The sequence below is a fragment of the Micromonospora sp. NPDC047557 genome, assembly GCF_043205095.1.
Classification (GTDB): Bacteria; Actinomycetota; Actinomycetes; order Mycobacteriales; family Micromonosporaceae; genus Micromonospora.
This window is the reverse complement of record NZ_JBIDDK010000004.1, coordinates 360843-417919: the sequence shown is the minus strand read 5'-3', so window position 1 is coordinate 417919 and position 57077 is coordinate 360843. Positions and strand designations below refer to the sequence as shown.

At 73.4% G+C, this 57077-nt stretch carries 48 protein-coding genes and 1 riboswitch (2 of these 49 cut by a window edge); of the genes, 35 read left to right on the top strand and 13 right to left on the bottom strand.

The window, feature by feature from the left end; genetic code table 11:
- From ACGGAQ_RS14705 to ACGGAQ_RS14690, 4 genes are all read left to right on the top strand, one after another.
- Positions 1–620, top strand: the 3' portion of a protein-coding gene (locus ACGGAQ_RS14705) for a bifunctional oligoribonuclease/PAP phosphatase NrnA (protein WP_393048746.1). The gene continues 439 nt to the left of window position 1, outside the view; the window shows 620 of its 1059 coding nt (coding positions 440–1059); its start codon lies off the left edge, out of view; it ends in the stop codon at positions 618–620.
- Between the two features lie 127 nt (positions 621–747).
- Positions 748–1155, top strand: coding sequence for a hypothetical protein (locus tag ACGGAQ_RS14700; RefSeq protein WP_393048743.1), 408 nt, complete (start codon positions 748–750; stop codon positions 1153–1155).
- On the top strand, positions 1155–1364 hold the full coding sequence (locus ACGGAQ_RS14695; RefSeq protein ID WP_234588302.1) for a DUF6186 family protein: 210 nt from the start codon (positions 1155–1157) through the stop codon (positions 1362–1364). The genes ACGGAQ_RS14700 and ACGGAQ_RS14695 overlap by 1 nt, the downstream gene beginning before the upstream one ends.
- A gap of 450 nt (positions 1365–1814) precedes the next feature.
- Entirely contained in the window at positions 1815–3137 is a 1323-nt protein-coding gene (locus ACGGAQ_RS14690; RefSeq protein WP_393048740.1) for an MATE family efflux transporter, read from the top strand.
- Positions 3138–3152: 15 nt separating this feature from the next.
- Here ACGGAQ_RS14690 and ACGGAQ_RS14685 read toward each other — a convergent pair whose 3' ends face one another.
- A complete protein-coding gene (locus ACGGAQ_RS14685; RefSeq protein WP_393048738.1) occupies positions 3153–4169 on the bottom strand; it encodes a hypothetical protein in 1017 nt (338 codons plus the stop codon).
- A 189-nt stretch (positions 4170–4358) separates the two neighbouring features.
- On the opposite strand from ACGGAQ_RS14685, the gene truB reads away from it, so the two are divergent.
- The 6 genes from truB to dapB all read left to right on the top strand — a co-directional run bounded on the left by truB (position 4359) and on the right by dapB (position 11628).
- On the top strand, positions 4359–5243 hold the full coding sequence (truB, locus tag ACGGAQ_RS14680; protein ID WP_393048735.1) for a tRNA pseudouridine(55) synthase TruB: 885 nt from the start codon (positions 4359–4361) through the stop codon (positions 5241–5243).
- Between the two features lie 77 nt (positions 5244–5320).
- Positions 5321–6250 carry a bifunctional riboflavin kinase/FAD synthetase gene (locus ACGGAQ_RS14675; RefSeq protein ID WP_354857671.1) on the top strand — a complete coding sequence of 310 codons (930 nt, stop codon included), beginning with the start codon at positions 5321–5323 and terminating at the stop codon, positions 6248–6250.
- Positions 6251–6440: 190 nt separating this feature from the next.
- Positions 6441–6710 carry a 30S ribosomal protein S15 gene (gene rpsO / locus ACGGAQ_RS14670; protein WP_007456699.1) on the top strand — a complete coding sequence of 90 codons (270 nt, stop codon included), beginning with the start codon at positions 6441–6443 and terminating at the stop codon, positions 6708–6710.
- A 226-nt stretch (positions 6711–6936) separates the two neighbouring features.
- Positions 6937–9333 (top strand): polyribonucleotide nucleotidyltransferase, encoded by a 2397-nt coding sequence (locus ACGGAQ_RS14665; protein ID WP_393048731.1) that lies wholly within the window; start codon positions 6937–6939, stop codon positions 9331–9333.
- 47 nt (positions 9334–9380) lie between these two features.
- On the top strand, positions 9381–10778 hold the full coding sequence (locus ACGGAQ_RS14660) for a M16 family metallopeptidase (RefSeq protein ID WP_393048728.1): 1398 nt from the start codon (positions 9381–9383) through the stop codon (positions 10776–10778).
- A gap of 97 nt (positions 10779–10875) precedes the next feature.
- On the top strand, positions 10876–11628 hold the full coding sequence (gene dapB, locus ACGGAQ_RS14655; protein WP_393048725.1) for a 4-hydroxy-tetrahydrodipicolinate reductase: 753 nt from the start codon (positions 10876–10878) through the stop codon (positions 11626–11628).
- Between the two features lie 106 nt (positions 11629–11734).
- Here dapB and ACGGAQ_RS14650 read toward each other — a convergent pair whose 3' ends face one another.
- Positions 11735–13837 carry a glycogen debranching N-terminal domain-containing protein gene (locus ACGGAQ_RS14650; protein ID WP_393048722.1) on the bottom strand — a complete coding sequence of 701 codons (2103 nt, stop codon included), beginning with the start codon at positions 13835–13837 and terminating at the stop codon, positions 11735–11737.
- A 145-nt stretch (positions 13838–13982) separates the two neighbouring features.
- Here ACGGAQ_RS14650 and ACGGAQ_RS14645 point away from each other — a divergent pair, with 145 nt between their 5' ends.
- From ACGGAQ_RS14645 to ACGGAQ_RS14630, 4 genes are all read left to right on the top strand, one after another.
- Complete coding sequence (locus ACGGAQ_RS14645) at positions 13983–14972, top strand: LacI family DNA-binding transcriptional regulator (protein WP_393048719.1); 990 nt, start codon at positions 13983–13985, stop codon at positions 14970–14972.
- A 27-nt stretch (positions 14973–14999) separates the two neighbouring features.
- Positions 15000–16250: an extracellular solute-binding protein gene (locus ACGGAQ_RS14640; RefSeq protein ID WP_393048716.1), complete on the top strand. Its 1251-nt coding sequence runs from the start codon at positions 15000–15002 to the stop codon at positions 16248–16250.
- Between the two features lie 84 nt (positions 16251–16334).
- Complete coding sequence (locus ACGGAQ_RS14635; RefSeq protein WP_393048713.1) at positions 16335–17456, top strand: carbohydrate ABC transporter permease; 1122 nt, start codon at positions 16335–16337, stop codon at positions 17454–17456.
- 1 nt (position 17457) lies between these two features.
- Positions 17458–18345, top strand: a complete 888-nt coding sequence (locus ACGGAQ_RS14630) for a carbohydrate ABC transporter permease (protein WP_393048710.1) — start codon at positions 17458–17460, stop codon at positions 18343–18345.
- Positions 18346–18381: 36 nt separating this feature from the next.
- On the opposite strand, the gene ACGGAQ_RS14625 is transcribed toward ACGGAQ_RS14630, so the two are convergent.
- Positions 18382–18963, bottom strand: coding sequence for a GNAT family N-acetyltransferase (locus ACGGAQ_RS14625; RefSeq protein WP_393048707.1), 582 nt, complete (start codon positions 18961–18963; stop codon positions 18382–18384).
- Between the two features lie 35 nt (positions 18964–18998).
- Here ACGGAQ_RS14625 and ACGGAQ_RS14620 point away from each other — a divergent pair, with 35 nt between their 5' ends.
- A complete protein-coding gene (locus ACGGAQ_RS14620; RefSeq protein ID WP_393048704.1) occupies positions 18999–20273 on the top strand; it encodes a glycosyltransferase family 87 protein in 1275 nt (424 codons plus the stop codon).
- Here ACGGAQ_RS14620 and ACGGAQ_RS14615 read toward each other — a convergent pair.
- Positions 20172–20723: a GNAT family N-acetyltransferase gene (locus tag ACGGAQ_RS14615; protein ID WP_393048701.1), complete on the bottom strand. Its 552-nt coding sequence runs from the start codon at positions 20721–20723 to the stop codon at positions 20172–20174. The genes ACGGAQ_RS14620 and ACGGAQ_RS14615 overlap by 102 nt on opposite strands.
- An 80-nt stretch (positions 20724–20803) precedes the next feature.
- On the opposite strand from ACGGAQ_RS14615, the gene ACGGAQ_RS14610 reads away from it, so the two are divergent.
- From ACGGAQ_RS14610 to ACGGAQ_RS14590, 5 genes are all read left to right on the top strand, one after another.
- Positions 20804–22033 (top strand): winged helix-turn-helix domain-containing protein, encoded by a 1230-nt coding sequence (locus ACGGAQ_RS14610; RefSeq protein WP_393048698.1) that lies wholly within the window; start codon positions 20804–20806, stop codon positions 22031–22033.
- Positions 22023–22685, top strand: coding sequence for a DUF2752 domain-containing protein (locus tag ACGGAQ_RS14605; protein WP_393048695.1), 663 nt, complete (start codon positions 22023–22025; stop codon positions 22683–22685). The genes ACGGAQ_RS14610 and ACGGAQ_RS14605 overlap by 11 nt, the downstream gene beginning before the upstream one ends.
- Before the next feature lie 393 nt (positions 22686–23078).
- Complete coding sequence (thyX, locus tag ACGGAQ_RS14600) at positions 23079–23819, top strand: FAD-dependent thymidylate synthase (RefSeq protein WP_393048901.1); 741 nt, start codon at positions 23079–23081, stop codon at positions 23817–23819.
- 47 nt (positions 23820–23866) lie between these two features.
- Positions 23867–24793 (top strand): 4-hydroxy-tetrahydrodipicolinate synthase, encoded by a 927-nt coding sequence (dapA, locus tag ACGGAQ_RS14595; RefSeq protein WP_393048692.1) that lies wholly within the window; start codon positions 23867–23869, stop codon positions 24791–24793.
- 52 nt (positions 24794–24845) lie between these two features.
- On the top strand, positions 24846–26534 hold the full coding sequence (locus ACGGAQ_RS14590; protein ID WP_124854118.1) for a ribonuclease J: 1689 nt from the start codon (positions 24846–24848) through the stop codon (positions 26532–26534).
- Positions 26535–26602: 68 nt separating this feature from the next.
- Here the strand turns inward: ACGGAQ_RS14590 and ACGGAQ_RS14585 are convergent, their stop codons facing one another.
- Complete coding sequence (locus ACGGAQ_RS14585; RefSeq protein ID WP_393048688.1) at positions 26603–28297, bottom strand: YbjN domain-containing protein; 1695 nt, start codon at positions 28295–28297, stop codon at positions 26603–26605.
- Positions 28294–28764: a YbjN domain-containing protein gene (locus tag ACGGAQ_RS14580; RefSeq protein ID WP_393048685.1), complete on the bottom strand. Its 471-nt coding sequence runs from the start codon at positions 28762–28764 to the stop codon at positions 28294–28296. Before ACGGAQ_RS14580 ends, ACGGAQ_RS14585 begins: the two co-directional genes overlap by 4 nt.
- 113 nt (positions 28765–28877) lie before the next feature.
- On the opposite strand from ACGGAQ_RS14580, the gene ACGGAQ_RS14575 reads away from it, so the two are divergent.
- Complete coding sequence (locus tag ACGGAQ_RS14575) at positions 28878–31337, top strand: DNA translocase FtsK (RefSeq protein WP_393048683.1); 2460 nt, start codon at positions 28878–28880, stop codon at positions 31335–31337.
- A 69-nt stretch (positions 31338–31406) separates the two neighbouring features.
- Here the strand turns inward: ACGGAQ_RS14575 and ACGGAQ_RS14570 are convergent, their stop codons facing one another.
- Complete coding sequence (locus ACGGAQ_RS14570) at positions 31407–31652, bottom strand: hypothetical protein (RefSeq protein ID WP_393048681.1); 246 nt, start codon at positions 31650–31652, stop codon at positions 31407–31409.
- 76 nt (positions 31653–31728) lie between these two features.
- Positions 31729–32043: a DMT family transporter gene (locus tag ACGGAQ_RS14565; RefSeq protein ID WP_393048678.1), complete on the bottom strand. Its 315-nt coding sequence runs from the start codon at positions 32041–32043 to the stop codon at positions 31729–31731.
- Between the two features lie 55 nt (positions 32044–32098).
- A riboswitch (guanidine-III (ykkC-III) riboswitch) is annotated at positions 32099–32169 on the bottom strand.
- Between the two features lie 93 nt (positions 32170–32262).
- Between ACGGAQ_RS14565 and ACGGAQ_RS14560 the strand changes: the two genes are divergently transcribed.
- The 8 genes from ACGGAQ_RS14560 to ACGGAQ_RS14525 all read left to right on the top strand — a co-directional run bounded on the left by ACGGAQ_RS14560 (position 32263) and on the right by ACGGAQ_RS14525 (position 40126).
- A complete protein-coding gene (locus tag ACGGAQ_RS14560; protein ID WP_393048675.1) occupies positions 32263–33186 on the top strand; it encodes an ornithine cyclodeaminase family protein in 924 nt (307 codons plus the stop codon).
- 163 nt (positions 33187–33349) lie between these two features.
- Positions 33350–34633, top strand: coding sequence for a DUF2207 family protein (locus ACGGAQ_RS14555; RefSeq protein WP_393048672.1), 1284 nt, complete (start codon positions 33350–33352; stop codon positions 34631–34633).
- A gap of 89 nt (positions 34634–34722) precedes the next feature.
- The gene (rimO, locus tag ACGGAQ_RS14550) at positions 34723–36231 is read left to right on the top strand and encodes a 30S ribosomal protein S12 methylthiotransferase RimO (RefSeq protein WP_393048669.1); all 1509 of its coding nucleotides are present in this window, start codon (positions 34723–34725) and stop codon (positions 36229–36231) included.
- A gap of 77 nt (positions 36232–36308) precedes the next feature.
- The gene (pgsA, locus tag ACGGAQ_RS14545) at positions 36309–36905 is read left to right on the top strand and encodes a CDP-diacylglycerol--glycerol-3-phosphate 3-phosphatidyltransferase (RefSeq protein WP_354859210.1); all 597 of its coding nucleotides are present in this window, start codon (positions 36309–36311) and stop codon (positions 36903–36905) included.
- Between the two features lie 139 nt (positions 36906–37044).
- The gene (locus ACGGAQ_RS14540; RefSeq protein ID WP_393048666.1) at positions 37045–37632 is read left to right on the top strand and encodes a CinA family protein; all 588 of its coding nucleotides are present in this window, start codon (positions 37045–37047) and stop codon (positions 37630–37632) included.
- A gap of 152 nt (positions 37633–37784) precedes the next feature.
- The gene (locus tag ACGGAQ_RS14535; protein WP_007456752.1) at positions 37785–38246 is read left to right on the top strand and encodes a helix-turn-helix domain-containing protein; all 462 of its coding nucleotides are present in this window, start codon (positions 37785–37787) and stop codon (positions 38244–38246) included.
- Positions 38247–38447: 201 nt separating this feature from the next.
- On the top strand, positions 38448–39320 hold the full coding sequence (locus ACGGAQ_RS14530) for a PspA/IM30 family protein (RefSeq protein WP_355066838.1): 873 nt from the start codon (positions 38448–38450) through the stop codon (positions 39318–39320).
- 20 nt (positions 39321–39340) lie between these two features.
- The gene (locus tag ACGGAQ_RS14525) at positions 39341–40126 is read left to right on the top strand and encodes a hypothetical protein (protein ID WP_393048663.1); all 786 of its coding nucleotides are present in this window, start codon (positions 39341–39343) and stop codon (positions 40124–40126) included.
- A 15-nt stretch (positions 40127–40141) separates the two neighbouring features.
- On the opposite strand, the gene ACGGAQ_RS14520 is transcribed toward ACGGAQ_RS14525, so the two are convergent.
- Together ACGGAQ_RS14520 and ACGGAQ_RS14515 are read right to left on the bottom strand one after the other, a co-directional pair.
- Entirely contained in the window at positions 40142–43795 is a 3654-nt protein-coding gene (locus ACGGAQ_RS14520; protein WP_393048660.1) for a hypothetical protein, read from the bottom strand.
- 164 nt (positions 43796–43959) lie between these two features.
- Positions 43960–44769, bottom strand: a complete 810-nt coding sequence (locus ACGGAQ_RS14515) for a DNA-formamidopyrimidine glycosylase family protein (protein WP_393048657.1) — start codon at positions 44767–44769, stop codon at positions 43960–43962.
- 109 nt (positions 44770–44878) lie between these two features.
- Between ACGGAQ_RS14515 and ACGGAQ_RS14510 the strand changes: the two genes are divergently transcribed.
- A complete protein-coding gene (locus ACGGAQ_RS14510; protein WP_393048654.1) occupies positions 44879–46147 on the top strand; it encodes a hypothetical protein in 1269 nt (422 codons plus the stop codon).
- Positions 46148–46172: 25 nt separating this feature from the next.
- Here ACGGAQ_RS14510 and ACGGAQ_RS14505 read toward each other — a convergent pair whose 3' ends face one another.
- Together ACGGAQ_RS14505 and ACGGAQ_RS14500 are read right to left on the bottom strand one after the other, a co-directional pair.
- On the bottom strand, positions 46173–46415 hold the full coding sequence (locus ACGGAQ_RS14505; RefSeq protein WP_039905669.1) for a CPCC family cysteine-rich protein: 243 nt from the start codon (positions 46413–46415) through the stop codon (positions 46173–46175).
- A gap of 25 nt (positions 46416–46440) precedes the next feature.
- On the bottom strand, positions 46441–47241 hold the full coding sequence (locus ACGGAQ_RS14500) for an S-adenosyl-l-methionine hydroxide adenosyltransferase family protein (RefSeq protein WP_393048651.1): 801 nt from the start codon (positions 47239–47241) through the stop codon (positions 46441–46443).
- 189 nt (positions 47242–47430) lie between these two features.
- Here ACGGAQ_RS14500 and ACGGAQ_RS14495 point away from each other — a divergent pair, with 189 nt between their 5' ends.
- A complete protein-coding gene (locus ACGGAQ_RS14495; RefSeq protein WP_393048648.1) occupies positions 47431–48045 on the top strand; it encodes a hypothetical protein in 615 nt (204 codons plus the stop codon).
- Positions 48046–48286: 241 nt separating this feature from the next.
- Here ACGGAQ_RS14495 and ACGGAQ_RS14490 read toward each other — a convergent pair whose 3' ends face one another.
- Positions 48287–53032, bottom strand: a complete 4746-nt coding sequence (locus tag ACGGAQ_RS14490; protein ID WP_393048645.1) for a DEAD/DEAH box helicase — start codon at positions 53030–53032, stop codon at positions 48287–48289.
- Positions 53033–53210: 178 nt separating this feature from the next.
- Here ACGGAQ_RS14490 and ACGGAQ_RS14485 point away from each other — a divergent pair, with 178 nt between their 5' ends.
- The 4 genes from ACGGAQ_RS14485 to ACGGAQ_RS14470 all read left to right on the top strand — a co-directional run.
- Positions 53211–53597: a hypothetical protein gene (locus tag ACGGAQ_RS14485; protein WP_393048642.1), complete on the top strand. Its 387-nt coding sequence runs from the start codon at positions 53211–53213 to the stop codon at positions 53595–53597.
- A 138-nt stretch (positions 53598–53735) separates the two neighbouring features.
- A complete protein-coding gene (locus ACGGAQ_RS14480; RefSeq protein WP_393048639.1) occupies positions 53736–56570 on the top strand; it encodes a Na+/H+ antiporter subunit A in 2835 nt (944 codons plus the stop codon).
- The gene (locus ACGGAQ_RS14475) at positions 56567–57055 is read left to right on the top strand and encodes a Na(+)/H(+) antiporter subunit C (protein ID WP_393048637.1); all 489 of its coding nucleotides are present in this window, start codon (positions 56567–56569) and stop codon (positions 57053–57055) included. Before ACGGAQ_RS14480 ends, ACGGAQ_RS14475 begins: the two co-directional genes overlap by 4 nt.
- 19 nt (positions 57056–57074) lie before the next feature.
- Positions 57075–57077: the 5' end (the start) of a Na+/H+ antiporter subunit D gene (locus ACGGAQ_RS14470; RefSeq protein WP_393048634.1), read on the top strand. The gene runs 1503 nt beyond the window's last position; only the first 3 of its 1506 coding nucleotides appear in the window; its start codon is at positions 57075–57077; its stop codon lies beyond the right edge, outside the window.

Here is a 57077-nt window from a genome sequence, read left to right as displayed (position 1 = left end):
TCGACCCGCGGGCCGCCGCCACGTCAGTGGTGGCCGAGCAGCTGTTGGCGCGACTGGGCGTACCGCTGGATCGGGCCATCGCCGAGTGCCTGTACGTGGCGCTGACCACGGACACCGGCTCGTTCCGGTTCGAGGCGACCACTCCGGCGGTGCACCAGCTTGCCGCCCGGCTGCTGTCCACCGGCATTTCGCCCGGGGACATCTCCCGGCGGGTGTTCGACACCCGACCCTTCGGCGCGGTCCGCCTCTTCGGGGAGGTCCTCGGCCGTGCTCGGCTGGAGCCGGCCGCCGCCGACGGCCGAGGGCTGGTGTGGACCTTTGCCACCCTCGACGACCTGGCCCGCCACGACCAGCGGCCGTACGTCCTGGAGGCGCTGATCGACTCGGTGCGCTGCACCGCCGAGGCGGACGTGAGCTGCGTGCTGAAGCAGACCGCCCCCGACGAGTGGGCCGTGTCGATGCGGAGCAAGGGCGCGGTGAACGTCAGTCGCGTGGCGGTGGCGCTGGGCGGGGGCGGCCACACGTTCGCGGCCGGGTTCACCGGTCGGGGGACCGCCGAGCACGTCATCGAGGCGATCCGCGGCGAGCTGGCCGGGGCACTGATCACCGGCGACGCCTGACCGCTCCCGGGCCGTCCGGCGCAGCCGACCAGGCCCGTCCACGTTTCCGTCCGGGGCGGGAAGTTCAGGGTCAGCTCCGGGGGGTGTCGGTCTAGCCGCGCTCCGTGAGAACGGGAAGAATTGCGGGATGGAGCAGCCGCACGACCTCACCGTGGAGGCCCCCCGAGCCTGGGACCGGCCCGCCGTCTCCGTCCCGGTTCTCCTCTGCCTGTCCCTCGTTGGCGGCCGGTTCGCGTCGTTCTCCACCGAGGCCAATCTCTACACGCTCGGCACCGGCGGCGTGTTGATCTGGCTCGGTCTGAGCAACCGGGTGCCCCGGCGGCCGGCGCCGCGTCGGCTGGGCCCGAAAGCGGCGTGGTGGGCACTGCCGGTGGTGGTCTTCGGGGTCTTCGAGGGCGCGACCTTCGTGTTGGCCGTGGGCGACGACTTCCCCACCTTCTCCCGGTTGGCCGACCCCTTGCTGGAGGATCATCTGACCCGGTCGGCGGCCTGGTTCGCCTGGCTGGCCGCGTTCTGGGGGCTGGTGCGGCGATGATGCGGGCGCTCGCGATCGGCGGTTTCCTCACCGCCCTGGCCCTGTTCGTCGGGGTCGAGTGGCTGGCCCGGCGGGAGGGCTCCCGCATACCGACCCTGGGCGAGGTCTGCGCGTACGTGATGCGCTACGAGGTCGGTTCGGTGCCGGTGGGCAGGATCGGTCTGTTCGGGTTCTGGTGGTGGCTGGGCTGGCACTTCCTGGCCCGCTGAGCCGGGCTGCCGACCGTCCAAATGGCGGGAACCGGGAGCAGCATGTGGACCTGAACGATAACTTGGGAGGCGGCCGGCATCACGTGGTGATGCAGGTCGTGGGCGGTGGTGCCACACCTCGCGCTGCCTCCCTCCAGGGTCGGACCGACCCGGGCTCACGCTGCCCAGTCGGCTGCTCCGGTAACCCCGGACCGCCGTGGGGCGCTCAGCACGACCGCCCGTGAGGGCTGCCGCGTGCCGGTGGCTCGCACCCTGGAAGGAGCGCCACCATGCCCAACAAGCCCAAGCCCGAGACCACCACCGACGACGCCCGCGAGCAGGCCCGCCGCGCGCTGCAGACGTCGATGGACACCCGCCAGTGAGCCAGTCCGCCGGGCGATGACGCCGCCGCTGGAGTAAGTCCTCGGCGGGATTGCGATCCTTACCGTCGTCGTGCCAGGATCGGCGGCGATGAGCCACCCTGCCACCACCGACCGATCCGCCTCGCCACGCCGCATCGCCGGCCTCGCGTTGCCAGCCCTCGTCGTCCTCGCCGCCGAGCCGCTCTACGTGCTCGTCGACACGGCCGTCGTCGGTCACCTCGGTCGGGTGCCGCTCGCGGCGCTCGCCGTCGGCGGCACGGTGATGACGCTCACCGCCTGGCTCGGCACCGTCGTCGCGTACGGCACCACCGGGCGGTCGGCCCGCCGCTTCGGCGCCGGCGACCGGGCGGCGGCCGTGGCCGAGGGAGTCCAGTCGTCGTGGCTCGCGTTCGGCGTCGGGCTGCTGGTCGCGATCGGCATGCAGATCGGCGGGGGCGCGCTGGCGCGTACCCTCGCCGGAGGTCCCGGCGACGTGGCCGACGCCGCCGCCGGGTGGCTGCGGATCGCGGCGCTCGGCGCCCCCGGCCTGCTGCTCGCCGCCGCCGGCAACGGCTGGCTGCGCGGCGTGCAGGACACCCGGCGGCCGCTGTTCTTCGTGCTCGGCCCCAACCTGCTCTCCGCGCTGCTCTGCCCGCTGCTGGTCTATCCGGGTGGGCTCGGCCTGACCGGTTCGGCGGTCGCCAACGTGGTCGCCCAGACCATCGCCGGTGGGCTCTTCGCCGCGGCGCTGGTCGCCGAACGGGTCTCGCTGCGGCCCCGACCCCGAGTGATCCGCCAGCAACTCGTGCTCAGTCGGGACCTGCTGATCCGGGGCGTGGCGTTCCAGGCCAGCTTCCTCTCCGCGACGGCCGTCGCCGCCCGCTTCGGCGCCGCCGCCGTCGGCGCACACCAGATCGCCCTGCAACTCTGGTTCTTCACGGCGCTGGTGCTCGACGCCCTCGCCATCGCCGCGCAGTCCCTGGTCGGTGCCGCGCTCGGCGCCGGTGACGCGGCGGACGCCCGCGCGCTGGCCCGCCGGATCGGCCTGCTCGGCGGCGTCTGCGGCGTCGCCTTCGCACTGCTCATCGCCGCCGGCGCCGGCGTCGTGCCGTCCTGGTTCAGCTCCGACGAGCAGGTACGCGAGCAGGCCATGGTGGCCTGGCCGTGGTTCGTCGCCATGCAGCCCCTGGCCGGGGTGGTGTTCGCGCTCGACGGCGTGCTGATCGGCGCGGGTGACGTCCGCTACCTGCGCAACCTCACCATCGTGGCGGCGCTGGGCGGTTTCCTGCCGGCCATCTGGCTGGCGTACGGGCTCGACCTGGGGCTGGGCGGCATCTGGGCCGGGCTCACCCTCTTCGTGGCGATCCGGCTGGTCGCCCTGCTGCTGCGCCTGCGCAGCGGCGCCTGGGCCGTGGTCGGCGCGATCCGCTGACGGCCCGCCCCCGGCTCAGCAGTCCTCGCCGTCGCCGGGACGCCAACCCGGGCCGTAGACGTCCCCGGTCGGCGCGGTGTTCGGCAGGCCCACCTCGGGCACCGTCTCCAGGTCGATCCGGCCCTTGCGGATCGCCGCGCACGTCGCGTTGAGCACCGTCACGTCGGCGCTGTCCACCCACAGCCCGGCCGAGCCTGCCCGCACGTCGTCGGAATGCGGCAGGTGCCACACGACCTGGTCCCGGAGGGTGACGAGTTCGGCGCCCGGGGCGTACGCCTGCGGGCGGGGCAGGTCGAAGGAGTAGACCCAGATGAACCGGGTGGTGATCGCCAGCACCCGGATCCCGTCGCTGTCGGTCGTCGATTGGTACTCCACGGTGCCGCTGGCCCGGATGCCGTCGGCGAGGTCGAGGTTCGGGTCGGCGGCGCGGTCGACCCGGGTGGCGTAGTTCAGGTTCGTCCCCTGCGTGAAGTCCGTGCGTAGGTCGGCGCGGGCGTCCGGGGCCAGCAGGGCGAGGAACTGGTCCGGATCGCCGAAGAGCATGGACGGGTCGAGTCGGCTCTGGATCAACGCCCCCTTGACCTTCGCCAACGCGTCACCGACCTGCTTGGCGGTGAACGGCGCGGCAGCCTTGGCGGCCGGGAGCGTGATGGCCGCCGCGCCCACGGCGAACGTCTCCGCCGGCGTGCCGACGAACGGTCCGAGGCTGTTGCCGCTCTCGTCGACCGGCCGGGGCGGCGCCGTGGAGGAGCCCCGACCCAGCAGCGGCTCCCCGTCGTGGATCCGCTGCACGGTGCTGTACCCGCTCCAGGCCAGCACGGCCAGCAGCACCAGGGCGACCAGTCCGCCGACGCCGCCGAGCAGCTTGCCCGCGTGCTGCTCCCAGCGCAGCCGCAGCCGATCAGCGCCGGTCACGGGGGTTTCGGTCGCCGGCCCCCGCATCCAGTCCGGCACCCGGATGTCGTCGGTCTCGCTGGCGACCGCGTACCGGTCGGTGGTCTGCGGTGGGCTGGCGGGGTCTTCGCTGGTCATCGTGTAGTCCTGGTTCGGCGGGAACGGGCGAGTGATCTTCGCATCCGGTCGACGGCGGCGCTGTCCCGTTCGACGCGCCCGGCAGCAGCCGGCACCAGGGCGCCGCCGTGGCGACAGCGGGCCTGGGTCGGTCGGAGGGGCGCCGGGCGACTCCGGTCGCCGAGAGGCTGTCTGGCAGGCTTGGGCGACGTGAGCACCGATGGTCTGATCGTGGTCGACAAGCCCGGCGGCATGACGTCGCACGACGTGGTGGCGCGGATCCGCCGGCTGGCGAAGACCCGCCGCGTCGGGCACGGCGGCACCCTCGACCCGATGGCCACCGGAGTCCTGGTGATCGGTGTGGGGCGGGCCACCCGACTGCTGACCTACGTGATCGGCGCGGGCAAGAGCTACACCGGCACGATCCGGCTCGGCCAGGCCACCGTCACCGACGACGCCGAGGGCGACGTGATCGCCAGCACCCCGGCCGGTCACGTCACCGACGCGGCCATCCACGCCGCGCTGACGGCCCTGACCGGGGAGGTCGACCAGGTGCCGAGCGCGGTCAGCGCCATCAAGATCGACGGTCAGCGGGCGTACAAGCGGGTGCGCGACGGCGAGAGCGTCGAGCTGCCGGCGCGGCGGGTCACCATCTCCCGGCTGGAGGTGCTGGCGATCCGCCGCACCGAGCCCGACGTGGTGGACGTGGACGTGGACGTCACCTGCTCCTCGGGGACGTACATCCGCGCCATCGCCCGGGACGCGGGCCTGGCGCTCGGCGTCGGTGGGCACCTCACCGCGCTGCGCCGGACCGCGGTGGGCGCCTTCACCCTCGCCGAGGCGGCCACGCTCGACGAGCTGGAGCAGCGCGCCCCGGCCGTGGTGAACCTGCCGCTGGACGCGGCGGCCGACCGGTTCTTCCCGCGCCGGGAGGCGACACCCGACGAGGCGAAGGTGCTCGGCCACGGCGGTCCGCTGGACCCGGCCGGCATCGCCGGGCCGTACGCCGTCTTCGGACCGACCGGCGGGCTGATCGCTATCGTCAGCGAGCGGGACGGGCGGGCCCGCGCGGAGATCGTGCTCGCCCCGGCCTGACGGCGGGACGCAGGTCCGCCAGCTTCCGGCCGGCGGTGTCGACCCGCCGACCAGCGGGACAGCAGGAGAGGAACGGCATGCAGCGGTGGCGGGGGTACGACGCGGCGCCCGGCGGCTGGGGGCGCTCGGTCGTCACCATCGGCGTCTTCGACGGCGTGCACAAGGGGCACCAGGCGACCATCGGCCACGCCGTGGCCCGGGCCCGGGAGCTGGGCGTGCAGTCGGTGGTGGTCACGTTCGACCCGCACCCGGCCGAGGTGGTCCGCCCCGGCTCGCACCCGGCCGTGCTCACCGAGCCGGCCCGCAAGGCGGAACTGATCGAGGCGCTCGGCGTGGACGTGCTCTGCGTGGTGCCGTTCACCCCGGAGTTCTCCCGGCTGCCGCCCGAGCAGTTCGTGCACGACATCCTGGTCGAGCACCTGCACGCGGCGCTGGTGGTGGTCGGCGGCAACTTCCGCTTCGGCCACCGCGCGGCGGGCGACGTGGCGCTGCTGGAGCGGCTGGGGAAGACCTTCGGCTTCGGGGTGGAGGGCGGCCCGCTGGTCGCCGAGGACGGCACGGTCTTCTCCTCCACGTACATCCGCTCCTGCGTCGACGCCGGTGACGTGGGCGCCGCGGCGGCCGCGCTGGGCCGCCCGCACCGGGTGGAGGGCGTGGTGGTCCGCGGTGACCAGCGCGGCCGGGTGCTGGGGTTCCCCACCGCGAACCTGCTCTGCCACCGCTACGCGGCGGTGCCCGCCGACGGGGTGTACGCCGCCCGCCTGATCCGTCGTGGTCAGTCCGAGCCGCTGATGTCCGCGGTGTCGGTCGGCACCAACCCGACCTTCTCCGGTCGGGAGCGGCGGGTGGAGGCGTACGCGCTGGATTTCGACGGCGACCTGTACGGCGAGCGGCTGGCCCTGGACTTCGTGGCGCACCTGCGCGGTCAGGTCCGGTACGACTCGATCGAGCCGTTGATCGCCCAGATCGAACAGGACGTCGCACGCACCCGGCGCGCTCTGAGCTGATCATCCACCGGGCCGCGCAGGCCCTTGGCCGGCTGTTACCCGTGGGTGCTGGTAGTCTTGCGGGGACGTCGGGTGACCGGCGTGGGGCCTCGCGTGCCTGCTCGACGCCGCGGGTGCGAGGTACCGGTCCGTTCCCGGTCCATCGGGACGACGGACACCTACTTGATCAACCCATCGAAACAGGGAGAACATGGCGCTCGACCAGGAAGCCAAGGCCAGCATCCGCGCGGAGTACGCGACCGCCGAGGGCGACACCGGTTCGCCGGAGGTCCAGGTCGCGGTCCTCACCAAGCGGATCGCCGAGCTGACCGAGCACCTGAAGGTGCACAAGCACGACCACCACAGCCGCCGTGGGCTGCTGCTGCTGGTCGGCCGTCGCCGTCGGCTGCTCAACTACGTCCAGAAGAAGGACATTGCCCGCTACCGGACGCTCATCGAGCGGCTCGGTCTGCGCCGGTGACGTGACGGGGGAGTGGCCCACCGGCCGCTCCCCCGATCGGCGTCCCACCTGAAGAACACGGGCCGCGCGACCAACCCGAGAGGGAGCCGGTCAGCGTACCGGTCTCCGGTAGTGGCCCCCGGGAACCCGGCAGTACGCCGGCCACCCGGGCGCTTCGATCGAAGACCGGCCGGCTGAGCAGCTCCCCGACGTCGCGGGCCCACGACGCGAAGGAGCACGACAGCACATGACCGAGACCAAACTCGGCACCGAATCCCGCACCGCCGTGATCGACAACGGGTCCTTCGGCACCCGCGAGATCACCTTCTCCACCGGTCGGCTGGCTCGCCAGGCCGCCGGTTCCGTCATCGCCCAGCTGGGCGAGACGGTGGTCCTCTCCGCCACCACCGCCGGTAAGCACCCGAAGGAGCAGTTCGACTTCTTCCCGCTGACCGTCGACGTCGAGGAGCGGATGTACGCGGCGGGCCGCATCCCCGGCTCGTTCTTCCGCCGTGAGGGTCGGCCCAGCGAGGACGCGATCCTCACCTGCCGCCTGATCGACCGGCCGCTGCGCCCGTCCTTCGTGAAGGGCCTGCGCAACGAGGTCCAGGTCGTCGAGACCATCCTCGCGCTCGACCCGCAGCACCCGTACGACGTGGTGGCCATCAACGCGGCCTCGATGTCGACCAAGCTCTCCGGCCTGCCGTTCTCCGGCCCGATCGGCGCGACCCGGGTCGCCCACATCGACGGCCAGTGGGTCGCCTTCCCGACCCTGGAGGAGCTGGCCCGCGCCACCTTCGACATGGTCGTGGCCGGCCGCACCCTCGACGACGGCGACGTCGCGATCATGATGGTCGAGGCCGAGGCCACCCCGAACGCCGTCGCCCTCATCTCGGCCGGTGCCACCGCCCCGACCGAGGAGATCGTCGCCAGCGGCCTGGAGGCCGCCAAGCCGGCGATCCGTGAGCTGTGCCGCGCGCAGAGCGAGCTGGCCGAGGTCGCCGCCAAGCCGGTCACCGAGTTCCCGGTCTTCCTGGACTACCAGGACGACGTGTACGACGCGGTCGCCGACCTGGCCCGCGGCGAGGTGGCCGAGGCGGTCACCATCGCCGGCAAGGCGGACCGCGAGGAAGCCCTGGACCGGGTCAAGGCCCGGGTCGCCGAGGAGTTGGGCGCTCGGTTCGAGGGTCGGGAGAAGGAGCTCAGCGCCGCCTTCCGCTCGCTGACCAAGTCCGAGGTGCGCAACCGCGTGCTGCGCGAGCAGGTCCGCATGGACGGCCGCGGCCCGCGCGACATCCGGCCGCTGACCGCCGAGGTCGGCGTGCTGCCCCGGGTGCACGGTTCGGCGCTGTTCGAGCGCGGCGAGACCCAGATCCTGGGTGTCACCACGCTGAACATGCTCCGCATGGAGCAGATGGTGGACACGCTGTCCCCGGAGAACCGCAAGCGCTACATGCACAACTACAACTTCCCGCCGTACTCGACCGGTGAGACCGGCCGGGTCGGCTCGCCGAAGCGGCGCGAGATCGGCCACGGTGCGCTCGCCGAGCGTGCGCTGATCCCGGTGCTGCCGTCGCGCGAGGAGTTCCCGTACGCCATCCGGCAGGTCTCCGAGGCGCTCGGCTCCAACGGCTCCACCTCGATGGGCTCGGTCTGCGCGTCGACGCTCGGCCTGCTCTCCGCGGGTGTGCCGCTGAAGGCGCCGGTCGCCGGCATCGCCATGGGGCTCATCTCGGACGAGGTGGACGGGAAGACGCAGTACGTGACGCTTACCGACATCCTCGGCGCCGAGGACGCGTTCGGTGACATGGACTTCAAGGTCGCCGGCACGCCGGAGTTCGTCACCGCGCTGCAGCTCGACACCAAGCTCAACGGCATCCCGTCGGACGTGCTGGCCGCCGCGCTGCAGCAGGCGAACGAGGCCCGGCAGATCATCCTCGGTGTCATGCGGGCCGCGATCGAGGCTCCGGCCGAGATGTCGGACTACGCGCCGCGGGTCACCACCGTCAAGATCCCGGTGGACAAGATCGGCATGGTGATCGGCCCGAAGGGTCAGACCATCAACGCGATCCAGGACGAGACCGGCGCCGAGATCTCCATCGAGGACGACGGCACGATCTACGTCGGCGCCACCAACGGCCCGTCGGCCCAGGCGGCCGTCGACCGGATCAACGGGATCGCCAACCCGACCCTGCCGAAGGTGGGGGAGCGGTTCCTCGGCACGGTGGTCAAGACGGCCGCGTTCGGCGCGTTCGTCTCGCTGCTGCCGGGCCGTGACGGTCTGCTGCACATCTCCAAGGTGGGCGACGGCAAGCGGGTCGAGCGCGTTGAGGACTTCCTCAACGTCGGTGACCGGGTCGAGGTCGAGATCGCGGACATCGACGCCCGCGGCAAGATCTACCTGGACAAGGTCCGGCCGGAGGGCACCGAGGCGCCGGCCGCCGGCGAGGCTGCCGGTGGCGACCGGCCGGCCGGTCGGGACCGGGGCGGCGACCGGGGTCCGCGTGACCGTGGCGACCGTGAGCGCGGCGGCGACCGTGGCGGGCGTGGCCCGGAGCGCGGCGACAACCGTGGCGAGGGTGGCGGCGGCGAGGGTGGTGGCGAGGGCGGCGAGCGTCCGCGCCGCCGGACCCGGCACAGCTGATCGTCGTACACCGCATCACCCACCCCTCGTCGAACCGGGAGCAACACGTGAGTCGGGCCTTCAGTGCGCCGTTTCCACCGGATCGACGGGGGGTGGCCGCGTCTCGGGACACCGGGGCGGGCCGCTCCGGCGGCGCCGCTCGCGCGGTGACCCGGACGCTCAGCGACGACCCGTTGGGCGGCACGGTACGTCGTACCGTGCTGCCCAGCGGCCTGCGCGTGCTCACCGAGGCGATCCCGGCGATGCGCAGCGTGTCCTTCGGCATCTGGGTGGCGGTGGGTTCGCGGGACGAGACCCGTCCGCAGGCCGGCGCCGCGCACTTCCTGGAGCACCTGCTCTTCAAGGGCACCCACAAGCGCACCGCCCTGGAGATCTCCTCGCAGATCGAGGCGGTGGGTGGCGAGACGAACGCCTTCACGACGAAGGAATACACCTGCTACTACGCCCGCGTGCTGGACGAGGACCTGCCGCTGGCGATCGACGTGATGTGCGACCTGGTCGCCGACTCGCTGCTGGAGCCGGCCGACGTGGAGACCGAGCGTGGCGTGATCCTGGAGGAGATCGCCATGCACGACGACGAACCCGGTGACGAGGTGCACGACCTCTTCGCCCGGGCCGTCTACGGCGACCACCCGCTGGGCCGACTGATCTCCGGCACCGAGGAGACCGTCACGCCGATGACCCGCAGGCAGATCCAGTCCTTCTACCGGGGTCACTACACCGCGCCGCAGATCGTCATCGCCGCCGCCGGCAACCTCGACCACGCCGCGGTGGTCAAGCTGGTCCGGCAGGCCGTGCGCGGCACGCCCCTGGACAGCGACCCGGCCACACCGGCCGCACACCGCGCGGCCACTCCGGCGGTACGCACCAAGCCGGCCACCACCCTGGTCGAGCCGAAGGAGACCGAGCAGGCGCACGTCCTGCTGGGCTGCCCCGGCATCGACCGCACCGACGACCGGCGCTTCGCCCTCGGGGTGCTCAACAACGTCCTCGGCGGGGGCATGTCCAGCCGCCTCTTCCAGGAGATCCGTGAGCAGCGCGGTCTGGCGTACTCGGTCTACTCCTACGCCAGCCAGTACGCCGACAGCGGCCTGTTCGCCGTCTACGCGGGCTGCGCGCCGGGCAAGGTGGACGAGGTGCTGGCCCTGACCCGCGCCGAGCTGGCCCGGGTGGCCGCCGACGGGTTGACCGAGGCCGAGGTGGCCCGGGGCAAGGGGATGAGCAAGGGCTCGTTCGTGCTCGGCCTGGAGGACACCGGCTCCCGGATGAGCAGACTGGCCAAGGGCGAGCTGCTCTACGGCGACCTGATGCCGGTGGACGAGCTGCTCCGCCGGGTCGACGAGGTAAGCGTCGCGGACGTGAACACCCTCGCCGCCGAGCTGCTCAGCCGGCCGATGTCGCTGGCCGTGGTCGGCCCGTTCGGCGAGGGCGACTTCTCCGCCTGACGGCCGTCGCCCCGCAGGGCCGAGGGCACGTCCCGGTCGGTGGAGCGGACCGGATCCGGCGGCGGTGGCACGTCCCGATTGGGATAGGTTGTGCCGCGTGACTGACGAGCAGGAGATGACCCGCGTCGGCGTGTTCGGTGCCCGCGGCCGGATGGGCATCGAGGTCTGCAAGGCGGTCGACGCCGCCGACGACCTCGAACTGATGGCGTCGATCGACCAGGGCGACAGCCGTTCCGCCGTCTCCGGCGCCGACGTGGTCGTCGACTTCACCACGCCGGACGTCGTCATGGACAATCTCAAGTGGTGCATCGAGCAGGGCATCAGCGCGGTGGTCGGCACGACCGGCTTCACCGAGCAGCGGCTGGAGCAGGTGCGCGGCTGGCTCGCCGAGAAGCCGGGCGTCGGCGTGGTCATCGCCCCGAACTTCGGCATCGGCGCGGTGCTGATGATGCAGTTCGCCGCGCGGGCCGCCCGGCACTTCGAGTCCGTCGAGATCATCGAGCAGCACCACCCGCGCAAGCTGGACGCCCCGAGCGGCACCGCCACGCACACCGCCCGGAAGATCGCCCAGGCTCGCGCCGAGGCCGGTCTCGGCCCAGTGCCGGACGCCACCAAGGACGAGGTGGCGGGTGCGCGCGGCGCCGACATCGACGGGGTACGCGTCCACGCGGTGCGCGCCACCGGCCTGGTCGCCCACCAGGAGGTGCTCTTCGGGGGCACCGGCGAGACGCTGACCATCCGGCACGACTCGTACGACCGGGTGTCCTTCATGCCGGGCGTGCTGCTGGCCGTCCGCGCGGTGCGCAACCGCCCCGGCCTCACGGTGGGCCTGGACCCCCTCCTCGACTGAGAGCAACCCCGGCTTCGCCGAGCGGTACAGATCTTGGACAGTTTCCGTTCGGTTGAAACGGAAACTGTCCAAGATCTCGACGGCCGGCCGGACCAGAGGGCGCGCGTCAGCGGCGGACGGGGGTCTGGGGGCGGCGCTGGGTGGGAATGGCCCGGGTCAGGGAGGCCGGGAGACCGTCGAGGGTGGAGTCGCCGGTGCGGTCCACCGTGACGTTCACCGAGGCGCCGGCCACGCGGAGGCCGGTGGCACTCACGGCGCCCAGTTTGGGGCCGGCCAGCGGGGTCAGCCGGACCGTGCCGCCCGGCACGTCGGGGTAGAGGCCCGTCGCGGCCTGGAGCAGCAGCACCGCACCCGCCGCGGCCCACGCCTGGGGCCGGCACGCCGCCGGGTACGGCACCGGGCGGTTGAGCAGTGCCCGGTCGTCGCCGCCGTGCAGCTCCGGCATCCGGTAGTCGAACGCCTCGGCCGCCGTGAGCAGCCCCTCGGCCAGGCCGAGCGCGGCGTCGCGGTGCCCCGCGCGGGCCAGCCCGGCGAGCACGATCGCGGTGTCGTGGGTCCAGATCGAACCGCAGTGGTACGACAGCGGGCTGAAGCCGGCGTCGTCGGTGGACATCGTCCGTAGTCCGAAGCCGCCGGCCAGCGTGTCGGTGGTGAGCAGGCGGGCGACCTGAGCCTCCTCGTCGATGGTGAGCAGGCCGGTGCCGAGCAGGTGACCGATGTTGCTGGTCAGCGAGTCGACGGGACGCTTGTCCCGGTCCAGGGCCAGGGCGGGCTGCGGGCCGTACCGGCCGTCGACCCAGAAGCTGTCCCGGAACCGGTCGGCCAGCGTGGCGGCGTGCTCGCGCCAGCGATCCCCGCCGGGGCGGCCGAAGGCGTCCAGCAGGGCGGCGCCGTTCACCGCCGCCTCGTGCGCGTACCCCTGCACCTCGGCCAGCACGATGGGCGCGGTGGCCAGGGAGCCGTCGTGGAACCGTACGGCGTCGCCGGAGTCCTTCCAGCCCTGGTTGGACAGCCCGTGGCCGGTGGTGTCGATGTACTCGACGAGGCCGTCGCCGTCGGGGTCGGCGTGCTCGCCGAGCCAGCGCAGGGCGGCCTCCAGGTGTGGCAGCAGCGGCTCGACCTGCTCGGCCGGCAGGCCCCAGCGCCACGCGTCGTGCAGCAGGTTGACCCAGAGCATGGTGGCGTCGACGGTGCCGTAGTAGGCCGGCGGGAGGCGCAGCCCGTTCCCGGGCAACGCGAACTCCTGCCCGCGCAGCTCGTGCAGGATCTTGCCGGGGGCCTCCCCGGTGGCCGGGTCGACGCGGGTGCCCTGGCGGCGGGCGAGCACGCGCAGGGTGCCGGCGGCCAGGTCGGTGCCGAGCGGCAGCATCATCCGGGCGGCCCAGAGGCTGTCCCGGCCGAACAGGGTGAGGAACCAGGGGACTCCGGCGCCGAGGAAGACGTCCCCGGGCGCGCCGGTCTCGGCCAGGCGTAGCCCGCGCAGGTCGTCCAGGCTGCGGTCGAGGAAGCGGACCAGCCGTCGGTCGTCGGCGGTCACCTCGGGTCGGGCCCACTCCGGTTCGCCGGCCGGGCCGATCACCACGGCGTGCGGGTCCTCGACGGTGAGCTGCCAGCGCAGCACCGTCTCGCCTCCGGGGGGCAGGTCGATCGGCCAGGCCAGCCGCGGCGCGGTGGCCCGTTCGTCGGCGGCGAGCACGTCGGCGTCGGGCGCGGTGACGGTGACGGTGATCCCGTCGGCCGACCAGGTGAGCAGGCCCGGCTGGCCGGTCTTGGCCTCCAGCGGCGCGGCGGCGCCACCGGACTTGACCACCTCGATGGGCGCCAGGTCGCAGCCGAGGTCGACGCTCACCGTGGCCCGTACGCCGACCGTGGCGGTGGAGACGATCCGTAGCTCCTCGGTGAGGCCGTTGCGAGTGGCCCGGCGGAGCCGGTCGACGCGGACGGTGGGGTCGGGCGTGGGATCGCCGAGCCAGCGGGCCAGGCCCACGAAGCGGGCGCCGTGCGGGCCGTCCGCGCCGCGGGTCAGCCCCTCCAACTCCTGGTCGTCGACCCGCAGCTCGGCCCGGGAGAGCACGCGGGCGTCGGCGTAAAAGACGCCCTGGACGCCGGCCGGGCGGATCTGCCCGGTCGCGTCCCCCAGCGCACTGGTCGGGGCGAGCACCACCGGAACCAACTCGTGCAGGAGGGGTTGCAGCTGGCGTTCGATCACGGTGCGGCTCCAGATCTCGGGGGTGCGGGGCGGACATCTTGACAACGCGCCCCTGGCGGTGCAAAGTGCGAAACATTCCAGAAACTTGAACGATCTAATCCTGCACTATCCGAATTGGATCGTTCAAGACGGCGAGAGGGATTAAGTGCCCGAGAAGGTAACCATTGCGACGGTGGCCCGGCACGCCCGAGTAAGCCGGCAGACGGTCTCCAACGTGCTCAACGCGCCGCACATCGTGCGGCAGGAGACCCGCCAGCGGGTCGAGGACGCGATCAGCGCACTCGGCTACCGGGCCAACCAGGCGGCCCGACAGATGCGCACCGGCCGGTCCCGACTCATCGCCGCCCGGATCGAACCCACCCGCGACGGCATCAACGGCTCCGTTCTCGACCGCTTCCTGCACGGCCTCACCGAGACCGCCGACGCCGCAGGCTACCGGGTGCTGCTCTACACCGCCACCGACGACGAGCGGGAGATCGCCACCTACGACGACCTGCTCGGCACGTACGAGCTGGACGCGTTCGTGCTCGTCGGCACCAAGTACGGCGACCCGCGTACCGCCTGGCTCGCCGACCGGGACGTGCCGTTCGTGACCTTCGGCCGCCCGTGGGACGCGCTCGACGCGCACCCCTGGGTCGACGTGGACGGCGCCGCCGGCACCGCCGCCGCCACCCGGCACCTGCTCGACGCCGGGCACCGGCGGATCGCGTTCATCGGCTGGCCCCTCGGGTCCGGTGTGGGCGACGACCGCCGGGGCGGCTGGCACGACGCGCTGCGCGCCGCCGGTGTCGACCCGACCGGGTTGCACCGCGAAACCGAGGACGGCATCGCCGAGGGCGAACGGCTCACTCGGGACCTGCTCGCCGCCGAGGCGCCGACCGCCGTGCTCTGCGCCAGCGACTCGCTCGCCCTCGGCGCGCTGCAGGCGATCCGGGGCACCGACCCGCCGGTGTCGGTGATCGGCTTCGACGACACGCCGGTCGCCGCCGCGGTGGGGCTGACCAGCGTCAGCCAACCGCTCGGCGAGGCCGCCGCCCGCTGCGTGGACCTGCTCACCGGGGTCCTCGACGGCAACCACGAGACCCCCACCCACGTGCTGCTCCAGCCCTCGCTGGCGCTTCGGCACACCGCGTAGTCCCATCCCCCACCAGGAGAGAACCCCATGGCACCTCGAAACCTCACCCGGGCGGCGGTGGCCGGCCTCGCCGCCGTCGCCCTTCTCGGTTCCGCGGCCTGCGGCAGCGGCTTCGACGACTCGTCCGGCGACGCCGCCCAGTCCAGCGGACCGGCCAGCCTGCAGATCCTGATCGGATCCTCCGGCGAAGCCGAGACCAAGGCCGTGCAGGACGCCGCGGCGAAGTGGGCCAGCGGCTCCGGCAACACCGCCACGGTCACCCCTGCGCAGGACCTCACCCAGCAGCTCGGCCAGGGCCTCGCCGGCGGCACCCCGCCGGACGTCTTCTACGTCGACGCGGCCCGCTTCGCCGACTACGCGAGCGTCGGCGCGCTGGAGCCGTACGGCGACAAAATCTCCAACCCGGACGACTTCTACGAGAGCCTGCGCACCACGTTCTCGTACGACGGCAAGCTCTACTGCGCGCCCAAGGACTTCTCCACCCTGGCCCTGCAGATCAACACCGACCTGTGGGCGAAGGCCGGACTGACCGACGCCGACGTGCCGACCACCTGGGACCAGCTCACCGCGACCGCCCAGAAGATCAAGGCGAAGGGGCAGGTCCCCCTGGCGCTCGGCGACACCCGGGACCGGATCGGCGCCTTCCTGGTGCAGAACGGCGGCTGGCTGCTGAGCAAGGACGGCAAGCAGCCGACCGCCGACACCCCGGAGAACCTGGCCGCCCTCCAGTACGTCAAGTCCCTGCTCACCTCGGGCTTGGCCAAGTACCCGAAGCAGCTCGACTCGGGCTGGTCCGGTGAGGCGTTCGGCAAGGGCAAGGCCGTGATGACGATCGAGGGCAACTGGATCAAGGGCGCGCTGCAGAACGACTTCCCGAACGTGAAGTACAAGGTCGTGGCGCTGCCGGCCGGCCCGAAGGGGCAGGGCACGCTTTCCTTCACCCAGTGCTGGGGCATCGCGGCGAAGAGCAAGTACAAGGACCAGGCCATCAAGTTCGTCGAGGCGATGACCAGCGGCGAGCAGCAGCTGACGTTCGCAAAGGCGGTCGGTGTCATGCCGTCGCGGCAGTCGGTGCGCGACCAGTACACGGCCGCCTCCCCGGCCGACAAGGTGTTCATCGAGGGCGCCGCGTACGCCCAGGGCCCGGTGAACGCGCCGAAGATGGACAGCGTCCTCAAGGACCTGGACACCGGTCTGCAGAGCCTGGCCAACGGCGACCCGAAGACTGTGCTGCAGAACTTCGACAAGAACGCCAAGGCGGCGCTCGGCGGCAGCTGAGGTGACGGCGGGGGTCCCGACAGCGAGCGGGGCCCCCGTCCGCACCTCCGGCCCGGAAGGGCCCGAGAGAGGGAGGGAGGGGAGATGGCAACCGAGACACTGACCGCCGTGGCCACCGCGCCCGGGACGAGCCCCCGGCGACGGCGGGGTGGCGTCCGCGGCAACGAGAACCTCGCCGGCTGGCTCTTCGTCGCACCGGTGATCGTCATCCTGGGGCTGTTCCTGCTGCTGCCGATCCTGATGGCGCTCTGGGTCAGCCTGACCGACTGGAACGGGCAGGGCAGCCCGTTCACCGGCGACGTCCCGTTCGTCGGCGCGCACAACTACACCCAGTTGTTCACCGAGGACGGGCTGGCCCGCCGCGACTTCATGACCAGCATCCGCAACAACATCTACTACGTGGCGATCGTGGTGCCGGCGCAGACCGTGCTCGCGCTCGGGCTGGCGCTGGTGGTCAACAACCGGATGCTCAAGGGCAAGAGCTTCTTCCGCAGCGCGTTCTACTTCCCCTCGGTCACCAGCTCGGTCGCGATCAGCGTGGTGTTCCTGTTCCTCTTCGCCAACTCCGGCGCGGTGAACGCGCTGCTCGGCTTCCTCGGGATCGACGGCCCGGAGTGGTTCGCCGACTCCCGGGGCGTGCTGCACCTGCTCTTCGGCGCGGTCGGCGTCGACTCGCCCCCGGCGGCGCTCACCGACGGCGGCCCGTTCGGGCTGAGCTGGTGGGACTGGCTGGCCGGCCCCAGCGTGGCGATGATCTCGATCATCACGTTGGTCATCTGGACCACCTCCGGCACGTTCATGCTGATGTTCCTGGCCGGCCTGCAGAACGTGCCGGTGACGCTGGACGAGGCCAGCACGCTCGACGGAGCCTCGGCCTGGCAGCGGTTCCGCTACGTCACCCTGCCGATGATCAGGCCGACCACCTTCCTGGTGCTCACCCTCGGCATGATCGGCTCCTGGCAGGTCTTCGACCAGGTGTACGTCATGAGCCAGGGCGACCCGGCCAAGACCACCGTCACCCCGGCGTACCTGTCGTACCGGACCGCGTTCCGGGACTTCGACTACGGCTCCGGCGCGGCGATCTCGTTCGTGCTGTTCCTGATCATCATCGTGCTCACGCTGATCCAGCGTCGGGCGCTCGCCGAGCGGGACACCGACCGGCCGCGCCGCGGCTGGCGGCGTCGGCGCGTACCGGAGAGGTCCTGACATGGCCGCGCTGACCGACCGCCCGGCGGCGGCGCCCGCTCGCGGCGACCAGCGCGCGGCCCGCACCCTGGCCACCCGCTTTCTGGGGTACGCCACGCTTGTCTTCTTCGGGCTGGTGTTCCTCTACCCGTTCGTCATCCAGATCGCGAGCTCGCTCAAGACCGAGCCCGACGCGGCGGCGAACCCGCTCTCGCCGTTTCCGGACCCGCTCAGCCTCGCCGGCTTCGACCGGATCTTCGCCGGCACCAACTTTCCGCTCTGGCTGGGCAACTCGCTGCTGGTCACCGTGCTGGTGACCCTCGGCCGGGTGTTCTTCGACTCGCTCGCCGGGTACGCGCTGGCCCGGCTGCGATTCGCCGGGCGCGGCGGGCTGTTCGCTGCCGTCATCGCGGTGATGGCGGTGCCCGGCGTGGTGCTGCTGATCCCGAAGTTCCTGGTGCTCAACCAGCTCGGCCTCTACAACAGCTACGCCGGCCTGGTGGTGCCGCTGCTGGCCGACGCGGCGGGCGTGTTCATCATGAAGCAGTTCTTCGAGTCGATCCCCGTGAGCGTGGAGGAGGCCGCCCGCATCGACGGGGCGAGCATCTTCCGCACCTTCTGGTCGGTGGCGCTGCCGATGGCGAAGCCGGCGCTGATCACCCTGACCATCCTGTCGTTCCAGGGTTCCTGGAACGAGTTCCCGCACAGCCTCGTGTCGGTGCAGGACCCGGACCTGTTCACCCTGCCGCGCGGTCTCGCCGACCTGGTCAGTGGCTCGCTCGGCAGCGGCAACCAGTACCCGCTCAAGCTGGGCGCGGCGCTGCTCGCCACCATCCCGGTGGCGATCATCTTCGTGGTGTTCCAGCGCTACTTCGTCCGCGACGCCAACGACGGCGCGGACAAGGGCTGACCGTACCGGTGCGGCGGCCCCGGGCCGCCGCACCGGTCACTCGGCCGGAACCTTCTCGGTCGGCACGGCCACGTGCAGGCGCACCTGGGGCACCAGCATGTCGTCGACGTCCAGCGCCCGGGCCGCGCCGTCGGGCTCCCAACCGGTGCTGGTGAGGAACTTGCGGGTCGCCTCGTCACCGTCGAACGCCCAAGCCACCGCCCGACTCATGCCGTCCTCCCGCCACAGGTCGACGGCCGCGGCGAGCAGCCGACTGCCGTGCCCGCGCCGGCCCCAGCGCGGCTCGACCAGCAGGTCGGTCACCGCCGCCACGTCCGGGCCGAGCGCGTCGGCCGGCTCACCCGGGGCGAGCGCCTCGCCGTCGGCCGGGCCGGAGGCGGCGAACCCCACCAGATACGATTGCTCGGCCTGTTCGACGGCGACCAGCACCCGGTGCGCGCCCGAGGGCGGCTCCAGCACCGCGGCGCTCCACCGCCGGGTGAGGAACGCCTCGTCCAGGTTGTCGAGCACATGCCGAGGCAGAATGCGGCGGTACGCGACCCGCCAGGTCGCGAGCTGGATGCGTGCGATCTCGCCGGCGTCCTCGGGACGCGCCGGGCGGACGTACCCGAGAGCCATGGGACGGAAGCCTACGCAGGGCGAGGGAGGCGACGGTGGCGCAGGGTGCCAACAGGACGACCGCGCAGGTCGTCGGGGTGGTGGTGCTCGCCGCGGCGGTCACCGCGTTCCTCGCCGTCGCGGCCGTCCGGCACGGTTTCTTCGACCTCAAGGTCTACTACGGCGCGTTGACGTGGTGGGTGCACGACGGCGGGGAGATCTACGACTACCTCAAGCCGGGGACCCAGTACGGCTTCACGTACCCGCCGTTCGCGGCGCTGGTCATGCTGCCGATGGCGTACCTGCCGTGGTCGGCCGCGATCGTGGTGAGCGTGCTCGCCAGCGTGGTCACCACGACGGTGCTGATCTGGTGGCTGGTGGACCCGATCGCCCGCCGGGCCGGGTGGACCCCCTGGTTCGCCCTCGCCGTCGCGCTCTGCCTGGCCGCCGCCTTCGAGCCGATGCGCGAGACGGTCAACTTCGGTCAGGTCAACACACTGCTGCTGTTCCTGGTGGCGGTGGACCTGCTGCGGCTGCTGCCGGCCGGCAACCGGTGGGCCGGGGTGGGCATCGGCCTGGCCACCGCGATCAAGCTGACCCCGGGCATCTTCATCGTCTATCTGCTGGTCACCGGGCGGTGGCGGGCGGCGCTCACCGCCAGCGGCGCGGCCGCCGGGGTGACGTTGCTGGCCGGCGCGCTCTTCCCGGACGCCTCCCGCGAGTTCTGGACCGAGGCGCTGTGGAACACCGGGCGGGTCGGCGAGCTGGCGTTCGTCTCCAACCAGTCGTTGCGCGGGGTGGTCGCCCGGCTCGACCCGCAGCACCCGAGCACCCTGCTGTGGCTGCTGCTGGTGCTCGGCACCCTGGCGCTCTGGGCCTGGCGGTCCCGGGTTGCCGTCGCCGCCGGTGACGAGGCGACCGGCCTGGCCCTGACCGGCGCGGTGATGTGCCTGGTCAGCCCGGTCACCTGGGTGCACCACCTGGTCTGGCTGCTGCCCGGGCTGATCCTGCTTGTCGACAACGCGATGGCCGCGCCGGCCGGCCGCCGACGGCGCGTCCTGCTGGCCGCCGCGACCATCGGGTACGTGCTGCTGATCAGCCGGACCGTCTGGTTCTGGGAGAAGGACTTCACCGGCGTCGACGGATTCGTCGGCAGCAACGCGTACGTCTGGATCAGCCTGGCCCTGCTGGCCTTCCTGCCGGTTCGCCGGTGGCTGACACCGGGCAGGTCAGTCGTCGAGGCGTCCGGCGTACCGCAGCTCGACCAGTCCGACCGGCCCGCGCCCGCCGGCGAGCGGCACCTGGTAGATCGACAGTTCCCCGTCCGGTGACAGCCCCGCCCGTTCGTAGAACCGCCGAGCCCTCCCGTTGTCCGCCAGCACCCACAGCCGGTAGCCGGTCCAGCCCCGTTCGCTGAGCCCGGCGCGGGCGGCGGCGAGCAGCTCGGCAGCCGTCCCGTCGCCCCAGAACGCCGGCTCGACGTAGAGCGCCAGCACCTCACCGACCGTCGGGTCCAGATCGTCGCGGTCCTGGTTGCGGCGGTACGGCCCGAACGTGGTGAAGCCGACGACCAGCCCGTCCACCTCGCCGAGCAGGGTGCTGAACGGGTGCTCCGGGTCGGCGGTGCCCAGGTCACGACGGCGCTGCGCCCAGGCCCCCACGTTGAGCCGTCCGAGCACCTCGTCCGGCATGAAGCCGGCGTAACCCGCCTGCCAGCCGTGCACGTGCACCCGGGCGACCGCCTCGGCGTCGTCGGGCTCCTCCCGGCGGATGGTCAGCATTGCACCGTTCTATGCCCCCGTGGCCGTCGGAGTCCAGCTTCCCGCACCGGCGTCGTACCGATGATTTATCGTCGCCGACGATGGCCGCACCGGAAGCACTCTCACTCGCCCAGGCCCGCCGGGTGGCACTCGCCGCCCAGGGCTTCGCCGACCCGCCGCCGGTCGGGGTGCCCACGCGTCGACATCTGCGCCGGGTCCTCGACCGGGTCGGGTTGATCCAGATGGACTCGGTAAACGTGCTGCAACGGGCGCACTACCTGCCGCTCTACAGCCGGCTCGGTCCGTACCCCACCGCGCTGCTCGACCAGGCCGCCTACCGCCGCCCCCGCGAGCTGTTCGAATACTGGGGCCACGAGGCGTCCCTGGTGCCGGTCGGGCTGCATCCGCTGCTGCGCTGGCGAATGGCCCGCGCGCACAGCGAATCCTGGGGTGGCATGCGGCGCATCGCCCAGGAGCAGCCGGAGCTGGTCGCCTGGGTCCGTGCCGAGGTGGCCGCGCGGGGTCCGTTGACCGCCGCCGAGATCGAGCACGACGCGCCCCGGGAGACCGGCAACTGGGGGTGGAACTGGTCGGCGGTGAAGCGGGCGCTGGAGTTCCTGTTCTGGGCCGGCGAGGTGACCGCCGCCGAGCGCAGCACGTCCTTCGCCCGCCGCTACGACCTGCCCGAGCGGGTGCTTCCGCCGGCCGTGCTGGCCGCGCCCACCCCGACCGACGCCGAGGCGTACCGCGCTCTGGTGGCCCTGGCGGCGCGGTCGCTCGGGGTGGCCGCCGAACCGGAGCTGCGCGACTACTTTCGGCTGCCACTGGCCGGCGCCCGGCAGGCCGTCGCGGAGCTGGCCGAGGCCGGCGAGCTGGTGCCGGTCACCGTGGCGGGCTGGCGACAGCCGGCCTGGCTGCACGCGTCCGCCCGGCTGCCCCGGTGGATTCGGGGCAACACGCTGGTCAGCCCGTTCGACCCGCTGATCTGGGAACGTGCCCGCACCGAGCGGCTGTTCGACTTCAGCTACCGGATCGAGATCTACGTCCCGGCGCCACAGCGGGTGTACGGCTACTACGTGCTGCCGTTCCTGCAGGGCGACCGGTTCACCGCCCGGGTCGACCTGAAGGCCGACCGCAAGGCCGGGGTGCTGCTCGTGCCGGCCGCCTGGGTCGAGCCCGGCGCCGACCCGGGGGAGACCGCCGTGGCGCTCGCCGCCGAGCTGTACCGGCTCGCCGGCTGGCTCGGGTTGGACGCGGTGGCGCCGCCCGCGGCCGGCGACCTGGCCGGTCCGCTCACCGCCGCGTTGGCCGGCGTGTCCGGTGTACCGTGAGCGCGTGACGAGCGTTCCCGGACCGGTCGACCAGCCGCAGCCCACCCCCGGTGCGGTGCACACCGTGCCGGCCGATCCGGCCGACCGTGGTGCCGCTGGCGTCGGCCCCGCAGGCCTGGGTCCGGGTGGTTGGCCGACGCCCCCGCCGGGTGGCTACCCGGCGCACGAGTCGGACCGGTTCGAGCCCTACCGGCGGGAGGTGCCGGCGGACGTCCTCACCCGGTTCGTGCTGCGCCTTCACGCGCGGTCACCGCGCTGGGCGGCGCCGCTGGCCGCGGTCGGGTGCGTCGGCCTCGGCATGGCCTACGCGCTGCTGAGCAACCCGGCCCACGCCGACCCGGACGCCGCGCCGACCTGCCTGCTCAAGCTCACCACGGGGCTGGACTGCCCGGGCTGCGGCGGCACCCGCGCGCTCTGGTACGTGCTGCACGGCGACCTGCCGGCCGCCGCCCGACACCACTTCCTGTTCGTCTTCGCGCTGCCCTTCCTGGCGTACCTCTTCGTCGCCTGGGCGGGCCACCAGGCGTTCGGTTGGCGGCTGCCGGAGCTCCGGATCAGCTCGAAGGTCATCGTCGGGTTCCTGGGCGTGTGGCTGGCCTTCTCGGTGCTGCGCAACCTGCCCTGGGCGCCGTTCACCTCGCTCTACGTCTGAGGGCCTGCCGGCTCGGCCTGCCGGCCCGGCCTGCCGGCCCGGCCTGCCGGCCCGGCGTGCCGTGGCTCGGCGTGCCGTGACTCGGCCTCCTCGGCCTTCCGCGGGCGGGCCGGGAGGGTCCTGCGCGTCCTGTAGAGCTGCCCCGGATATGGGGCGTGGCGGTGGTGCGCCCAGCGTCGTGCCGCCTGCCCCAGAGGTGGGGCAGCTCTACAGGCAACCGAGGAGGTGGCAGGGACCGGCCCGGGCGTCGACGTGCCGGTCGAGATCTTGGACACCTGCGGCCCCGACGACGCCGCAAGGGCCGGTGATTTTGCGGTAGCTGGGCGCTTTCTGCACCGCGAGCCCGAGTTGGGCACGGGACCGCCGGCTACTACAGTCCCTGGCATGCCGGAAATGGTGCAGCCCCAGGTCAAGTTGATCGCGTGGACCCAGTTCGCGGCCCCGGACGACGTGCCGTGGTCGACCGACGCCGAGGGCGGCCAGGCGCTCGCCGAGTTCGCCGGGCGGGCCTGCTACCAGTCGTGGAAGAAGCCGAACCCGGCGACCGCCACCAACGCCGGCTACCTCGCGCACATCTTGGAGGTCGGGCACCTGAGCGTGCTGGAGCACGGCTCGGTCACCTTCTACTTCACCGGGGTATCCCGCTCCTTCACCCACGAGTTGATCCGGCACCGGCACTTCTCGTACTCCCAGCTCTCCCAGCGCTACGTCCCCGAGCGGGACGCGGCCATGGTCGAGCCGGCGGTCATCGCCGACGACCCCGAGCTGCACAAGAAGTTCACCGAGGCCGCCGAGGCGAGCGTGCGGGCGTACACCGAACTGCTGGAGGGTCTTGAGCAGCGGTTCTCCGACGAGCCCAACCCGACGCTGCGCCGCAAGCAGGCCCGGCAGGCGGCCCGCGCGGTGCTGCCGAACGCCACCGAGACCCGGATCGTGGTCACCGGCAACTACCGTGCGTGGCGGCACTTCGTCGCCATGCGGGCCACCGAGCACGCCGACGTGGAGATCCGTGAGCTGGCCGTGGAGTGCCTGCGCCAGCTCCTCAGAGTCGCACCGAACGTCTTCGCCGACTTCGTGATCTCGACGCTGCCGGACGGCACCGAGGTGGCGGCCAGCCCGCACGAGGCGTCCTGAGCCCTTCCCCGGCGGGCTCCGGCTGGTCGTCCGCTAGGTTGGAGGGTATGACGCACGACCACCCCGACGCCGCGGCCCAACCGGCGTCCCGCCCCTTCGGCCGGGTGCTCACGGCCATGGTGAGCCCGTTCACCCCCGACGGCTCGCTCGACCTCGACGGCGCCGCCCGACTGGCGAGCCACCTGGTCGACGAGCAGGGCAACGACGCGCTGGTGGTCAACGGCACCACCGGTGAGTCGCCGACCACCACCGACGCGGAGAAGGAACGCCTGATCCGGGCCGTGGTGGAGGCCGTCGGTGACCGGGCCAGGGTCGTCGCCGGGGTGGGCACCAACGACACCCGGCACACCATCGAGCTGGCCGCCGCCGCCGAGAAGGCCGGCGCACACGGCCTGCTCGTGGTCACCCCGTACTACAACAAGCCGCCGCAGAGCGGTCTGCTGCGGCACTTCACCGCGGTGGCCGACGCCAGCGGACTGCCGGTGATGCTGTACGACATCCCGCACCGCTCCGGCGTGCCGATCGACACCGAGACACTGGTCCGGCTCGCCGACCACGCGCGGATCGTCGCGGTCAAGGACGCCAAGGGCGACCTGACCGCCACCAGCTGGGTGACCAGCCGGACCGGCCTCGCCTTCTACAGCGGCGAGGACGCGCTCACCCTGCCGGCGCTGGCCGTCGGCTGCGTGGGCGTGGTCGGCACCTCGACGCACTTCACCGGGGCGCTGACCGCAAAGATGATCGAGGCGTACGACGCGGGGGACATGCCGGCCGCGCTTGCCCTGCACCGGCGGCTGCTGCCGCTGTTCACCGGCATCTTCCGCACGCAGGGCACCATCCTGGTGAAGGCGGGCCTGGCGTCGCTGGGCCTGCCGGCCGGCCCGGTGCGACCCCCGCTCGTGGACGCCACCGACGACGAGATCGCCCAGCTGCGCGCGGACTTCGCGGCAGCGGGCCTGGAGCTGCCCGAATGATCGAACGACACGATGGGCGCCGAGTGACGGCGTCGCAGAATGAGGTGGACGCGTGACCGAGGCGCACATCGAGGCGGAACTGCCCCCGCCGCTGCCGGAAGGTGGCCTGCGGATCATCCCGCTCGGCGGGCTCGGCGCCATCGGTCGGAACATGACCGTCTTCGAGTACGACGGCAAACTGCTGATCGTCGACTGCGGGGTGCTCTTCCCCGACGTCGAACAGCCGGGCGTGGACCTGATCCTGCCCGACTTCGGCCCGATCCTGGACCGGCTGGCCGACGTCCAGGCGATCGTGCTGACCCACGGTCACGAGGACCACATCGGCGCGGTGCCGTACCTGCTCGCCCACAAGCCCGACATCCCGCTGGTCGGCTCGCAGTTCACCCTCGCCCTGGTCGAGGCGAAGCTGGCCGAGCGGCGCATCCAGCCGTACACGCTGACCGTGCGGGAGGGCGGCCGCGAGCGGCTCGGCCCGTTCGAGTGCGAGTTCTTCGCGGTCAACCACTCCATCCCGGACGCGCTCGCCGTGGCCATCCGCACCCCGGCCGGCCTGGTGCTGCACACCGGCGACTTCAAGATGGACCAGCTCCCGCTGGACGGCCGGATCACCGACCTGGCCGGCTTCGCGCGGCTCGGCGCCGAGGGCGTCGACCTGCTGCTGTCCGACTCCACCAACGCGGAGATCCCCGGCTTCGTCACCCCGGAGCGGGAGATCGGGCCGGTGCTCGACTCGATCTTCGCGAAGGCCAAGGGTCGGATCATCGTGGCCTCGTTCGCCTCGCACGTGCACCGGGTGCAGCAGGTCTTCGACTCCGCCGCGGAGCACGGCCGCAAGGTCGCGCTGATCGGCCGGTCGATGGTCCGCAACATGGGCATCGCCCGCGACCTCGGCCTGCTCAACATCCCGGCCGGCCTGGTCATCGGGATCGAGGAGGCCACCACGCTGCCTCCCGAGCAGATCGTGCTGATGTCCACCGGTTCGCAGGGTGAGCCGATGAGCGCCCTGGGCCGGATGGCCAGCGGCGACCACCGGCACATCACCATCGCCCCCGGTGACACCGTCGTGCTGGCGTCGTCGCTGGTGCCGGGCAACGAGACCTCGGTCTACCGGGTCATCAACCGGCTCGCCCGGGCCGGTGCGGTCGTCGTGCACAAGGACGTGGCCAAGGTGCACGTCTCCGGGCACGCTCCGGCCGGCGAACTGCTCTACCTGCTCAACGTGGTCCGGCCCAGCAACCTGATGCCGGTGCACGGCGAGTGGCGTCACCTGCGCGCGCATGCCCGGCTCGGCATTGAGTCCGGGGTCGCCGCCGACCGGGTGGTGATCTGCGAGGACGGCGACGTCGTGGACCTCGTCGAGGGCCGCGCCAGCCTCGTCGGGCACGTGAAGAGCCGGTACGTCTACGTGGACGGCCTCGCCGTCGGTGACGTCAGCGAATCGCTGCTCACCGAACGGCGGATCCTCGGTGACGGCGGTTTCATCGCCACCACAGTGGTCGTCGACTCGGTCACCGGCAAGGTCGTCGCCGGCCCGACGCTGTCCGCGAAGGGCTTCTCCGAGGACCCGGAGGCGTTCAACCCGGTGGTCCCGCTGGTCACCGAGGCGCTCAACCGGGCCGCGGCGGACGGCATCACCGACCCGCACCAGCTCCAGCAGATCGTCCGGCGGACCGTGGGGCGGTGGGTCAACGACAAGTACCGTCGTCGGCCGATGATCGTGCCCACCGTCGTCGAGGTCTGAGCCCGTCGCGCTGACGCCGGTCCACCCGTTCGGGGTGGGCCGGCGTCGCCGTGTCGGCCGCCGGGCGGTCAGGGCAGGTCGGCCACCGCTTCGGCGTACGCGACGCCGGTGGCGATCGCGGCGTCCACCAGCACCAGCAGCTGCGCCGGCGCCACCCCGTGGGTCAGGTCGGTTGCCACGTCCCCGGCGAGCACGATCTCCGTGTCGAGGTCGTGCGCGTACGCCTTGGGCAGCAGCCGGTCGTGGTTCCAGGCGTTGCAGAAGGCGTACGCCTCGGCGCGGCGCGCGGTCGGCAGCCGGCGGGCGGCCATCGCCCGGGTGTGCAACACCTCGCCGCGTTCGCCGGCCCGACGGAACTGGATCACGGCCGCACCCCACCGGCCGACCACGGTGCCGCCGTCGTCGACCAGGTACCGGTCGCCGCGCCTGTCCAGCGTCGAGGTGATCATGTCGGTGGTGAGTGCCATCACCTCCCGCTCGGAGTCCGCCTCCGCGCCGGCCTCGTCCGCCCCGGCCTCGTGCGCGCCCGGCTCGCGCGCGCCGGCCGTCTCCGCGTCGGGCTCGTCGTCGGGCTCGTCGTCGGCGGGCAGTGGCGCGGCCGTCGCGGATGGGCGCTCGGCCAGCCAGGCCGCCATCCGGCCGGACTGGTGACCGGTGCCGTTGCGGGCGTCGAAGCTGCCCGCCAGGTCGGTGGCGAGGCCGAGCAGCAGCGCGCCCAGGGTGCCCACCTCCAGCTCGGTGGCCGGTCGCTCGGCGTACGCCGGGCGGTGCACCGTCCGGTCACCCAGCCCGGCCTCCTCGGCCAGCCCGCAGACCAGCGCCCCGGCGGCGGCGAACTCCATCGCGGCGAGGTCGTCGGTGGGCCGGTCCAGTCGGGGCAGCTGCTCGGTCAGGATGGCCAGCCCGCGTTCCAGATGCCCGCCGAGCGCGCAGAAACGCAAATGCGTGGCGAGGTACGGAAAGGCGGAGCGCTCACGCCGGTGTCGCCGGTACGCCCGCACGTGCGCCGCCGCGGCCTGCTCTGGTTCGCCGAGCCGCAACAGCGGCAGCAGATCGGCGACCAGCGCCCGTTCGGGCTGGTCGGTGCACTCCTGAGCGTCGGCGTCGTACGCCCGCAGCTCACTGCGTGCGGCCTGCCACTCGCCCCAGCCGGCGAGCAGTTCCGCGCGTCGGGCCGGGGCGCAGCCGGGGCATCCACCGGCCGGGCCGGGACGCGTGCCCGCCCACCCCTGGAAGAAGTGGCGGGCGGTGGGTTCGTCGCCGAGGTGGTCGGCGATCCGGCAGCGTAGCTCGGCGACGGTCGGCACGTCGGGCCCGTCCGCCCCCACCCGGTGGGCCAGGTCGTCCAGCAGGAGTCGGGTCTGGTCCAGCCCGACCCGAGGCGTGCCGAGCAGCGCCTCCACGGCGTAGCGCTGGTAGCGCGGCAGCAGCTCGGCCTCGGCGTCGGTGAGCAGCGCGGGCCACCGGTCGGCGGCGGCCCGGCAGCGTCGCAACGGCTCGACCAGCCGCCACCGCTCGCCGTGCAGCAGGTACGCCTCGATCAGGGCGAACCGGGCGTCCACCGCGGACCGGACGTCCCCGGCGGCGTCGGCCTGTTCGGCGACCCGTTCCAGGGCGGCCAGCCGACCGGGCCCGTCGGGCAGGTCCCGGGCGTCGGCGAGCGCGGCCACCAGCGCCGGGACGCGCTGACCTGCGAGCCGGCCATCGGAGGGGCCGTCCGGCCGGTCGGTGCGGCTGCCCGCCGCCTCCTCCGGCCCGGTCACGCCGACACCGCTGGTGGCAGCCGGCCGACGGCGACGGCGAGCTGGCAGCCGGCCGTGATGCCACAGTCGAGCAGTTGGTCGAGCTGGTGCGGTGTGACCCCGCGCTCCAGGTCGGTGATCACCTCACCGTAGATCCGGGCCTGACCGCCGTCGTCGACGTGCACGAACGCCTTCGGCCAGAGCCGGTCGTGGTTCCAGGCGTTGCAGAAGGCGTACAGGGCGGGCACCTGCTCGATCCCGAAGGCGGGCGCGACCATCGTGCGGACCTGGAGCAACTCGCCGTCCACCCCGAGACGCAGGAACCAGATCAGGTTGTCGTCGAAGCGACCCACGAGGTCACCGTTCACGGCGCGGCCGACCGTCCGGCCACGCGCGGCGAGCACCGCGGCGACCAGCTCGTCGGTCAACGGGCGCAACCTACCGGGGTGCCCGGCCAGCGGATCGTCCTCGAGTCTCGGCGACGCCATCGGGCATCCCTTCTGAGGCGGATATCACGACCGGCGGCGGGGTCCGTGCTGCGACGCGCGGACACGACCCGGAAAAGCGGCGATCTGCCCGGCCCCACCGTTACCGTGACTCTATGGCGGGCCGTACCTCTCAGGCGAGCCGGCGACGCGGCGCGTCGCCGCGCGGTGGCACCAACAGCCGTGCCCGTCAACCGGCGAAGAAGACCCGGGCACCGGTACGGCGGCGCACCACACCCGCCCGCCCGGGTCCGGCCGTCTACGTTGGCCGCGCGATCGGTGCACTGTGGATGGGGCTGGCGCACGGGATGGGCTGGGCGGTGCGCGCCGCCGGCCGGCAGGCCGCCTCCGCCCGCGACCTCGACCCCGAGCACCGTCGCGACGGCGGCGGGCTGCTGCTGTTCGGGCTGGCCCTGCTCACCGCCGTCGCGCTCTGGTTCTCCGGGGCGGGTCCGGTGGGCGCGCGGCTGGCCGACACGATCCGGCTGTTCCTGGGCGCGATCTCCGTGGTGGTGCCGGTGCTGCTGATGATCGGGGCGTGGCGGCTCATGCGCCAGCCGGCCGATCCGGAGCACCGGGGCCGCGGGTTGATCGGGTGGGGCTCGCTGCTGGTGTCGACCGCCGCGCTGCTCCAGATCGGTCAGGACCCGACGAACACCGTGCAGCGTGACTACGCCGGTGGCCTGGTCGGCGCCGGCGTGGGCGGGTTGCTGGAGCGGGCGGTCACCGCGTGGGTGGCCGTACCGTTGCTGGTCCTGCTCCTGCTCTTCGGCCTGCTCGTGGTCACCGCGACGCCGATCAACAAGATTCCCGAGCGGCTGGGCCTGCTCGCCGGAAGTCTGGTCGCGACACCGGACCCCGGCGTCGCCGAGGAGGTCGACGAGACGGCCGTCCGCCCGGCGCGCAGGCGACCGGCGAAGCGGATGCCGCCACCACTGGACCCGGACGACTTCGACGACCTGGAGGGCGCCGACCTCCAGGAGACCATGGTCCTGCCGCGCAAGGCCCCGGCGAAGGTGCCGGCCAGCCGCAAGCCGGCCGAGCCGCCGGAGCACTCGCCCGCGCCCACCCGCGCCGAGCAGCTCGCGTTGACCGGCCTGTCCGGTGACTACACCCTGCCCCCGGCGAACATGCTCAGCGCCGGTGCCGCCGCGAAGACCCGCAGCAAGGCGAACGACGAGGTGATCGCCGCGCTGACCGGCGTCTTCGACCAGTTCGACGTGGACGCCGCGGTCACCGGCTTCACCCGGGGCCCGACGGTCACCCGCTACGAGGTGGAGCTGGGGCACGGGGTCAAGGTCGAGCGGATCACCCAGCTCTCCCGCAACATCGCGTACGCGGTGAAGTCGCCGGACGTACGGATCCTCAGCCCGATCCCGGGCAAGAGCGCGGTCGGCGTGGAGATCCCGAACACCGACCCGGAGAACGTGGCGCTGGGCGACGTGCTGCGCTCGCGGGCGGCGACCAGCGACCACCATCCGATGGTGGTGGCGCTCGGCAAGGACATCGAGGGCGGCTACGTGGTGGCCAACCTCGCCAAGATGCCGCACATCCTCATCGCCGGGGCCACCGGCGCGGGCAAGTCGTCGTGCCTCAACACCCTGCTGGTGTCCATCCTCACCCGGGCCACCCCGGACGAGGTGCGGCTGCTGCTGATCGACCCGAAGCGGGTCGAGATGACCGGCTACGAGGGCATCCCGCACCTGGTCACCCCGATCGTGACCAACGCCAAGAAGGCGGCCGACTCGCTGGACTGGGTGGTCCGCGAGATGGACATGCGCTACGACGACCTCGCCGCCAACGGGGTCCGGCACATCGACGACTTCAACCGCAAGGTCCGCAACGGCGAGATCAAGGCTCCGCCGGGCAGCGAACGCGAGATGCGTCCGTACCCGTACCTGTTGGTGATCGTGGACGAGCTGGCGGACCTGATGATGGTCGCGCCGCGCGACGTGGAGGACTCGGTCGTCCGGATCACGCAGCTGGCCCGGGCCGCCGGCATCCACCTGGTGCTGGCCACCCAGCGCCCCTCGGTCGACGTGGTGACCGGTCTGATCAAGGCGAACGTGCCGTCCCGGCTGGCGTTCGCCACGTCGTCCCTCGCCGACTCGCGGGTCATCCTGGACCAGCCCGGCGCGGAGAAGCTGCTCGGCCGCGGTGACGGTCTCTTCCTGCCGATGGGCGCCTCGAAGCCGGTCCGGATCCAGGGCGCCTGGGTCACCGAGCGCGAGATCGCCGACGTGGTGAAGTTCTGCAAGGACCAGCGCGAGCCCGAGTTCCGCCCGGACGTGCTGGCCCCCGCCCAGGAGAACAAGAAGAAGATCGACGAGGACATCGGCGACGACCTCGACCTGCTGGTGCAGGCGGTGGAGCTGGTGGTCACCTCGCAGTTCGGCTCCACCTCGATGCTCCAGCGCAAGCTGCGGGTCGGTTTCGCGAAGGCGGGCCGTCTCATGGACCTGATGGAGACCCGGGGCGTGGTCGGGCCGTCGGAGGGGTCGAAGGCGCGCGACGTGCTGGTCAAGCCGGACGAGTTGGAGGACGTCCTGACCGGCCTGCGCGGCGACGTGGACTGACCGCGCCCGCCCGACCCGCTGACAGCGACGGGCCCGCCGGAAGCCGGCGGGCCCGTGCGAGAAGAACGCTCAGTTGTTGATCAACGCGCCGATGATCACCAGGCTGATGATCGCGGCGACGACGCTGGCCGCGGCGGCGTACCAACCCAGCGGCTTGTCGCCCAGGACGGCGCCGACGACGCCGGCGATCACGCCGAGCACACCGAAGATGATCGGGTTGAGCAGCAGGGCGAGCACCGCGAAGACGAAGCCCACGATGGTGAGGATGCGGGCGGCGTTGCTGCGCGGGCGGGCGGTGGTGGGAACGTCGGCCATGTCTTCCTCCGGTGTGAGAGCCTGTCGTGCCAGACCGATCAACTACCCACCGTGGACATTGGTCACGCGTAGTTTTTCAGTGAAAGATCTTCAATCCGACCACGCCGGCGATCACCAGCAGCAGGCAGAGAACCCGGGGCAGGCTGGCCGACTCGCCGAGCGCCAGCATCCCGACCAGCGCCGTCCCCACCGCGCCGATGCCGACCCAGACCGCGTAACCGGTGCCGACCGGGATGTCGCGCAGCGCGTACGCCAGCCCGCCCATGCTCAGCACCAGGGCCAGCACGAACACCGCCGACGGGAGCAGCCGGCTGAAGCCGGCGCTGCGGTCCAGGGCGATCGCCCAGACCGTCTCCAACAGTCCAGAGATCACCAACGCCAGCCAGGCCATCGTCCACCTCACGAAAGAGCGCCCGGGCTGCCGCACCGGACGAGTCGGGTCGTCACGTGGGGCGTCTTGGCCTGACCGGGTACGCCCACCACTCGTCCGGAGTGGTCACCGGCATCCGGGGCCACCGTGGCCGACGCTAGCACCGGCCCGGCGGCCGGGGTGGTGACTCCCGCCACCACACGTTGACCTCTACCTCACTTCAACTTGCAGTATGGCGAGATGGCCCTGCTCTATGCCGATCCCGAGATCGCCGCCGTCCTGGACGCCACCACCACCGTCGACGCCATGCGCGTCGCCCTGGTGGCCGCGTACGAGGGGCGGCTGGTCGCCCCGCCCCGGGCCGCCGCCCCGCTCGGCGGGGGACGAATGGTGCTCACCGCCGGGCACCTGGTCGGCGAGTGGTACGGCTACCGCTCGTACGACACGTTCGGCCACCCGCAGGGCGAGCAGCTGGTGGTGCTGCACGACGCCCACACCGGCGCGGTCCGGGCGGTAGCCGTCGGCGAGGAGCTGGGCTCCCGGCGTACCGGTGGGCTGGGTGGCGTGGCGGTCGACGCGCTGGCCCGGCCGGACGCGGCGACCCTCGGCGTGATCGGCTCCGGGCGGCAGGCGTGGACCCAGGTGTGGGCCGCGGCGGCCGTCCGCCCGCTGCGCGAGGTGGTGGTGCACAGCCGCTCGGCGGCCCGCCGGGACGCCTTCGCCGCCCGCGTGCGCGCCGAGCTGGGCGTGCCGGCCCGCGCGGTCGCCGACCCGGACGCGGCGGTCACCGGGCGGGACATCGTGGTGCTCGCCACCACCAGCCCCACCCCGGTGCTGCGCGCAGCCGATGTGAGCCCCGGCACCCACGTCAACGCGGTCGGTTTCAAGCAGCACGACCGCAGCGAGTTCGGCACCGACCTGCTGGACGTCGCCGACCTGCTGGTCACCGACTCGCCGGCCCAAGCGGCGGACTACCAGCCGCCGATGCTCGCGGCCCTGCCCCCGTACGCCGGACGGTTGCGTGACCTGGGCGGCATCCTGGCTGGCGCGGTCCCCGGCCGGACCACGGCGGACCAGGTCTCCGTCTTCTGCTCCACCGGCCTGGCCGGCACCGAGGTCTTCCTGCTCGACGCGCTGACCCGCGTGGGCGCCGGGGCGCGCTGACCGGCACGCAGGATGCCGTCGCGGACGGGACTGGCCGAACAGGGGACCCCCACCTGGGCGACCGGCCGGCATCGGCGACGTCGCTAGTCGATCATGATTTCGGTGACCGCCACGACGGGGCCGGCGGACGATCCGAATCTGAGGGGTCATGACCCTTGCCGCAGTGAACCTTTCCGACCCGGTCATCGAGATCGGCCTTCCGGCGGCGAGCCTGGCCTGCTGGGCGGTGATCTACGGGATCACCCTGCTGGCCACCCGGCCCGCCGCCGTGCCCCCGGGCCCGGCCGCCAGGGGGCTTCCCGGCCAGCAGCCCCCGGCTGTGGTGAACCTGCTGACCACCCGGTGGCGGCAGACGGAGTACGCGGCCGACTCCACCCTGCTCGACCTCGCCGCGCGCGGCTATCTGGAGCTGCGCCAGGCCGACCTGGATGCCCGGAACACCACGGTGCACCTCACCAGTCGCGCGCCTGACGACCTCAATCAGTACGAACGTCAGGTCCACGACCGGGTGGCCGAGCGTGCGGTCGACGGGGTGGTCCCGCTGACCGCGCTGAGCTTCGCCGATGCCGACCGCGCCGCCGCCTGGTCCAAGCGGCTGCGTCGAGCGGTCGTGGCCGACGCCCAACGGCTCGGGTTGTCCCGCAGACGCGTCTCCCGCCCGCTGGTCGTCCTGCACATCGTGCTCGGCGCGGTCGCCGCTGCCGCGGTCGCGGCCGGTTCCTGGCACTACGTGACCCGGTCCGACGCGGACCGGTTCGGCGTGGTCGCTGCCTTCCTCGTCCCCTTCATGGTGCTCGCCGGCATCGCGCGTCGGGACCTGGGCGAGCGGGACACCGCCGCCGGCCGGGCCGCCGCCGCCCGTTGGCTGGGTCTGCGCACCTGGCTCGCCGGGCACGAGGCCGGCGGCGACCAGCCGCCCGCCGCCGTCGTGGCCGGGGATCGCCAGCTGGCGTACGGCTGTGCGCTCGGCCTCACCCGGACGGCGTCCTCCGTGATCAATTTCGGCATGGCCGACCGCACGCGGCTCTGGTCGTCGTACGGGGGCAGGTGGCGGCAGGTCAGCGTCAGCTACCCGGGTCTGCTCTCTCGGTACGGGCCGACGCAGGCGAGCGGTCGACAGTTGTCCGACGTGCTCGCCCCGACCACGATCAGCGGAGAGGTGCTCTGGCGCCAGGTCTGGCAGCGGGACTCGTCGGAGGATGGTCCGGGCAGGATCATCAATTACCACCTCGTCGTCGACGACGGCCACGCCGACCGGCTACGCGCCTGGATCCTCCCGGCCAAGCTCGCGGACGAATGTCAGCTCGGTGACGTGGTGGCCGCACGTGTCCGACCGTGGGGCCGGCGGGTGCTCGGGGTGACCGTGCGACGGGCCGCGGCGGAGCCCGCCGGCACGTACGGCGACGATTCTCCGCCGCCCGGCGCCGCCCGGTCCCGGTTGCCCTAGCGGTCCTGCGCCACAGCACAGCGAGGGCGGCCCAACCGGCGCGACCAGCCCGCGTGCGTGGGCTTACCCGGCCGGCCCGGTACCCTCGGATGGTGTCTGCCACCTCTCCTTCTTCCGCTGACCACGCCGACGGCCGTCGCGTCGCCCTGCTGACCCTGGGCTGTGCCCGCAACGAGGTCGACTCGGAGGAGCTGGCCGCCCGCCTGCACGCCGATGGCTGGCAGGTGACCACCGACGGTGAGGGCGCCGACGTGGTGGTCGTCAACACCTGCGGTTTCGTGGAGAAGGCCAAGCAGGACTCCATCCAGACCCTGCTCGCCGCCGCCGGCACCGGCGCCAAGGTGGTGGCCGCCGGCTGCATGGCCGAGCGGTACGGCCGGGAGCTGGCCGACAGCCTGCCCGAGGCGCAGGCGGTGCTGAGCTTCGACGACTACCCGGACATCGCCGCCCGGCTGAACGCCGTCGTCGCCGGCGAGCAGATCACCGCGCACACTCCCCGGGACCGCCGCGAGCTGCTGCCGCTGACCCCGGTGCAGCGCCAGAGCGCCACCGTGTCCCTGCCCGGGCACGGCACCGTGGCGCGCACCGTCGTCGACACCGACGAGCACACCCCGGCGCACCTGCGCCAGGTGCTGCGCCGCCGACTGGACACCGGCCCGGTCGCCTCGCTGAAGCTCGCCAGCGGCTGCGACCGGCGCTGCGCGTTCTGTGCCATCCCGGCGTTCCGTGGGGCCTTCGTCTCGCGGACGCCGGACGAGCTGCTCGCCGAGGCGGAGTGGCTGGCCAAGACCGGCGTACGGGAGCTGGTGCTGGTCAGCGAGAACTCCACCTCGTACGGCAAGGACCTCGGTGACCCCCGCGCGTTGGAGAAGCTGCTGCCGCAGCTCGCCGCGGTGTCCGGCATCGTCCGGGTGCGGGTGAGCTACCTCCAGCCGGCCGAGACCCGGCCCGGTCTGGTCGAGGCGATCGCCGGCACTCCGGGGGTGGCCCCGTACTTCGACCTGTCGTTCCAGCACTCCAGCGAGCCGGTGCTGCGTCGGATGCGGCGTTTCGGCTCCACCGACCGGTTCCTGGAGCTGCTGGCCAGTGCCCGGGCGCTGGCCCCGGAGGCGGGCGCGCGAAGCAACTTCATCGTCGGCTTCCCCGGCGAGACCCGCGCCGACATCGACGAGCTGACCCGGTTCCTGACCGAGGCCCGACTCGACGCGATCGGCATGTTCGACTACAGCGACGAAGACGGCACCGAGGCGGCCGGCCTGCCCGGCAAGGTCTCCGCCGCGACCATCAAGCGGCGCTACGACCGGCTCAGCGCGCTCGCCGACGAGCTCTGCTCGCAGCGGGCCGAGGACCGGCTCGGCTCGACCGTCGAGGTGCTCGTCGACGCGATCGTCGACGGCGTGGTGGAGGGCCGGGCGGCGCACCAGGCGCCGGAGGTGGACGGTTCCACCACCCTCGTCGCGCCGGCCGACGGCGGGGTCGACCTGGCCGCGTTGCGCCCGGGTGACCTGGTGCGCGCCACGGTGACCGGCACCGAAGGGGTGGATCTGCTCGCGGTGCCGGATGAGATGATCTCGGCGGCGCCCGGCGCGGCACGGTGACGGCGGGCCCGGACGAAGCGGGGGAGCCAGGTGGTGCGGTGCCGGAAACGCCATGGCGACCCGAGCGGAGCGAGGCGGTGACCGGGGCGACGGAGTCGACGCCGGCCCGGGTGGTCGCGCGGGTGCCCGTGCTCAACGCGGCCAACGCGCTGACCGCGCTGCGGCTGGTGCTGGTGCCGGTCTTCGCCGCGTCCGTGATCGTGTCGGGGATGACCCATGCGGGCTGGCGGATGGCGGCCTGCCTGATCTTCGCGGTGGCCTCGGCGACCGACCTGGTGGACGGCTGGATCGCCCGCCGGTTCGCTCTGGTCACCTCGGTCGGCAAGGTGGCCGACCCGATCGCCGACAAGGCGCTCACCGGCGCGGCCCTGGTGCTGCTCTCCTGGTACGACCGGCTGCCCTGGTGGGTGACGGCGCTGATCCTCGTCCGCGAGCTGGGCATTACCGGGCTGCGATTCTGGGTGATCCGGCACGGTGTGATCGCGGCCAGCCGCGGCGGCAAGATCAAGACTGCGCTCCAGATCCTGGCCATCGCCTGGTACCTCTGGCCGATGCCGGCCGCCCTCGTGGCCGTCGGCCCCTGGATCATGGGTGCCGCCGTCCTGGTCACGGTGGCGACGGGCTTCGACTACATAACCCAGGCCCTCCGCCTCCGCCGCCCCCACCACCCCTGACCCCCGACCCACCCCCCGGCCCTCTCGCGGTGATCATGAAGTTATTGCCGTCCGGGCCGGCGTGTCGGGGCGATAACTTCATGATCGACGGGGTTCGGCCCGGAGGGTTGGGGGTCGACGGGTGGGGAAGGACGAGCTCATGCGGCGGGAAGAGCGGGACGAGAACGCGACGGGTAGCGCGGCGGCGGGCGTCGTGCACAGTCTGTCGCAGCGCCACGAGACCCTGGCCACCGTCGAGTCGCTCACCGGCGGGCTGCTGGCCGCGTCGATCGTGGAGATCGCCGGGGTCAGTGGCATCTACCGGGGCGGGCTTGTCGTCTACGCCACCGAACTGAAGTCCACGCTGGCCGGCGTACCGGCCGATCTGCTGGCCGAGCGCGGCCCGGTCGACCCGGACGTGGCGGCGGCGCTCGCCGAGGGCGGCCGGCGCCGCTGCGGCGCGGACTGGGGGCTCGCCACCACCGGGGTCGCCGGCCCGGAGCCGCAGGACGGCAAGCCCGTGGGCCTGGTCTACGTCGCGGTCGCCGGCCCGGGCGGTGCCGCCGAGGTCCGCCAGCTCGACCTGGACGGCGGGCGGGACCATGTACGCTCGGCCGCCGTGATCGAGGCGCTGCGGCTGCTCGCCGAACGGATCCACGCCGCCGACGAAGCCCCGCGGGACGGGTTGGAGATGGCCGACGAGGCCGCCCGGGACGGTCTGGGGACGGCCGGCGCGGGGCGCCGATGAGCCGCCCCGGGCGAACCAACGGGCGGGGCGGGATGTCGCCGGGCCCCACAGCGGGTACGGTTGCGGGAAGGCTCCGACGCTCGGAGCCGGCGCGGTCCGCCGCGGCCGGCCGCCCGACGCCGGGCGAGAGGTATCCCTCAGGGGGAGGTGCGATGGTCCTGCTACGCCGGGTGATCGGTGACGCACTGCGGGCGCGCCGGCAGGGACAGCAGCGCACACTGCGTGAGGTGTCCACCGCCGCCAACGTCAGCCTCGGCTACCTCTCCGAGATCGAGCGGGGGCACAAGGAGCCGTCCAGCGAGCTGCTCGCCGCGATCTGCGACGCGCTCGGTGCCCGCCTGTCCGAATTGTTGCGCGAGGTGAGCGACACCGTGGCCCTCGCCGAGCAGATGCCCGCCGGGGTGCTCGTCGGCATGCAGGACGAGCCGGCCGAGGCCGCGCCCGTCGGCGCGACGGCCGCCGTGCGCAAGGGTGCCAACCGGGGCGTCCGTCAGGTCACCTCCGATGGCAAGGTCGCCGTGTCGGTCCGGCAGGATTCGCCGCTGCGGGCAACCCTGCGCAGCACCCGGGTCCGCCCCACCGAGCGCGACCGGGACGTGGTCTGCGCCGCCTGAGCACGTCGAGCGGTTGACCATGGGCGACGTGGCCACAGCCGCGTAGGGTGGCCCGCAGGAGCCGACGGTTCCCGTCGAGCACCCGGTACGGATGCCTCGGTGGCGTTCGGCTGGGACGATGGAGACCGGCCGGTCCGCGGTCGGTCGGCTGAACCCGGCCCGATCGCGGTGGAGCGACGCTACTGAGGGGATACCGCGGAGATGGCGAACCCGTTCGTCAAGGGCTGGAACTACCTGATGGCGCTCTTCGGTGCCAAGATCGACGAGCACGCCGATCCCAAGGTGCAGATCCAGCAGGCCATCGAGGATGCCCAGCGGCAGCACCAGGCGCTGGTCCAGCAGGCTGCGGCGGTCATCGGCAACCAGCGTCAGCTGGAGATGAAGCTGTCCCGGCAGATGTCCGAGGTCGAGCGGTTGCAGGGCAACGCCCGGCAGGCCCTGGTGCTCTCCGACCAGGCCCGCGCCAAGGGCGACGAGGCCGAGGCGGTGCGGTTCGAGCAGTCCGCCCAGGCCCTGGCCACCCAGCTGGTCTCGGCCGAGCAGGCCACCGAGGACCTGAAGACCCTGCACGACCAGGCGCTCGGTGCCGCCGCGCAGGCCCGCCGCGCCGTCGAGAACAACTCGATGATCCTCCAGCAGAAGCTCGCCGAGCGCACCAAGCTGCTCAGCCAGCTGGAGCAGGCCAAGATGCAGGAGACGGTGGCCCGCTCGCTGGAGTCGATGTCGTCGATGACCGCCCCCGGCACCACCCCGTCGCTGGACGAGGTGCGTGACCGCATCGAGCGGCGGTACGCCAACGCGATGGGCCGCGCGGAGCTGGCCGGCAACTCCGTCGAGGGCCGGATGTTGGAGATCCAGAAGGCGACCATCGACTCGGCGGGCTCGGCCCGGCTGGAGCAGATCCGGTCCAGCATGGCGGGGGAGCAGCTCGGCGGCACGGCGCAGCGCCCGGCGGTGCCGCAGGGTGAGACGGCGAGTCCGGGCAGCGACCCGACCGCCGCGGCCCGGCTGGACGAGCTGCGCGCCAGCATGGCCCGCGAACGGGGCACCGGCGACCCGACCGCCGCCGGCTGAACGGTCCGAGGAGGTCTTCGGTGGCAGACGAGCGGACGCGGTACTTCCGTCGGCTGGGTCGGCTGCGCCGGTCCGCCCGGCGGTGGAGCGTACTGGCCGGTGGGCTCGGCGGCGCTGCGGCGGTGCTGACTCCGTACGCCGGCCTCGGTCTGCCGGACGCGGCCTGGGCCGGCGCCGCGGGCAGCGCGGTGGCGTTGGCTGCCTGGCGCTGGATCGATCTGCGAGCGCTGGCCGCGCGCCCGGTGCCCCCGGCGCTGGATCCGGCCGAGGCTGCCGCCCGGTCCCGAGCGCGGCTGGTGGCCGCCGTCGAGCGACTGCCGGTCGGCTCGGGCGTGCTCGCCGAGGTACGCCGCGTTCGCAGCCGGGTCGCGCTGCGCGGCACCACCGCCGGGCAGCAGTGGGGCCGACTGGACCGGGCGTCGCTCACCCTGGCCGGGATGGCGCCCCGGCTCACCGGGCTGGCCGAGCCGGCCGTGCTGGAGGCCGCTGCCGCCGACCGGTCGTTGCGCGACCTCGCCGCGCGGGTGGCCAGCGTGGAACGGGCCCTGCGGCTCGCGCCGACCGACGCCCGGGCGCCGCTGGCCGAGGCGCACCGCACGCTGACCGCCCAGCTGGAGAGTGGCGTGGCGGCCTACGAGCGGCTGGTGGTCGCCGCCGCCGGATACCTCGCCGAGGACGCCCGACCGGAGCCCACCCACCCGGCCGCCGACCGGCTCACCGAGGCGACCGACCTGCTGCACGGCGTCGCCTCCGCCCTGGCCGAGCTGCGTGCCGGCAGCTCCGGGCTGCGGGCACCCACCAGCTGAGCCCCGCCCGGCCCGTCACGGTGGGGTCGTGACCGGGATCGGGCCGGTGTACGGCGAGCTGCCCACGACGTTGAACGACCGGATCCGGTAGTGGTAGGTCACGCCCCGGGCCAGCCCCGTGTTGGTGAAGCCGCGACCGGTCACGGTGAAGGTCGCCACCTCCTGCCCGAACGCCGGGTCCAACGCCCGCTGCACGATGAACCCGGACCCCGGACCGGCGGGCGTGTGCGCCGTCCAACCCAGCACCACCGTGGCGGTGTCCGGGCCGGGCGCGCTCGCGGCGGCGGTCACCTCGCTCGGGGTGCCCGGCGCGGGCGGCGTGCTCGCCGAGGCCACCGTCGACCAGGCCGAGGCGGCGCCCAGGTACGTGGTGCGGACCCGGTAGTAGTACGTGGTGTCCGGGGCGGCCGTGGTGTCCAGGTGGTTGTCACCGACCCCGATCGCCGTGGTGCCCGGGCCGCTGGTGAAGGTCGGGTTGGTGGCCCGCTGCACGTCGATGCCTGTGGCGAAGGAGCGGTTCGTCCAGCGCAGGGCCACCCGCAGCGGCGCGGCGGGCGGGATCGCCGCGATCAGCCCGCCCGGCGCGGCGAGGTGCACCGAGGCGGGCACGCTGTTCGACCAGGACGAGTAGCTGACGTCGTTCTCCGCCCGGATCCGGTAGTGGTAGGTCGTGCCGGGGGTGACCGTGGCGTCGGTGTAGCGGGTGGCGGCGGCCGCGACGGTGATCGTGGTGACGTCGCCGCCGAAGGTCGCGTCGGTGGCTCGTTGCAGCAGGTGGCTGGTCGCGGGCGGGCGTCCGCCGTTGCCGGTCCACGCCAGGGCGATCGCCGGTAGCGCGGTGGCCGAGCCGGGCACCGGCGTGGCGGTCAGCCCGGTGGGGGCCCTCGGCGTCACCCGCAGCACCAGCGGGCGACTCATGCCCAGGTCGCGGTGGCCGGCGAGCTGGCTGTGCCAGCGGTACTCCCAACCGAGGTTGACCATCTGGTTGACCACCACGGCGGGTCGCCCGTCGGTCGGGCTGATCGGCGTCGACCCGGCCCGCGCGCCGGGTGGACGGCCGGGGTCGAGCAACCGGACGCTGTCGCCCAACTTGAACGGCAGGGCCGGGGCGACGGGGCGCAGCGCCACCACCACGTCCTCCCGCGGGTTGACCCGGACGATCTGCTTCCAGCCCAGCTCCGCACCGTGCGGGGGGCGCTGCGTGCCGTCCCAGCCGACCCGGTTGACGAGCTGCACGTCGCAGCCGCCGAAGTGCAGCGGCTCGGTCTGCCGGACGTTGCCGCTGATCCGCCAGAGTTGGGTGCCGTCGGCCGGCGCGCCGACCGGGATGGCCGGGTCGGCGGCGTACAGCACCTCGGTGACCGGGTCGGTCGGGCCGAGCGGCAGGGTCGCCGGGGCGAGCGGCCCGGCGTGCGGGTGGGCGACCCCGAGCCGCCCGGCCAGCCGCCCGTGACCGGGTTCGAAGATCTGCTGGGCGGCCTTGACCTCGATCGGCAGGGTCACCGGGCCGGCGCCGCCCAGCGGTGTGAACGTCACCGTGTCGGCGTGCGCCGACACCGTCGTCCCGGCCGTCGTCCGGCTGCCGAAGGCCGGGTCGTACGCCGGCTGCGGCACGATCGGCGGGCGCTGGCTGGCCGCGTACGCCCCGGGCAGCCGCTCCCGCAGCCGGGCCAGGTCGTACGCCGGTTCGGGCACGCCGCTCACCCGGAACTGGAGCAGGGTACGGGTGTTCGGGCCGTACCCGGGCTCGGTGGGCGGTGGGCCGCCCTCGGCCGTCCGGTCCGGTGCGTCGGTGTGCTGGTCGTAGCGCGGGTCGAAGCCGGGCAGCGGGGCCGGGGCGTCGTTGTAGAGGATCAGCGTGCTGCCCGGCGCCACGGTGGAGAAGTCGACGAGCACATCGGCGCGCTCACCCGGGGCGAGCAGCAGCGCGTGCCCGTCCACGTTCAGCACGGTCGGGTCGAGCCGGTCGTAGCGGTACCCGATCGGCCGGTTCGGCAGCACCACCGGGGCGGGCAGCAGCCCGGCCTCGTTGCCGATCTGGACGAACTCCGGGCCGGCGGCCCGGGGGTCCGGCACACCGCCGTCCCGCCCGTCGCTCGGCCAGGCGTCCGGCCGGTCCGGCGCGCGCACGGCGGGCACCATCGGCACCTCGCCGGCGTCCGCGTCGGCCAGGACACCGGCGTCGGTCCACATCGGCGCGTCCGAGCAGGCCCGGTAGAGCTGGAGGTTGAGGCTGCGGTCCAGGCAGGCGTTGAGGATGCGGAACCGGTACGCGCGTGGGCGCACCTCCAGGTACGGGTAGGCGACGCCGTTGACCAGCGGGGTGTCGCCGTACGCCGCGGGCACCGCGGACGGGTGTGGCACCCCGGGGCGCAGCGGCGGCTCGGTGGGCGCGCCGACGGGGTCGTGGTGCGGGTTCGGCACCGGCCCCGGTCCGGTCGGCGGTGGCCCGCCGGTGATCCGTTCCGCCAGCGGCCAGCCGTCCACCGTGGGTTCGCCGTCGGCCCGGCTGCCGTCCGGGCCGGGACTGCGCGACCAGGGGCCGTAGTCCCACCGGCCGGTGGGGTTGCGCCCGCCGGACCGGTACGGGTTCTGCCGGGGCTGGTAGACGTGGGGGTGCCACAGGCTGCCCCGGGCCCCCCACCGTTCCCGGTCCCAGGTCGGGTCCTCGGCGGCGAGTTGGGTGTCGTCCGGTACGAACGTCTTGTCCTCGATCACCAGGGGGAGCTGGTCGGCCGGCAGCACCCCGTCGGCGACGAGCTGATCCTCGACCGGGTCGGTGAGCAGGTAGGGCGCGAGCTGACCAGCGTAGACGGTGAGCCGGGCCAGGCCGAGGGTGTTGTCGTGGAACCAGAGCAGCCGGCCGCTCTGCTCGTTGGGGAAGTAGAGCGTGGTGGCGCCGGCACCGGGTGGCGGCATGTCCGGCACGGGCGTCAGGCCCGTCCCGGTCGGGTACGGGGTGATCTCACCGGCCGGGGTGATCCACTGCCCGGGGTTGCCCGCGCTGGTCCAGCCGGTCTGCGCCCCGGCCAGGTGCAGCACCGCTCGATTCTGCGGGTACGGCGCCGGGCCGTCCAGCGGGCCGATGCCGGCCCCCTCGACCGTCTCGTCAACCGGCAGGAACAGCTCGCCGGCCCGGCCGGTGGGGAGCTGGTTGATGAACTTCACCCGGACCGGCCGGCCCCGCCGGGCGTGGATCATCGGGCCGAGGTGCCAGGGCCGATCCGGGGGCGCCACCGTGTTGTGGCCGGACGCGTCGGTGCCAAGGTTGAGCTGACGGTAGCCGCGCAGCCGGGTGGCCGGCAGGTCCCGGTGCAGGCGTTGCGTGTACTCCTGGAGCCCGATCTCGTAGTAGTCGCAGCCCGGGTAGCTGATCGTGTCGGGCACCGCCACCGGCAGGGCCTGCTGGCCCGGCACGGGCAGCGCGTCGACGAACTTGCGCAGCCCGGTGCCCGGCACCGGCCGGCCGTCGGGGGCGCGCGTCGGGCGGGGACTGTACGCGACGTTCGGCACCGGCCCGAAACAGCGCGGCACGGCGGTCGGGTCCAGGCTCGCCGCGGGGGCGGCCTCCTCGGCGGTACGCGCGGCCGGGACGGACACCGTCCGGGCGAGACCGTCGGGGGTGGGCCGGTAGAAGAAGGTGGAGCGGAGTCTGCGGAAGATCGCCATGACTCTCCCCAAGGTTGCGGCACGAGGATCGCCACCCCGGCGTGGCGGCCCCCGGCACTTCGCTGACGGGCGGTGAGCACTCAACCGCAGCATGCGACGTCGGAGGCCGGATAGGAATTACCCAATCGTCCGTATCTGGGCTGGCCTCGATTGGCGAGGCCCGGTCAGCCGGGCGGTGGGGTGTGCGGCTGCTCCGGCTGGCAGACCGGGCACCAGTAGGTGACCCGTTCGCCCAGCTCCTCCTTGCGGATGGCGGTGCCGCAGCGGCGGCACGGCTGGGCGCGGCGACCGTACACGTAGCTGGTCTGACCCCGGTGCAGCGAGCCGGTGGTGCTCTGCGTCCAGCGGCCCCGGTTGGCGGCCAGCAGCCGTTGGGCGAGCGCCACCGTGGCGGGCAGGTCCGGCACCGCGGCGACGGGCGTCCACGGCGACACGCCCCGCAGGAACAGCACCTCGCACTTGTAGAGGTTGCCCACCCCGGCCAGGTTGCGCTGGTCGAGCAGAGCCTCGCCGATGCTCTGCTCCGGGTGCGCGGCGAGCCGGTGCACCGCCTCGGCCGGGTCCCAGTCCGGGCCGAGCAGATCCGGCCCGAGGTGACCCACCAGGCCGTCCTCCTCGGCGGTCGGCACCAGGGCCAGCTCGTGCAGGTGGTAGCCGACCGCCACCGCGCCGGGGGTGCGCAGCACCACCCGGATCAGGTGCGCGGGCTGGCCGCTCCACCGTTCCCCCGGCGCGTACGCCCGCCAGGCGCCGTCCATCCGCAGGTGCGAGTGCAGCGTCCACCGCGCGTCGTCCGGGGCGGTGAGGCGCAGCAGCAGGTGCTTGCCCCGGCTGGCCGACTCGCGGACGGTCCACCCGGTGAGGTCGGTGGTGGCCAGCTGCGGCACCCGGAAGTCGGACCCGGTGAGCCGCGCGCCGGCCAGCGCGCGGTGCAGCACGCGGGCGGTGTTCCAGACGGTGTCACCTTCGGGCACCCTGCCATCCTCCCTCTTTCGAGCAAGATTCGCATGTGTCGCTATTTGTAGCCAGGTTCCTCATGATCTCCCGACATGCGAGGGTCAGGGAGTTCTGAGGAGAATGCCCATGACGCGACCTCATTGTCGTATCCGACCCGCCACCCTCACCGCCACCCTCGCCCTCGCGCTCACCGCCGCCGTCGCGCCCCCCACCAGCATTTTCCCGACCGCCGTCCCCGCAACCGGCACGTCGCTCACCCTGACCGCCGCCGCGCCCGGTGCCCAGCGGTGGAGCGCCGACCTGTCGATCGTCGACCGTGACGACGTCAACGTCCGGCGTACCGCCGCCGGGCTGCGGCTGCGCGAGGCGCGCACGGCCGGGCGCAGCCCGCGTAGCCCGCACAGCGCGGTCGCCGAGGGCATGCTGCTGACCGCGCCGCGCACCCTCGCCCGACCGGCCACCCGGGTCCGCGCCGAGATCAGCGCCGACGTCCCCGCCGGCGCCAGCGTGGAGGCGCAGGTCCGCGGTTGGCGGGTCAGCGGCTGGACCGAATGGCGGTCCGCGACCGCCGGCATGGTCTTCGACCGACCGGTCCGCCGGGTGCAGACCCGGGTGGTGCTGACCGCGCGGGCCGGCGGCGCCACCGCGACGGTACGCGGCGTCCAGCTCACCGCCGACGCGACCGCAGCCGTCTCCGCCGCCACGCCCGGCCTCACCTACCGGGTGTACGCCACCCGGATCGGGCTGGTCGGCGAACTGACCGCCAACGGCCGCACCATCGCGCCGCGCGACCACTTCGCGGCGCTACCGTCGCGCCGGAGCCTCTCCCCGCTCAACAGCGGCGACTACACCGTGCGGGTCTGCACCACCACGGGCGCCCGCTGCGAGTACGCCCCGGTCTGGGACGTCGGGCCGTGGAACACCCGCGACGACTACTGGAACCCGTCCGCCGTGCGGGAGAACTGGAAGAACCTGCCGCAGGGCCGGCCCGAGGCGCAGGCGGCCTACCAGTCCGGCTACAACGGTGGGCGGGACCAGTTCGGGCGTACGGTGCTCAACCCGGCCGGCATCGACCTGGCCGACGGCACCTTCATCGACGGCCTGCGGCTCACCACCAACGCCTGGGTGGACGTCGCCTACCTGTGGACCGGCGGCGGGCCGCGCGGCGTCGTCGGTGCCGGGCCGCTCAACATCCGCAGCGGGCCCAGCACGTCGTACGCGGCCCGTGGCTTCGCCGCGCGGTTCGCCAACGTGCCGATCCAGTGCTACGTCACCGGTCAGTCGGTCGCCGGCCCGTACCGCACCACCACCAGATGGAACCGCCTGGCCACCGGGCAGTACGTCAGCCACGCGTACATCTCCGCCGTCTACGGCGGCGGCGTGCCGGTCTGCTGAGTCGGCCCCGCCTCGGCGCGCGTCGTCAGGGACGCTCGTCGGGGCGGGCGGGGCGCACCATGTCCTGGTAACGCGGGTGGCTCGCCCCGTACACGGCGTAGTTGAGCCGGGCGTGCGACAGGCTCAGGTCGCCGTTCGCGCCGCCGCGCACCGCGTCGGCGTCGGCGTCGCTCTGACCGTCGTCGGTCCAGAAGCAGACCGGGCAGGTCCCGCCGCCGGTCCGAGAGGCACAACAGGGACAGCCCACGGGAACTACGTGTTCACCCACCGGGGCAGCATTCCATAGTCGAATGTCACCCGGCCACCCGCAGGAGGTCGCCCGGACGCACCCCGAGGACGTCCACCGCTCGGCCGCCGTTGACCGCCACCGCCACCAGATCGGCCGAATCGACGTACACCACCAGGCTGCCCTCCGGTGCGTCGCCGAACGTCCGTCCGCGCACCGCCGCGCGGGCCGGTGCGGGCCCCGGCGGGCCCACCCGGACGGTGGCCGGGAGCGGGCCGAGCGCCTCGGCCGGTGCGGCCAGTTGGACGTTTCCGAAGTGGTCGACGATCAGCACCTCGGCGGTGAAGCCCTCGGCGTCGCGGGCCACGACCGGCGGCGGCAGCCGGACCAGCCCGTCCGGGTCGACCGCCGGACCCGCCTCGGCCAGCGGCGCGCCGAGCGCCAGCCGTGCCGCTACCGGGGCGAAGACGTCCCGGCCGTGGAACGTGCCGGACACCCGGGCCGCCAGCCAGCGCGGCTCGGTCAGCTCCACCGCGGCGGTCACCCCGCCGAGCGCGGCGGCGGCGTCCGGCAGCAGCCCGTTGTCCGGGCCGACCAGCAACCCACCCGGGGTGGCCAGCGCGACGCCCCGCCGGGCGGTGCCCACCCCCGGGTCGACCACCGCCACGTGCACGCCCACCGGCAGGTACGGCACCGTCTGCGCCAGCACGGCGGCACCGCGCCGGATGTCCGCCGGCGGCACCAGATGGGTCACGTCGATGACCCGGACGGCCGGCGCAATCCGGGCGATCACCCCGTGGCAGGCGGCCACGAAACCGTCGGTGAGGCCGTAGTCGGTGGTCAACGAGACCCAGGGCGTGACAGCCATGCCGGCAGGTTAACCGTCGACGTCGGTCCACGGTTCCACCAGTGGGATCTCCGGCTTGAGCCGACGGGCGCGTCGGTGCCCGCCGGAGCGTACCCGGGCCGTGCGGTCGATCGCCGGTGGCGGATATGGGACAGCGCGGTGGCTGACCGGCCACTGCCGCCGTCGGGCGTGGCCCGGCAGACTGCCCTGGTGACACATCGGAGCCTGCCCGCCGTCGGGATCCTTCTGGTCGCCGTCGCGCTGACCGCTGGCTGCGGCAGTGACGACAACAGCCCTCGGGCGGCCCCGCCGGCGTCGCCCGTCGCGACCCCGGCGGCGAGCGACCTCGCGAGCGCGCCGACGCCGTCGGTGGTCCCGTCCGGTTCGGCCGATGTCGTCGTGCCGCCGGGTCGCCCCGCCCAGCCGACCCCGCCGCCCGCCGTGCCGCCCGTGCCGCCGCAGGGGCCGGTCGAACGCCGGCCGGCCAGCCCGCCGCCGGTGGTGCTGCCCCCGCGTCCGGCCGGTGCGCCCGGTGCCCGCCAGGTGGTCGACGCCTTCAAGGCCGCCGGTCTGCGAGTGACGCACCCGAAAGACCGTTCCGTCGACTGTGGACCGGACGGTCTCGGCCTGGGCTGTTCCGAGATCGTCGCCACCGACGGCGTGACGGTCTACGTGTTCCCCGACGAGACCAGCGCCGGCGACATTGCCGAGACGTGGGGCGGCCAGTCGTACCGGCGCGGCGCCGTGGTGCTCAACTACCTCGAGGCGAAGACCCCGGCGGCCGACCGACTTCGCTACGAGAAGATCCTCAACAGCATCCGCTGACACCTCGCGCCGGCCACCAGCCTCGGCTGACACCGCCGACCGCCGACCGCTACCGCCTTGGCGTCGGTGGCCGGGGCATGTCTGTCTCGTCAGCGATATGACTGTGAGTCATAAATATGACTCACAGTCATATCGCTCGACGGAGGATTGGCTAGCGGTGGGCCGGTGGCCCTGGCGGGCCAAGTGGGCCGGGTGGCCCAAGTGGGCCAGGTGGCCGCCGCGCTGGCGTCGCGCGGTCTGATCAGCCGCGCAGGCGCAGGCCGCGCGGGGTGGCCCGGAAGCCGGCGGCGGTCAGCGCGTCACTCAACGGCGACGAGTGCACCGCCTCGCCGTCGGCCCGCTCCACCGACATGGCACCCAACGCTCCGGAGTGGACAGCGTCGGCGAGCGCCTTGCCGGCCGCCGCGAGTGTGTCGGCGTCGTCGGTGAAGGAGAGCAGGGTCCGGCCGCCGCGTTCCACGTACAGCACCAGGTCACCGGCGACCTGCACCACCAGCGCGCCGGCCTTGCGACCGGCCCGGTGCCCGGTCGCGGGGGCGGCCCCGTCGCCGGAGTCGACGACGCGTTCCGGCCAGGGCAGCGCCGCGCCGTACGGGTTGGCGGGGTCGGTGGCCGCGAGGACCGTGGTCGGCCCGCTCCGGCCGCGCGCGCCGTCGGCCGGGTCGGCCAGCGCGCGGAGCCGGTCTACCGCGCCGGGCACCGCGAACTGCGCTGCGCCGAGGCCCTCGACGAAGTAGCCCCGGCGGGCCGCGCCGCGCTCCTCCAGCGCCGACAGCACCGGGTAGACGGCGGAGAACCCGCCGACCACCTGCTCGGCCATCACCGCGCCCCGGGTGACCACGCCGTGCCGTTCCAGCAGTACGTCGGCGAGGGCGGCGGCCCGCCTGGTCGGGTCGAGGTCCCGCTCGGGAAGACGCGACCAGCGGCCGGCGACGGTCGGTGGGCCGCTCCGGGTGGGCAGCGCCACCCGGCCGGGCCGCCGGTAGCGGGTGCGCGGCGCGGAGGGCCGCGACCGGTGCGCACCACCGGCGCCGAGCACCGCCCGCAGCGGGGCGAGGGTGTCGTTGGTGAGGTGGCCTGCCCAGACCAGATCCCAGATCACCCCGGTCAGCGCGGTGTCGTCGGTGGAGCCGACCCGGTCGGCCAGCGCGCGAAAGAACAGCGCCTGGCCGTCGCCGAGCGCGTCGAGCACCGCGTCGTGCAGCGGGGTACGGGTCAGCGCCTCGTCGGGCGGCGGGAGCAGCAGCGGCGCGGCGTCCGCGTACGCCAGGGTGACCCAGCCGTCGCCCCCGGAGATCGCCCCGGACCCGGCCCAGAGCACCTCACCGCTGGCGCACAGCTCGTCGAGATGGGCGGGGGAGTAGTCGGCGACCCGGCCGGGCAGCACCAGCCGCTCCAGCGCGGACGCCGGCACCGCCGCGCCCTGCAACTGCTCCACCGAGGCGGCGAGCGCCTCCACACCTCGGGCGGACGAGCCGACCTGCTGCCAGCGCGGCAGGAACGTGGCGAGCGCCCGGGGCGGCACCGGCTCGATCTCCCGCCGCAGCGCAGCGAGCGAACGGCGGCGCAGCATCCGCAGCACCTCGGCGTCGCACCACTGGGCGCCGGCGGTGTCGGGTGTGAACTCCCCGGAGACGACGCGGCCGGTGGCGGCGAGGCGGCGCAGCGCCTGCTCGACGACGAACACCCCGAGCCCGAAGCGCGCCGCGCAGCTCGCGGCGGAGAACGGCCCGTGGGTGCGGGCGTAGCGGGCCACCAGGTCACCCAGCGGGTCAGCCACCGGGGCGAGGTACGCCTCGGCCACCCCGACCGGCAGCGCCACGCCGAGGGCGTCGCGCAGCCGGGCGGCGTCCTCGATGCCCACCCAGCGCTGCTCGCCAGCGATGCGGACCCGCAGCACCCGGCGGGTGGCCTCCAACTCGGTCAGCCAGCCCTCCGGTACGCCCCGCTCGGTCACCTCGGCGTCGCTCAGGTCGCCGAGCACCCGCAGCAGCTCGACCACGTCCTCCGCGTCGCGCGGGCGGCGCTGGTCGGTCAGCCAGCGCAATTGCCGATCGGTCTCGGCGAGCACCGCCGGATCCAGCAGTTCGCGCAGGTCGACCCGGCCGAGCAGCTCGCCGAGGAGGGTGGAATCCAGCGCGAGGGCGGCGGCCCGGCGCTCGGCGAGCGGGGCGTCGCCCTCGTAGAGGAACGCGCCGACGTAGCCGAAGAGCAGCGACCGGGCGAACGGGGACGGCGCGCTGGTCTCCACCTCGACCAGGCGGACCTTGCGGGCCGCCAGGTCGCGCATGAGCCCGGCCAGCGCCGGCTGGTCGAAGACGTCCTGGAGGCACTCTCGGGCGGCCTCCAGGGTGACCGGAAAGTCGGCGTACTCGCGGGCGACGTCGAGTAGTTGCGCGGCGCGTTGCCGCTGCTGCCAGAGCGGCTGGCGGCGGCGCGGGTCGCGGCGGGGCAGCAGCAGCGAGCGGGCGGCGCACTCCCGGAAACGGGCGGCGAAGAGCGCGGACGTGCCGACCGACTCCTCCACGAGCTGGGCGATCTCGTCGGGTTCGAAGACCACCACGTCGGCGCCGGGTGGCTCGTCGGCGGTGTCGGGCAGGCGCACCACGATCCCGTCGTCCGACGGCATCACCTGAGCGTCCACCCCGTACCGCTCGGCCAGCCGGCGGCCCACGGCGAGGGCCCACGGCCCGTTGACCCGCGCGCCGAGCACGCTGTGCACGGCCAGTCGCCAGTCGCCCAGCTCGTCGCGGAACCGCTCGACCACAATGGTGCGGTCATCGGGCAGCGAGCGGGTGGCCTCGCGCTGGTCGCGCAGGTAGGCCATCAGGTTGGCGGCGGCCCAGTCGTCCAGCCCGCCGTCGCGCAGCGCGGTCAGCGCCGCCTCGTCGCTCAACCGCAGCAGGGTGCGCACCCGGGCGCCGATGGCCCGACCCAGCTCGACCGGGCGGCCCAGCTGGTCGCCCTTCCAGAACGGCATCCGGGCGGCCTGACCGGGCGCGGGGGAGACCAGCACCCGGTCTGGCGTGATCTCCTCGATGCGCCAGGACGAGGAGCCGAGCAGGAAGACGTCGCCGACCCGCGACTCGTAGACCATCTCCTCGTCCAGCTCGCCGACCCGGGCAGCCCGCTCGGCGCCGGCCAGGAAGACCCCGAACAGACCCCGGTCGGGGATGGTGCCGCCGCTGGTCACCGCGAGGCGCTGCGCGCCGGGGCGGCCGGTGAGCAGGTCGCTGGCCCGGTCCCAGACCAGCCGGGGGCGCAGCTCGGCGAACGCGGTGGACGGGTAGCGGCCGGAGAGCATGTCCAGTACGGCGTGCAGCGCGGAGTCGGGCAGCTCGTGAAAGGGCGCGGCCCGGCGGACCAGCACGGCCAGGTCGCCGACCCGCCACGGCTCCAGAGAAACCATCGCGACGATCTGCTGGGCCAGCACGTCCAGCGGGTTGCGCGGGTAGTGCAGCTCCTCGATCGCGCCGTCGGTCATCCGCTCCGCGACGACCGCGCAGGACAGCAGGTCGCCACGGTGCTTGGGGAAGACCACCCCGCGCGAGACCGCGCCCACCTGGTGCCCGGCCCGGCCGACGCGTTGCAGGCCGGCAGCGACGCTCGGTGGGGCCTCGATCTGCACCACCAGGTCGACCGCGCCCATGTCGATGCCCAGCTCCAGGCTGGAGGTGGCCACCACCGCCGGGAGCTGGCCGGACTTGAGCGCCTCCTCGATGTGCTTGCGCTCCTCGCGCGAGACGCTGCCGTGGTGCGCGCGGGCGATCACCGGCGCGGCGCCGGTGGCCGCGCCGGACTGGGCCATCACCTCGGCCGGCGCGCGATTGCGGACCGGACCGGGCGCCGAGCCGCCGCTGGCCGGCGCGCGATTGCGGACCGGACCGGGCGCCGAGCCGCCGTTGGCCGGCGCGCGATTGCGGACCGGACCGGGCGCCGAGCCGCCGTTGGCCGCCGGCTCGTCGCCCACCGACAACCCATCCGGTACGTCGATCGCGCCCACGGCCGACGCGGAGGCGATCGCGGCGGAGGCGACCTCCTCGGCGGCCAGCTCGTTGAGCCGGGCGCACAGGCGCTCGGCGCTGCGGCGGGAGTTGGTGAAGACGATGGTGGAGCGGTGCTGACCGATGAGCGTGAAGACCCGCTCCTCGACGGCCGGCCAGATCGAGGCACGGCGTGGCCCGGGACCGCCGAGGGAATCCTCCGGCGGCTGTTCCTGCTCGTCGAGGCGGGTCATGTCCTCCACGGGGACCTGCACGCTGACCTCGATGGTCTTTGCCGTGGCCGGCTGCACGACGTCGACCGGCCGGGCGCCGCCGAGGAACCGGGCGCAGGCGTCGATCGGCCGGACGGTGGCGGAGAGGCCGATCCGTTGTGCCGGCGTGGGCAGCAGCTCGTCCAGGCGTTCCAGCGAGAGAGCGAGGTGGGCGCCGCGCTTGCTGCCGGCCACCGCGTGCACCTCGTCGACGATCACCGTCTGGACGCCGCGCAGTGAGTCCCGAGCGGCGGAGGTGAGCAGCAGGAACAGGGACTCGGGCGTGGTGATGAGGATGTCCGGTGGGGTGCGGGCGAAGGCCCGTCGCTCGTCGGCCGGTGTGTCGCCGGTGCGCATGCCGACGGTGATGTCCGGCGGCGTCACGCCGAGCCGGGTCGCCGCCTGCCGGATGCCGGCCAGCGGGGCGCGCAGGTTGCGCTCCACGTCGACGGCGAGAGCCTTGAGCGGGCTGACGTAGAGCACCCGGCACCGCTGCCGTGCTTCGGCCGGTGCGGGCTCGCGGGCCAGCCGGTCCAGCGACCAGAGGAAGGCGGCGAGCGTCTTGCCGGAGCCGGTGGGCGCCACGACGAGGGCGTTGCGGCCGGCGGCCACGGATCGCCAAGCGCCGGTCTGGGCGGCGGTGGGCGCGGCGAAGGCGGCGTCGAACCAGGCGCGGGTGGCGGGACCGAACCCGTCCAGCACCTCGCCCTTGCCCGCGTCTGCCCCGCTCACCGGTCCATCGTGCCCCGCAGGTACGACAACGACGAGCGCCCCACGAGGGATCGTGCCGCCCTGTATGGAAATTGCGTGTGATGCGCCATTAATACGTTAAGTCTCACTTAACTGCTTGCTTGTAAGGAGCAACATAAAGTAACTTCACCCGCAACGCGAACCGGGTGGAGGGGATCGGATGGCCGGCGAGCCGCGACACGTCGAACCCGGCACCGATGTGCTGATCCGCAAGGTCGACAGTCACCTCGCCACGCTCCGCGGCGGCCTGCACGGGCCCGAGCTGGAGCTCGCCGAACGCCTCGCCCGTTGCCTGCGCGAGATGGTCGTCTCCACCGCCCAGGCCAGCGCCGCCGACCGGGGGCAGGTCCGCGTCGCCGTGCACTATTTCGTGCTCCGCCGGGAGAGCCGCGGCCGACTGCTCTCGATGCGGTCCCTCGCTGTCGCGGAGCGGGTCGTCGCGAAGGTCGCCCGCCAGCTCGGCCGCGTCGATCTGCTGAGCGAGCTGCACCTGGAGAGCTCGGACCTCGACGACGAGCTGACCGTCGGCGACGCCCTGCTGCGCTGACCGACGACCGCCGACCGCACACCAGGGCCCATAGCGGGCTGATTCCGGCAAAACCGCCCGAAGGGCGGAGAACTGGCGTTCGATCGCTGCTAGGCGCCACCGCTGTACGGGCGTCGGCCACCTCGATCGGGAGTGCGGGTGCTGGTACTGCTCATCCTCCACCTCGTGGCGGCCCTCGCCGCGCCGCTGCTCGTCCGATGGTGGGGTCCGCGCGCGTGCTATCCGCTGGCGCTCGCGCCGGCCGCCGCGTTCGGCTGGGCGCTGGCCCGCACCCCGGCCGTCGCTCACGGCGGCGCGGTGGTCGAGACGTACCCGTGGATCGGGCAGTTGGACCTCGACATCGCGCTGCGCCTCACCACGCTGTCCTGGCTCCTGACCCTGTTGATCGGCGGAGTCGGCGCGCTGGTGCTGGTCTACAGCGCCCGGTACTTCGACGCGGACGCGCCCGGGATGGCGCAGTTCACCGCCGCCCTGGTCGCCTTCGCCGGCGCGATGCTCGTCCTGGTCTTCGCCGACGACCTGCTGCTGCTCTACGTCGGCTGGGAGCTGACGACGATCTTCTCGTACCTGCTGATCGGGCACAGCACCGAACGCCGGTCCAGCCGGTGGGCGGCGGCGCAGGCGTTGACCGTCACCACGGCGGGCGGGCTGGCCATGCTGGTCGGGTTCATCCTGCTCGGCGAGCACGCCGGCAGCTACCGCTGGTCGGAGATCGCCACCCACCCGCTGCCCGGCGGCGGCTACCTGATCACGGCGGTGCTGCTGATCCTGGCCGGGGCCCTGTCCAAGTCGGCGGTGCTGCCGTTCAGCTCCTGGCTGCCGGTCGCGATGGCGGCGCCCACCCCGGTCAGCGCGTACCTGCACGCCGCCGCCATGGTCAAGGCGGGCGTCTACCTGGTCGGGCTGCTCGCGCCGGTGCTCGCCACGGTCGGCCCGTGGCGGCCCGTGGTGCTCGTCGCCGGCGTGGCCACCATGCTCGTCGGCGGCTGGGCGGCGCTGCGGCAGACCGACCTGAAGCTGTTGTTGGCGTACGGGACGGTCAGCCAGTTGGGCCTGCTGGTCGCGGTGACGGGCGCGGGCACCCCGGACGCCGCGCTGGCCGCCACGGCGATGTTGCTGGCGCACGCCCTGTTCAAGGCGGCGCTGTTCCTGGTCGTCGGCGTCATCGACCACGGCGCCGGCACCCGCGACCTGCGCGAGTTGTCCGGGCTGCGGCGCTGGTCGCGGCCGTTGTTCGCGGTCGCGGTGCTGGCGGCGGCGTCGATGGCCGGCGTACCGCCGCTGGTCGGGTTCGTCGCCAAGGAGGCGGTCTTCGCGGCGTTCACCGACGACCCGGTGCTCCTCACCGGGCTGGTCGCCGGGACGGTGCTCACCGTCGCGTACAGCGCCCGCTTCCTCTGGGGCGCGTTCGCCGACCGGCCGGGCGTCGAACCGGTCGAGCCGGAGCCGATCGCGGCGTCGATGCTGATCCCCCCGGCCGTACTCGCCGTCGTCGGGCTGCTCGCCGGCCCCGCCGCCGGCGTGCTGGACGGCCTGCTCAGCCCGTACGCCGAACTCCTCGGCGCGGTCGACGGGCACCTGACGCTCTGGCCCGGGCCGACCGCGGCGCTCGGTCTGTCCGTGCTGGCGCTCGCCGGCGGCGGCCTGCTCTTCGCGCTACGCGGACCGCTCGCCCCGGTTTTGGCCCGGCTCCGCGCGCCGGTCAACGGCAATCAGGGGTACGAGTGGACCGTCGGCCGGTTCGACCGCCTCGCCATCGAGGTAACCGGCGCGACCCAGCGGGGCTCCCTGCCGCAGTACCTGGGGATCATCCTGGTCACCCTCGTGCTGCTGCCCGGTGGGGCGATGCTCGCCGCCGGGCCGTGGCGGGCCGGGCTTCCGCTCTGGGACAACCCGCTGCAACCGGTGGTCGTGGTGGTGATCACGGTGGCCGCGCTGCTCGCGGTCGGTGCTCGCCGGCGGTTGACCGCGATGCTGCTGGTGGGGATGACCGGCTACGGCACCGCAATGCTGTTCATCCTGCACGGCGCACCGGATCTCGCGCTCACGCAGTTCCTGGTGGAGACCGCGACCATCGCCGTGTTCGTGCTGGTGCTGCGCCGCCTGCCGGAGCGTTTCTCGGCCCGTCCGCTGCGCCGCAGCCGATGGGCCCGCCGGGTGATCGGCGTGGCGACGGGCGTGGCGGCGGGCGGGCTCGCCCTCGTCGCGGCCGGGGCCCGTCGCGCACCGGACATCTCCGCCGTCTTCCCGGACCTGGCGGTGGGCGAGGGGTACGGCCGCAACGTGGTCAACGTGACCCTTGTCGACATCCGGGCCTGGGACACCATGGGGGAGGTGGCGGTGCTGGTGGTGGCCGCCACCGGGGTGGCCAGCCTGATCTTCGAGAGATCCCGTACCGGGCCGCGACCGCGCCGGCCGGAGTCGGCCGATCGAGCGGCCCGGTCCGACCGGCCGGTCTGGTTGCGGGGCGGCCCGACCCTCTACGAGGAGCAGCGTTCGCTCGTGCTGGAGGTGGTCACCCGGCTGATCTTCCACACGGTGGTGCTGTTCTCGCTGTTCCTGCTCTTCTCCGGGCACAACGCGCCGGGCGGCGGGTTCTCGGGCGGACTGGTGGCGGGGCTCGCGCTGGCGGTCCGCTACCTGGCCGGGGGCCGGTACGAGCTGACCGAGGCCGCCCCGGTGGGCGCCGGCCTGATCCTCGGCGCGGGACTGGCCGTGGCGGTGGGCTCCGGCGCGGTGGCGCTGGCCGCCGGCGGGTCGGTGCTGGAGAGCGCCAAGCTCGACCTGTCCCTGCCGCTGATCGGCGACGCCCACCTCGTCACCTCGCTGTTCTTCGACATCGGCGTGTACCTGATCGTGATCGGGCTGATGCTGGACATCCTGCGCAGCCTCGGCGCCGAGGTGGACCGGCACATCGAGGCCACCGGCACGGCGAGAAGCGGTCTGGCCGTCGACAAGGGCGGCCGGACATGACGGCGAGTGGCCCCGGACCCACGATGGTGCTGGTGCTCGCCGTCGCGGTGCTGGTCGGGTGCGGGGTGATCCTGCTGCTGGAGCGCAGCCTCACCCGGATCCTGCTCGGCGTGATCCTGCTCGGCAACGGGGTCAACCTGCTGATCCTGCTGGGCGGCCGGTCCGGTGGCGCGCCGGTCGTGGGCACCGGGCCGGTGGAGGAGATGAGTGATCCGCTGCCACAGGCGATGGTGCTGACGGCCATCGTGATCACGTTCGGGTTCACCGCGTTCCTGCTCGCCGTCGCGTACCGGAGCTGGTATCTCACGGGCGACGACGAGGTGCCCGACGACCTGGAGGACCGCCAGATCATCCGCCGTGCCGGGCGCAACGAGGTGGGGGCCGTCGACCGCGGCGGCGAGGGCCCGGACGCCGACCCGGAGCAGGTCGATCCCGAGCCGGCCCGCCGACGGCTCCGGCGGGGCAGAGGGGACGGGGCGCGGTGAGCGGGGCGCGGGGGACGTGGTG

Bases quoted from the DNA above. Each gene is read 5' to 3' on its own strand.
- ACGGAQ_RS14700 (WP_393048743.1), top strand. From the start codon at position 748: ATGGAGCAGCCGCACGACCTCACCGTGGAGGCCCCCCGAGCCTGGGAC.
- ACGGAQ_RS14695 (WP_234588302.1), top strand. From the start codon at position 1,155: ATGCGGGCGCTCGCGATCGGCGGTTTCCTCACCGCCCTGGCCCTGTTC.
- ACGGAQ_RS14690 (WP_393048740.1), top strand. From the start codon at position 1,815: ATGAGCCACCCTGCCACCACCGACCGATCCGCCTCGCCACGCCGCATC.
- ACGGAQ_RS14685 (WP_393048738.1), bottom strand. From the start codon at position 4,169: ATGACCAGCGAAGACCCCGCCAGCCCACCGCAGACCACCGACCGGTAC.
- ACGGAQ_RS14675 (WP_354857671.1), top strand. From the start codon at position 5,321: ATGCAGCGGTGGCGGGGGTACGACGCGGCGCCCGGCGGCTGGGGGCGC.
- rpsO (WP_007456699.1), top strand. From the start codon at position 6,441: ATGGCGCTCGACCAGGAAGCCAAGGCCAGCATCCGCGCGGAGTACGCG.
- ACGGAQ_RS14665 (WP_393048731.1), top strand. From the start codon at position 6,937: ATGACCGAGACCAAACTCGGCACCGAATCCCGCACCGCCGTGATCGAC.
- ACGGAQ_RS14640 (WP_393048716.1), top strand. From the start codon at position 15,000: ATGGCACCTCGAAACCTCACCCGGGCGGCGGTGGCCGGCCTCGCCGCC.
- ACGGAQ_RS14635 (WP_393048713.1), top strand. From the start codon at position 16,335: ATGGCAACCGAGACACTGACCGCCGTGGCCACCGCGCCCGGGACGAGC.
- ACGGAQ_RS14630 (WP_393048710.1), top strand. From the start codon at position 17,458: ATGGCCGCGCTGACCGACCGCCCGGCGGCGGCGCCCGCTCGCGGCGAC.
- ACGGAQ_RS14625 (WP_393048707.1), bottom strand. From the start codon at position 18,963: ATGGCTCTCGGGTACGTCCGCCCGGCGCGTCCCGAGGACGCCGGCGAG.
- ACGGAQ_RS14615 (WP_393048701.1), bottom strand. From the start codon at position 20,723: ATGCTGACCATCCGCCGGGAGGAGCCCGACGACGCCGAGGCGGTCGCC.
- ACGGAQ_RS14610 (WP_393048698.1), top strand. From the start codon at position 20,804: ATGGCCGCACCGGAAGCACTCTCACTCGCCCAGGCCCGCCGGGTGGCA.
- thyX (WP_393048901.1), top strand. From the start codon at position 23,079: ATGGTGCAGCCCCAGGTCAAGTTGATCGCGTGGACCCAGTTCGCGGCC.
- dapA (WP_393048692.1), top strand. From the start codon at position 23,867: ATGACGCACGACCACCCCGACGCCGCGGCCCAACCGGCGTCCCGCCCC.
- ACGGAQ_RS14580 (WP_393048685.1), bottom strand. From the start codon at position 28,764: ATGGCGTCGCCGAGACTCGAGGACGATCCGCTGGCCGGGCACCCCGGT.
- ACGGAQ_RS14575 (WP_393048683.1), top strand. From the start codon at position 28,878: ATGGCGGGCCGTACCTCTCAGGCGAGCCGGCGACGCGGCGCGTCGCCG.
- ACGGAQ_RS14570 (WP_393048681.1), bottom strand. From the start codon at position 31,652: ATGGCCGACGTTCCCACCACCGCCCGCCCGCGCAGCAACGCCGCCCGC.
- ACGGAQ_RS14565 (WP_393048678.1), bottom strand. From the start codon at position 32,043: ATGGCCTGGCTGGCGTTGGTGATCTCTGGACTGTTGGAGACGGTCTGG.
- ACGGAQ_RS14560 (WP_393048675.1), top strand. From the start codon at position 32,263: ATGGCCCTGCTCTATGCCGATCCCGAGATCGCCGCCGTCCTGGACGCC.
- rimO (WP_393048669.1), top strand. From the start codon at position 34,723: ATGGTGTCTGCCACCTCTCCTTCTTCCGCTGACCACGCCGACGGCCGT.
- ACGGAQ_RS14540 (WP_393048666.1), top strand. From the start codon at position 37,045: ATGCGGCGGGAAGAGCGGGACGAGAACGCGACGGGTAGCGCGGCGGCG.
- ACGGAQ_RS14535 (WP_007456752.1), top strand. From the start codon at position 37,785: ATGGTCCTGCTACGCCGGGTGATCGGTGACGCACTGCGGGCGCGCCGG.
- ACGGAQ_RS14530 (WP_355066838.1), top strand. From the start codon at position 38,448: ATGGCGAACCCGTTCGTCAAGGGCTGGAACTACCTGATGGCGCTCTTC.
- ACGGAQ_RS14520 (WP_393048660.1), bottom strand. From the start codon at position 43,795: ATGGCGATCTTCCGCAGACTCCGCTCCACCTTCTTCTACCGGCCCACC.
- ACGGAQ_RS14510 (WP_393048654.1), top strand. From the start codon at position 44,879: ATGACGCGACCTCATTGTCGTATCCGACCCGCCACCCTCACCGCCACC.
- ACGGAQ_RS14500 (WP_393048651.1), bottom strand. From the start codon at position 47,241: ATGGCTGTCACGCCCTGGGTCTCGTTGACCACCGACTACGGCCTCACC.
- ACGGAQ_RS14485 (WP_393048642.1), top strand. From the start codon at position 53,211: ATGGCCGGCGAGCCGCGACACGTCGAACCCGGCACCGATGTGCTGATC.
- ACGGAQ_RS14475 (WP_393048637.1), top strand. From the start codon at position 56,567: ATGACGGCGAGTGGCCCCGGACCCACGATGGTGCTGGTGCTCGCCGTC.